General features: G+C 64.0%; 50 protein-coding genes (2 of these 50 cut by a window edge). 28 read left to right on the top strand and 22 right to left on the bottom strand.

Features of this window, described 5'->3' with window-relative positions:
* The 3 genes in view from B6V76_RS06260 to B6V76_RS06250 are tightly spaced (each overlapping or abutting the next) and all read left to right on the top strand, a layout consistent with a single transcriptional unit that may run on beyond the window.
* Positions 1-565: the 3' portion of a hypothetical protein gene (locus tag B6V76_RS06260; RefSeq protein WP_088726975.1), read on the top strand. The gene continues 11 nt to the left of window position 1, outside the view; the window shows 565 of its 576 coding nt (coding positions 12-576); its start codon lies off the left edge, out of view; the stop codon is at positions 563-565.
* Complete coding sequence (locus B6V76_RS06255) at positions 558-935, top strand: cell division protein ZapA (RefSeq protein ID WP_075776082.1); 378 nt, start codon at positions 558-560, stop codon at positions 933-935. The genes B6V76_RS06260 and B6V76_RS06255 overlap by 8 nt, the downstream gene beginning before the upstream one ends.
* Positions 932-1354 (top strand): MliC family protein, encoded by a 423-nt coding sequence (locus B6V76_RS06250; RefSeq protein WP_088721887.1) that lies wholly within the window; start codon positions 932-934, stop codon positions 1352-1354. Before B6V76_RS06255 ends, B6V76_RS06250 begins: the two co-directional genes overlap by 4 nt.
* A 68-nt stretch (positions 1355-1422) precedes the next feature.
* On the opposite strand, the gene purF is transcribed toward B6V76_RS06250, so the two are convergent.
* The 5 genes from purF to B6V76_RS06225 all read right to left on the bottom strand — a co-directional run bounded on the left by purF (position 1423) and on the right by B6V76_RS06225 (position 6426).
* On the bottom strand, positions 1423-2901 hold the full coding sequence (gene purF / locus B6V76_RS06245; protein ID WP_075776081.1) for an amidophosphoribosyltransferase: 1479 nt from the start codon (positions 2899-2901) through the stop codon (positions 1423-1425).
* A 106-nt stretch (positions 2902-3007) separates the two neighbouring features.
* Positions 3008-3619: a CvpA family protein gene (locus B6V76_RS06240; RefSeq protein ID WP_075776080.1), complete on the bottom strand. Its 612-nt coding sequence runs from the start codon at positions 3617-3619 to the stop codon at positions 3008-3010.
* Positions 3620-3641: 22 nt separating this feature from the next.
* Positions 3642-5006: a DNA repair protein RadA gene (gene radA / locus B6V76_RS06235; RefSeq protein ID WP_088721886.1), complete on the bottom strand. Its 1365-nt coding sequence runs from the start codon at positions 5004-5006 to the stop codon at positions 3642-3644.
* 4 nt (positions 5007-5010) lie between these two features.
* Positions 5011-5826 carry an alpha/beta hydrolase gene (locus tag B6V76_RS06230; RefSeq protein WP_088726974.1) on the bottom strand — a complete coding sequence of 272 codons (816 nt, stop codon included), beginning with the start codon at positions 5824-5826 and terminating at the stop codon, positions 5011-5013.
* Positions 5827-6426 carry a 2-hydroxychromene-2-carboxylate isomerase gene (locus tag B6V76_RS06225; protein ID WP_075776077.1) on the bottom strand — a complete coding sequence of 200 codons (600 nt, stop codon included), beginning with the start codon at positions 6424-6426 and terminating at the stop codon, positions 5827-5829. It abuts the gene before it with no gap.
* 111 nt (positions 6427-6537) lie between these two features.
* Here B6V76_RS06225 and B6V76_RS06220 point away from each other — a divergent pair, with 111 nt between their 5' ends.
* The 5 genes from B6V76_RS06220 to B6V76_RS06200 all read left to right on the top strand — a co-directional run bounded on the left by B6V76_RS06220 (position 6538) and on the right by B6V76_RS06200 (position 10103).
* Positions 6538-7557, top strand: a complete 1020-nt coding sequence (locus tag B6V76_RS06220; protein WP_075776076.1) for a ribose-phosphate pyrophosphokinase — start codon at positions 6538-6540, stop codon at positions 7555-7557.
* A gap of 124 nt (positions 7558-7681) precedes the next feature.
* Positions 7682-8527: a DMT family transporter gene (locus tag B6V76_RS06215; protein ID WP_088726973.1), complete on the top strand. Its 846-nt coding sequence runs from the start codon at positions 7682-7684 to the stop codon at positions 8525-8527.
* Between the two features lie 102 nt (positions 8528-8629).
* Complete coding sequence (locus tag B6V76_RS06210; RefSeq protein ID WP_075776074.1) at positions 8630-9229, top strand: superoxide dismutase; 600 nt, start codon at positions 8630-8632, stop codon at positions 9227-9229.
* Between the two features lie 191 nt (positions 9230-9420).
* Positions 9421-9648 (top strand): hypothetical protein, encoded by a 228-nt coding sequence (locus tag B6V76_RS06205; RefSeq protein WP_088719011.1) that lies wholly within the window; start codon positions 9421-9423, stop codon positions 9646-9648.
* The gene (locus B6V76_RS06200) at positions 9648-10103 is read left to right on the top strand and encodes a host attachment family protein (protein WP_075776072.1); all 456 of its coding nucleotides are present in this window, start codon (positions 9648-9650) and stop codon (positions 10101-10103) included. The genes B6V76_RS06205 and B6V76_RS06200 overlap by 1 nt, the downstream gene beginning before the upstream one ends.
* Positions 10104-10326: 223 nt before the next feature.
* On the opposite strand, the gene B6V76_RS06195 is transcribed toward B6V76_RS06200, so the two are convergent.
* The gene (locus B6V76_RS06195; protein ID WP_075776071.1) at positions 10327-11172 is read right to left on the bottom strand and encodes a DUF1206 domain-containing protein; all 846 of its coding nucleotides are present in this window, start codon (positions 11170-11172) and stop codon (positions 10327-10329) included.
* Between the two features lie 133 nt (positions 11173-11305).
* Between B6V76_RS06195 and rarD the strand changes: the two genes are divergently transcribed.
* Positions 11306-12247 carry an EamA family transporter RarD gene (gene rarD / locus B6V76_RS06190; RefSeq protein ID WP_088719009.1) on the top strand — a complete coding sequence of 314 codons (942 nt, stop codon included), beginning with the start codon at positions 11306-11308 and terminating at the stop codon, positions 12245-12247.
* Here rarD and B6V76_RS06185 read toward each other — a convergent pair.
* Positions 12233-12787, bottom strand: coding sequence for a TIGR00730 family Rossman fold protein (locus tag B6V76_RS06185; RefSeq protein ID WP_088726972.1), 555 nt, complete (start codon positions 12785-12787; stop codon positions 12233-12235). The genes rarD and B6V76_RS06185 overlap by 15 nt on opposite strands.
* A 135-nt stretch (positions 12788-12922) precedes the next feature.
* Here B6V76_RS06185 and B6V76_RS06180 point away from each other — a divergent pair, with 135 nt between their 5' ends.
* Both B6V76_RS06180 and B6V76_RS06175 read left to right on the top strand, forming a co-directional pair.
* A complete protein-coding gene (locus B6V76_RS06180; RefSeq protein WP_088726971.1) occupies positions 12923-14494 on the top strand; it encodes a LysM peptidoglycan-binding domain-containing protein in 1572 nt (523 codons plus the stop codon).
* A 137-nt stretch (positions 14495-14631) separates the two neighbouring features.
* Positions 14632-16479, top strand: a complete 1848-nt coding sequence (locus tag B6V76_RS06175; RefSeq protein WP_088719006.1) for an ABC transporter ATP-binding protein/permease — start codon at positions 14632-14634, stop codon at positions 16477-16479.
* 171 nt (positions 16480-16650) lie between these two features.
* Here the strand turns inward: B6V76_RS06175 and B6V76_RS06170 are convergent, their stop codons facing one another.
* The gene (locus tag B6V76_RS06170) at positions 16651-20205 is read right to left on the bottom strand and encodes an efflux RND transporter permease subunit (protein WP_088726970.1); all 3555 of its coding nucleotides are present in this window, start codon (positions 20203-20205) and stop codon (positions 16651-16653) included.
* Positions 20202-21380 (bottom strand): efflux RND transporter periplasmic adaptor subunit, encoded by a 1179-nt coding sequence (locus tag B6V76_RS06165; protein ID WP_088726969.1) that lies wholly within the window; start codon positions 21378-21380, stop codon positions 20202-20204. The genes B6V76_RS06170 and B6V76_RS06165 overlap by 4 nt, the downstream gene beginning before the upstream one ends.
* A 197-nt stretch (positions 21381-21577) precedes the next feature.
* Here B6V76_RS06165 and B6V76_RS06160 point away from each other — a divergent pair, with 197 nt between their 5' ends.
* From B6V76_RS06160 to der, 3 genes are all read left to right on the top strand, one after another.
* Positions 21578-22255, top strand: a complete 678-nt coding sequence (locus B6V76_RS06160) for a hypothetical protein (protein WP_088726968.1) — start codon at positions 21578-21580, stop codon at positions 22253-22255.
* A 71-nt stretch (positions 22256-22326) separates the two neighbouring features.
* Positions 22327-23649, top strand: coding sequence for a PQQ-binding-like beta-propeller repeat protein (locus tag B6V76_RS06155; RefSeq protein WP_075776063.1), 1323 nt, complete (start codon positions 22327-22329; stop codon positions 23647-23649).
* A gap of 49 nt (positions 23650-23698) precedes the next feature.
* Positions 23699-25213, top strand: a complete 1515-nt coding sequence (der, locus tag B6V76_RS06150) for a ribosome biogenesis GTPase Der (protein ID WP_075776062.1) — start codon at positions 23699-23701, stop codon at positions 25211-25213.
* 83 nt (positions 25214-25296) lie between these two features.
* Here der and B6V76_RS19870 read toward each other — a convergent pair whose 3' ends face one another.
* Positions 25297-25470 (bottom strand): hypothetical protein, encoded by a 174-nt coding sequence (locus B6V76_RS19870; RefSeq protein WP_157771566.1) that lies wholly within the window; start codon positions 25468-25470, stop codon positions 25297-25299.
* 123 nt (positions 25471-25593) lie between these two features.
* A complete protein-coding gene (serS, locus tag B6V76_RS06140; RefSeq protein WP_088726967.1) occupies positions 25594-26883 on the bottom strand; it encodes a serine--tRNA ligase in 1290 nt (429 codons plus the stop codon).
* Positions 26884-27083: 200 nt separating this feature from the next.
* Between serS and B6V76_RS06135 the strand changes: the two genes are divergently transcribed.
* Positions 27084-28073 (top strand): efflux RND transporter periplasmic adaptor subunit, encoded by a 990-nt coding sequence (locus B6V76_RS06135; RefSeq protein WP_088726966.1) that lies wholly within the window; start codon positions 27084-27086, stop codon positions 28071-28073.
* Positions 28063-31320, top strand: a complete 3258-nt coding sequence (locus B6V76_RS06130; protein WP_233243026.1) for an efflux RND transporter permease subunit — start codon at positions 28063-28065, stop codon at positions 31318-31320. The genes B6V76_RS06135 and B6V76_RS06130 overlap by 11 nt, the downstream gene beginning before the upstream one ends.
* 379 nt (positions 31321-31699) lie before the next feature.
* Here the strand turns inward: B6V76_RS06130 and B6V76_RS06125 are convergent, their stop codons facing one another.
* The 6 genes from B6V76_RS06125 to B6V76_RS06100 all read right to left on the bottom strand — a co-directional run bounded on the left by B6V76_RS06125 (position 31700) and on the right by B6V76_RS06100 (position 37243).
* Entirely contained in the window at positions 31700-33229 is a 1530-nt protein-coding gene (locus B6V76_RS06125; RefSeq protein ID WP_088726964.1) for a recombinase family protein, read from the bottom strand.
* Positions 33226-33405 (bottom strand): hypothetical protein, encoded by a 180-nt coding sequence (locus B6V76_RS06120; RefSeq protein WP_088726963.1) that lies wholly within the window; start codon positions 33403-33405, stop codon positions 33226-33228. Before B6V76_RS06120 ends, B6V76_RS06125 begins: the two co-directional genes overlap by 4 nt.
* A 215-nt stretch (positions 33406-33620) precedes the next feature.
* Positions 33621-34028, bottom strand: a complete 408-nt coding sequence (locus tag B6V76_RS06115; RefSeq protein WP_088726962.1) for a hypothetical protein — start codon at positions 34026-34028, stop codon at positions 33621-33623.
* Positions 34029-34099: 71 nt separating this feature from the next.
* Positions 34100-34645: a type II toxin-antitoxin system PemK/MazF family toxin gene (locus tag B6V76_RS06110; RefSeq protein WP_088726961.1), complete on the bottom strand. Its 546-nt coding sequence runs from the start codon at positions 34643-34645 to the stop codon at positions 34100-34102.
* Between the two features lie 629 nt (positions 34646-35274).
* Positions 35275-35949 (bottom strand): DUF4276 family protein, encoded by a 675-nt coding sequence (locus tag B6V76_RS06105; protein ID WP_088726960.1) that lies wholly within the window; start codon positions 35947-35949, stop codon positions 35275-35277.
* Position 35950: 1 nt separating this feature from the next.
* Positions 35951-37243, bottom strand: a complete 1293-nt coding sequence (locus B6V76_RS06100) for an AAA family ATPase (protein WP_088726959.1) — start codon at positions 37241-37243, stop codon at positions 35951-35953.
* A gap of 160 nt (positions 37244-37403) precedes the next feature.
* Between B6V76_RS06100 and B6V76_RS06095 the strand changes: the two genes are divergently transcribed.
* On the top strand, positions 37404-38801 hold the full coding sequence (locus B6V76_RS06095; protein ID WP_141104888.1) for a plasmid recombination protein: 1398 nt from the start codon (positions 37404-37406) through the stop codon (positions 38799-38801).
* A gap of 81 nt (positions 38802-38882) precedes the next feature.
* Positions 38883-39236: a hypothetical protein gene (locus B6V76_RS06090; protein ID WP_088724217.1), complete on the top strand. Its 354-nt coding sequence runs from the start codon at positions 38883-38885 to the stop codon at positions 39234-39236.
* Positions 39237-39363: 127 nt separating this feature from the next.
* Here the strand turns inward: B6V76_RS06090 and B6V76_RS06085 are convergent, their stop codons facing one another.
* The 4 genes from B6V76_RS06085 to B6V76_RS06070 all read right to left on the bottom strand — a co-directional run bounded on the left by B6V76_RS06085 (position 39364) and on the right by B6V76_RS06070 (position 44090).
* Positions 39364-40125, bottom strand: coding sequence for an ABC transporter permease (locus tag B6V76_RS06085; protein ID WP_088726957.1), 762 nt, complete (start codon positions 40123-40125; stop codon positions 39364-39366).
* Positions 40125-40913 carry an ABC transporter ATP-binding protein gene (locus B6V76_RS06080; RefSeq protein WP_088727189.1) on the bottom strand — a complete coding sequence of 263 codons (789 nt, stop codon included), beginning with the start codon at positions 40911-40913 and terminating at the stop codon, positions 40125-40127. Before B6V76_RS06080 ends, B6V76_RS06085 begins: the two co-directional genes overlap by 1 nt.
* A gap of 72 nt (positions 40914-40985) precedes the next feature.
* On the bottom strand, positions 40986-41999 hold the full coding sequence (locus B6V76_RS06075) for an ABC transporter substrate-binding protein (RefSeq protein WP_088726956.1): 1014 nt from the start codon (positions 41997-41999) through the stop codon (positions 40986-40988).
* 174 nt (positions 42000-42173) lie between these two features.
* Positions 42174-44090: a 5'-nucleotidase C-terminal domain-containing protein gene (locus tag B6V76_RS06070; RefSeq protein ID WP_166504557.1), complete on the bottom strand. Its 1917-nt coding sequence runs from the start codon at positions 44088-44090 to the stop codon at positions 42174-42176.
* A 232-nt stretch (positions 44091-44322) separates the two neighbouring features.
* Between B6V76_RS06070 and nudC the strand changes: the two genes are divergently transcribed.
* On the top strand, positions 44323-45354 hold the full coding sequence (gene nudC / locus B6V76_RS06065) for an NAD(+) diphosphatase (RefSeq protein WP_088726954.1): 1032 nt from the start codon (positions 44323-44325) through the stop codon (positions 45352-45354).
* A gap of 67 nt (positions 45355-45421) precedes the next feature.
* Positions 45422-45889 carry an SRPBCC family protein gene (locus B6V76_RS06060; RefSeq protein ID WP_075776054.1) on the top strand — a complete coding sequence of 156 codons (468 nt, stop codon included), beginning with the start codon at positions 45422-45424 and terminating at the stop codon, positions 45887-45889.
* A gap of 12 nt (positions 45890-45901) precedes the next feature.
* Here the strand turns inward: B6V76_RS06060 and B6V76_RS06055 are convergent, their stop codons facing one another.
* Positions 45902-46759 (bottom strand): prephenate dehydratase, encoded by an 858-nt coding sequence (locus tag B6V76_RS06055; RefSeq protein WP_088718994.1) that lies wholly within the window; start codon positions 46757-46759, stop codon positions 45902-45904.
* Positions 46760-46965: 206 nt separating this feature from the next.
* Here B6V76_RS06055 and B6V76_RS06050 point away from each other — a divergent pair, with 206 nt between their 5' ends.
* The 8 genes from B6V76_RS06050 to B6V76_RS06015 form a co-directional block, all read left to right on the top strand.
* Complete coding sequence (locus tag B6V76_RS06050) at positions 46966-47514, top strand: cytochrome c family protein (RefSeq protein WP_075776052.1); 549 nt, start codon at positions 46966-46968, stop codon at positions 47512-47514.
* 151 nt (positions 47515-47665) lie between these two features.
* On the top strand, positions 47666-49582 hold the full coding sequence (locus B6V76_RS06045; RefSeq protein ID WP_088726953.1) for an extracellular solute-binding protein: 1917 nt from the start codon (positions 47666-47668) through the stop codon (positions 49580-49582).
* 32 nt (positions 49583-49614) lie between these two features.
* The gene (locus B6V76_RS06040; RefSeq protein WP_075776050.1) at positions 49615-50772 is read left to right on the top strand and encodes an ABC transporter permease subunit; all 1158 of its coding nucleotides are present in this window, start codon (positions 49615-49617) and stop codon (positions 50770-50772) included.
* Positions 50772-51884 carry an ABC transporter permease gene (locus B6V76_RS06035; protein ID WP_088726952.1) on the top strand — a complete coding sequence of 371 codons (1113 nt, stop codon included), beginning with the start codon at positions 50772-50774 and terminating at the stop codon, positions 51882-51884. Before B6V76_RS06040 ends, B6V76_RS06035 begins: the two co-directional genes overlap by 1 nt.
* The gene (locus tag B6V76_RS06030) at positions 51881-53491 is read left to right on the top strand and encodes an ABC transporter ATP-binding protein (protein ID WP_088724744.1); all 1611 of its coding nucleotides are present in this window, start codon (positions 51881-51883) and stop codon (positions 53489-53491) included. Before B6V76_RS06035 ends, B6V76_RS06030 begins: the two co-directional genes overlap by 4 nt.
* Positions 53488-54714, top strand: coding sequence for a glycosyltransferase (locus B6V76_RS06025; RefSeq protein WP_088726951.1), 1227 nt, complete (start codon positions 53488-53490; stop codon positions 54712-54714). The genes B6V76_RS06030 and B6V76_RS06025 overlap by 4 nt, the downstream gene beginning before the upstream one ends.
* Before the next feature lie 96 nt (positions 54715-54810).
* Positions 54811-56289 carry a DNA polymerase Y family protein gene (locus B6V76_RS06020; RefSeq protein WP_088726950.1) on the top strand — a complete coding sequence of 493 codons (1479 nt, stop codon included), beginning with the start codon at positions 54811-54813 and terminating at the stop codon, positions 56287-56289.
* A protein-coding gene (locus tag B6V76_RS06015; protein WP_088726949.1) for an error-prone DNA polymerase crosses the window boundary here: on the top strand, positions 56286-57671 show its beginning. The gene runs 2028 nt beyond the window's last position; 1386 of the gene's 3414 nt are visible here — the first part of the coding sequence; its start codon is at positions 56286-56288; its stop codon lies off the right edge, out of view. The genes B6V76_RS06020 and B6V76_RS06015 overlap by 4 nt, the downstream gene beginning before the upstream one ends.

The raw sequence follows: 57671 nt of genomic DNA, 5'->3' as shown, positions 1-57671 counted from the left end.
CGCCGAATACGAACGCCGCATCGCTTTCGCGCTCGAACGGATCGGGCGCGGGGTCGAAGCGCTCAAGCAGCGCGAGGCAATGCAGGCCAAGGCAGCGCAATCCGCAGCGCAGCAAACCGAGCCGGAGGCCGCCGAGGCGGAACTGCCCCCGGTACCGGAGCCGCCGCCCGAAGTTGTCGCAGATCCGGCGGAGGTGGCCGAACTGAAAGCCGCGCTCGCCGCGGAGCAGGAAGCGAACGCACAACTCTCCGAACGCGTCCGCGCGATCCGCGAGAAACAGGACACCACGCTGGGCGCGATGGAGCGCAAATACGGCGCCGCCGTCCGGGCGCAGGAAGCTGCCTTCAAGGAGGTCGCTGCCCTCAAGCAAGCCAACGCGGCGCTGGTCGCGGCCAATCGCAAGCTGATGGACGAGGGCGTGGCCTTCTCCGACGAGGCGCTGATGGCCGAGTTGCAAAGCCTGCGCGCCGCGCGCGACGGCGAAAGCACCGAGCTTGAGCAGATCATCGCGGGTCTCGACCCGATCATCGAAGCGGCGAGCCGCGAGGAGGGGACCGATGCCTGAGGTGACGATTTCCGTCGGCGGCCGCGATTTTCAGGTCGCCTGCCAAGAGGGTGAAGAACATTTCCTGCGCTCGGCCGCCGGGATGCTCGACAGCGAGGCGCAGGTGCTTCTGGGCCAGATCGGGCGCGTGCCCGAGAACCGGATGCTGTTGATGTCGGGGCTGATGCTGGCCGACAAGGCTGCGGGCATCGAGGATCAGCTGCGCGACGCGATGAACCGTCTTGGCGAATTGCAGGCGAAGATCGACGAATTGCAGTCGAACCCGGCCCATGTCGAAGTGCCGATCCTGCCGCCCGAAGTGACCGAGACGCTGGCCGAGATCGCCGCACGCGCGGAGTCGCTCGCCGACCGGGTCGAGGACGACGCGTGAGACGTACGCTATTTGGGGCGCTGCTCGCGGGCGCCGCGCTGACGGGGCCGGTGGAGGCGCAGGATGCGGCGGCGCCATCGGGGCAACACGACACGCCCGTCGAGCGGCTTGAGCCGCTCAACCCGACGACCGGCGATACGGTAGAGCCGGTGGTGACCGTCACCTATCATTGCGAGCGCGGCGCGGAAGTGCACGCGGCCTACATCAACGACACCGATCCCCAGCGCGTCGCCCTGTTCCTGCAGGGACGGCTCGTCGTGATGAGCCATATCCGCTCTGCCGACGGCGCGAGATACGCCGAGGATGGCGAGGGCGAGGCGGGTTATGTATGGTGGACAAAGGGCCACGGCGCGATGCTCGACTGGATCGCCGAGGACGGCGAGGCGCAACCGCTGTTCCGCGCCTGTCAGGAAGACTGAGGGCCGCAACGCGATACGCGCGGCGGCCCTGAAGAAATCGTATCAGACGAACGGAAAGCGCCGCGCGCTTACTCGGCCGCCTTCATCTCGAAACCCTTTTCCAGCTGATCCGAAGGCGTGATCGGATACTCGCCGGAGAAGCAGGCATCGCAATATTGCGGGCAGGAATTGTCGCGGCCCTTGGCCTCGCCCACCGCGCGATACAGCCCGTCGAGCGAGATGAACTTGAGGCTGTCCACGCCGACCCATTCGCGCATCTCTTCCTCGGTCATCTGCGCCGCCAGCAGCTTGTCGCGGTTCGGCGTGTCGACGCCGTAGAAGCACGGCCATGCGGTCGGCGGCGAGGCGATCCGGAAATGCACCGATTTCGCGCCCGCATCGAGGATCATGTCCTTGATCTTGCGCGAGGTGGTGCCGCGCACGACCGAGTCGTCGACAAGGACCACCCGTTTGCCGCGAATGAGCGACTTGTTGACGTTCAGCTTGAGGCGCACACCCATGTTGCGGATCTGCTCGGTCGGTTCGATGAAGGTGCGGCCCATATACTGGTTGCGCGTAATCCCGAGCGCGAAGGGGATGCCGCTTTCCTGACTGTAGCCGATCGCGGCGGGGGTGCCGCTGTCGGGCACGGGGCAGACCAGATCGGCCTCGACCGGGGCTTCGCGGGCCAGCTCGACGCCGATGGCGCGACGGGTCTCGTAGACCGAGCGGCCGCCGATCATGCTGTCGGGGCGCGAGAAATAGACATGCTCGAAGATGCAGAAGCGCCCGGTCGAGGGGCCGAAGGGGCGCGAGCTTTCGATATGGCCGTCCTGAATGACCACCATCTCGCCCGGATCGATCTCGCGGACGAATTCCGCGCCGATGATGTCGAGCGCACAGGTCTCGGAACTGAGCACATAGCCATGTTCGCCGAGCTTCCCCAGCACCAACGGGCGCACGCCCAGCGGGTCGCGCACACCGATCAGCTTGGTGCGCGTCATCGCGACGATGGAGAACGCGCCTTCCACGCGGCGCAGCGCGTCGGCGATCCGGTCGGCGTGCTTGCGCTGGATCGAGCGCGCCATCAAGTGGATGATGCATTCGCTGTCGGACGACGACTGGAAGATCGCGCCGCGCTCGATCAGTTCGCGGCGCAGCGCGTCGGCATTGGTGAGGTTGCCGTTATGCGCGACCGCGCAGCCGCCCATCGAGAACTCGCCGAAGAAGGGTTGAATATCGCGGATCACCGCCCCCTTGGAGCCTGCGGTGGAGTAGCGCACATGGCCGATGGCGATATCGCCCGGCAGCGTTTCCATCAGACTCGACTTGGTGAAATTGTCCCGGACGTAGCCGAAGCGGTGAGCGGAATTGAAGCCGGTTGCGGCATCATGCGCGACGATACCGCCCGCTTCCTGACCGCGGTGTTGCAGGGCGTGCAGACCAAGAGCCACGAAATTCGCGGCGTCGGAAATGCCGACCACACCAAAGACGCCGCATTCTTCCTTGAGCTTGTCGTCGTCGAAAGGATGGGCGAAGTGGGTCTTCTGGGCGGCGGGGCAGGACATGGCATCAGCTCCGTATGACGCAAGGGGAGGGCGCTTGCGCTCATTTATATGCAAACGCGAGAGGTGTTAACCCCTCGCGCCTGCAAAAACCGTCATGTGGCTGTCATCAATTCGCCGTTGCCGGGGGCAATTCGTCCGTCCGGGCCGGGGCATCGGCACCCGGAGGTGCGGGACAGGCGGCTACGAGTTGCTCGTAGCGTTGCACGATCCAGCCGGGCGCATCGGCGGGCATCGATTCGTCGAGCTGTCCGGAGGCGCGCGAGAACACCTTGGCCGAGCGCGAGTCGTCGACCACTGGCACGGGGTCGTTGCTCATCACGCGGTCGTAGACGACGAAGGCCACTGCGACGAGGATCACGCCGCGCACCACGCCGAACAGGAAGCCAAGCCCCTGGTCGATCCCGCCAAGGGCCGAGCGTTGCACGGCGGAGGCGAACAAGGGCGTCAGGATCGAGAACACGACGAGCGCCACGGCGAAGACCACCGCGAAGCCGCCGATCATGCCCAGCTCGCAGCTTTGGCCGATGAACTTGTCGAGGCCGGGGATCTGCTGCACCAGAGGGCGTGCCTCGTTGGCGAAAATGTAAGCGACGATCGCCGCCGCGATCCAGCCGACGATGGCCAGCGCCTCACGCACGAAGCCCCGCGAATAGGCGAGGATCGCCGAAAGAATGATGACGACCGCCACGATGGCATCGACAATGGTGAACCCGTCCATTTTCGCTCCTGTGTTCTCGGCGTTATCCGGCGCCGAACATCTCCCCGGTAAAAGTCACGAGATCGCCCAGCTTGCGCAGGGACATCCCGCTCGACCCTTCGGCTTTCGTTCCCGAGGGTGCGATCGCTTGTGAAAAACCAAGTTTCGCCGCTTCTTTCAACCTGTTTTCCGCTTGACCCACGGGACGCAGCGCACCCGACAGGCTGATTTCCCCGAAAATCACCATGTCCGCTGGAAGCGCCACATCTTCGCGCGCACTGAGAAGCGCGGCGGCCGCGGCGAGGTCGGCTGCGGGCTCAACCACCCTCATCCCGCCCGCGACATTCAGGAACACGTCGAGCCCCGCGAAGGGGATGCCGCATCGCGATTCCAGCACCGCGAGAATGGTCGAGATCCGCCCGCTGTCGAGCCCGACTACGGTACGACGGGGCGAAGCAAGCGTGGAGGGTGCAACCAGCGCTTGAATCTCCGTCAGCACCGGTCGCGTGCCTTCAATTCCTGCGAAAACCGCCGATCCCGGCGCGGGTTGGCCGCGCTCCGACAGGAACAGCGCCGAGGGGTTGGCGACCTCGGCCAGACCCGCCCCGGTCATCTCGAAGACACCGATCTCGGAGGCCGGGCCGAAGCGGTTCTTCACCGCGCGCAGGATGCGGAACTGGTGGCCGCGCTCGCCCTCGAAATAGAGCACCGTGTCGACCATGTGCTCGATCACGCGCGGGCCCGCGATCTGGCCTTCCTTGGTGACGTGACCCACGAGGATGACGGCGGTGCCGCGCTTTTTTGCGAAGCTCACCAATTCGTGTGCGGCGGCGCGCAGCTGGCTTACCGAACCCGGTGCGCTGTCGACATTGTCCGACCACATGGTCTGGATCGAATCGATGATGACGAGGTCGGGGCGCTCGGCTTCCAGCGTCGTCAGGATGTCGCGAAGCGAGGTTTCAGCGCCCAGCCCGACCGGCGCGTCCGCAAGGCCCAACCGTTGCGCGCGCATCCGCACCTGGCTCGCCGCTTCCTCTCCCGAGATATAGAGTGCCTTCACTCCCTTGCGGGCGAAGCTGGCGGTCGCCTGCAGCAGAAGCGTCGATTTCCCGATGCCCGGATCGCCACCCACGAGCACCGCCGAAGCCGCCACGAGACCGCCGCCCAGAACCCTGTCCAACTCCTCCATGCCCGATTTCACGCGGGCGGGCGGGGTTTCCTTGGTGTCGAGCGCGGTGAGCGGGATCACCTTGCCCTTAGCGCCTTTCATCCCGGAGCCAGGCGTGGTCGAGATCGGGGCTTCCTCGTGGATGGAGTTCCATGCGCCACAGGCGTCGCAACGCCCGGACCATTTGGCATGCGTCGCGCCGCACTCGGCGCAGCGGAAGATCGCGGATTGCTTGGCCATGAGGTCAGCTGCGTTCCAGATTGGCGGCGATCAGGCTCGCGCATTGTTCGGGATGAGTGGCTGGCAGCATATGGCCCGCGCCCTCGACGCAGGCGACGCCCACATCGGGCAGGCGCGCGGCAATCGCCTCGGCCACTTTCGGCATCGTCGGCGGCGAGCGGTCGCCATGGATGATCATTGCGGGCGCGTCGATCTGCTCGATCCCGTCGGGCCGTGCTATCTGCGCCGGGTCTTCGAAATTGGCGCGAGAGATATTCTCGACCATCGGCATGCACGCGGTGAAGCGCTCCCGCTGCGTTTCGGTATAGCTGTCCCAAGGCTGGCCGGTGCCCCAGTCACGCATGAAGCCGCGTGCGGCCGGCTCGTAATCGCCCGCTTCCATCAATTGCTCGAAGTGATCCTGCTTGGCGCGCAGGTCCTGCCAATCCGGGTCGTCCTCGGGCAGCGCCGCGAACAGCACCGGCTCGATCAGCGTCAGCGAGCGGACGGCCTCGGGCGCGCCGACCGCGATGCGCAGCGCGACCGAGGCGCCGAAACTATGCCCGATCAGATCGACAGGGCGCTCAATGAAGCTTGCAGCGATCCGTGTCACCTGCGTCTGGAAGCTCCCGGGCTCGCTCGCATCGCCGCGCCAGGGTGCGGATTGCCCGTGGCTCGGCTGATCGAAGGCGGTCGCCGTGATCTGCTGGCCCAACGGCATCAGCGCCTTCGCCCAGAGGTTCGAACTGCCGAGCGTGCAATGGATCGCGATAGCCGGACGTTCGCCCTGACCGAAGCTCTGCCAGAAGACTTCGGCCCCTTGTCGTTGGTCGCGCGGCATTCAGAGCGTCCCCAGGTAGTCGTCGAGCAACTCCAGGTGATCCTGCCCCCAGAACCGCTCATCGGTGTCGGTCACGATATAGAAGGGCGAGCCGAACACGCCGGCCTCGACCGCGTCCTCGAGGTTCTTCTCATAGGTGACCGCGCCGTCGAAGAGGCCGGTGGTCGCCAGATTGCCGTCGAAACCGTTGGCTTCCAGCGCCTCGCGGATCACCTCGTCCGAGGCGATGTCCTTGTCCTCCGCCCAGCAGGCGCGCAGGATCGCGTTGACCAGCCCGCCGACGTCGCCGCCGCCCGCTTTCTGCGCCGCGATGATCGCATAAGACGACGGTGCGGGGTTCGGCGGATAGCCGGGAGGCGTGTAGTTCATCTCCATCCCGAGCCGCTTCGACCAGCGCTTGAGCTCCTGCATCCGGTATTCCATCCGGCTCTGGTGACGCTGCGCCGGGCGCACGCCGCCGGTGCGGTCGAACAGGCCCAGAAGGTCGAGCGGTTTGTAAGTCACGTCAGCGCCGTGACGCGCCGCGATCTCTTCGAATCGCGGGCCGCCGAGATAGGCCCACGGGCTGAACGTGCCGAAATAGTAGTCGATCCGTGCCATTCATAACACTTTCTTGACAGTCGAAATTGCCGCCACGCTACCCCGGTGCTAAGGCAGGCGCAATCAAGCGAATCCCGCCGGGGCTGCCCGGCGTCACGAAGGAACTGGCCCATGTCCGTCGTCACCGAACCGAAGCTCATCTCCGGAAATTCCAACAAACCGCTCGCGCAATCGATCGCGCGCCGCATGTCGATGCATCGCGGCATGTCTGTCGGTTTGGTGGATGCGCGGGTCGAGCGTTTCAACGACGGCGAGATTTTCGTCGAGGTTTTCGAGAACGTGCGCGGCGAGGATATGTTCATCATTCAGCCGACCTCGAACCCGGCCAATGACAACCTGATGGAGCTGCTGATCATCACCGACGCGCTCAAACGCTCCTCGGCAGATCGCATCACCGCCGTGATCCCCTATTTCGGCTATGCACGTCAGGACCGCCGGACCAAGGCCCGCACGCCGATCTCGGCCAAGTTGGTCGCGAACCTACTGACCGAAGCGGGCGTTGACCGCATCCTGACGCTCGACCTGCACGCAGCCCAGATCCAGGGCTTCTTCGATATTCCGGTGGACAACCTCTACGCCTCGCCGGTCTTCGCGCTCGATATCCTGCACAACTTCAAGGGCCAGACCGACGATATCATGGTTGTCTCGCCCGACGTGGGCGGCGTGGCCCGCGCCCGTGAGCTGGCCAAGCGGATCGACGCGCCGCTCTCCATCGTCGACAAGCGCCGCGAAAAGGCGGGCGAGGTCGCGGGAATGACCGTGATCGGCGACGTGAAGGGCCAGAAATGCATCATCGTCGACGACATGGTCGACACGGCAGGCACGCTGTGCAAGGCCGCCGACCTGCTGATCGAGCACGGCGCGACCGAGGTTCACGCCTATATCTCGCACGGCGTGCTGTCGGGCCCGGCGGTTGAGCGGGTGACCAATTCGGCACTGAAGACGCTGGTCATCACCGACTCGATCGAGCCGACCGAGGCCGTGAAAGCCTGCCCGAATATCCGCATCGTGCCGACCGCGCCGATGTTCGCACAAGCGATCCTGAACACCTGGTCGGGCACCTCGGTGTCCTCGCTCTTCGAGACAGACACGCTCGTCCCGATCTACGAGGGCATGTACACTCGCGACTGAGCGGTCGCGCCGCTGGACGCGCCGCGCTCGCTTGTTTGGATCGACCCGGGGTACATGCTCCGGGTCATTTCATTTCGTCGGAAAGCCCGATGGACATCGGCGCATTCCGCGCCATTCTGGCGGCATGCGCCTTTTCGCTCTCACCGCTCTCGTCATGATCGCTTTCGCGGCCAATTCGGTGCTCAACCGGATGGCGGTGCATGATGCTGGCTGGGGGCCCGCTGCGACGGGCTTCGTGCGGCTCGCCTCGGGGGCGCTTGTTCTGCTGCTTCTCGCGATGCGGGCGAAAGGAGTGCGGGGCCTGCGTCTGCCAAGGGCGGTTCTGAGCGCCGGGGTCGCGACGCTCGCGCTCTATATCTTCGGGTTTTCCATCGCGAGCGGGCTGATCGACGCTGGCGTCGGCGCGCTGACGCTGTTCGGGATGGTGCAGATCACCATGTTCGCGGGGGCGCTGTGGCTGCGCGAGGCGATCTCGCTCTGGCGCTGGATCGGGGCGGGGCTGGCCTTCGCAGGGCTTATCGTCCTGCTCCTGCCCGCCTCGGGCGACGCCCATATCGATCCGCGCGGTTTCGCGATGATGGCGCTCGCCGGGATCGGATGGGGGCTCTATTCGCTCAACGGGCGGCGCACGCACGATCCGCTGGTCGCGACCGCGCTTAACTTCGCGCTGGCCACACCGCTGGCGCTGATCTGGATGCTCGGCGCGGGCGACTGGGGGCAGGGCGCAAGCTGGGGCTGGGCGCCCGCGATCCTCTCGGGTGCTGTGACCTCGGGGCTGGGCTATGCGCTGTGGTATCGCGTGCTGCCGCAAATCCCTGCGAGCCTCGCCGCGATCGCACAACTTTCCGTGCCTCTGATCGCGGCGCTGGGCGGGGCGGTGCTTCTGGCCGAAATCCCGTCGGCGCGTTTCTGGCTGGCCGCGGCGCTGGTGATCGGCGGCATCGCGCTCTCGCTGCGGCGGAAAACCTGAGCACAACCGTCGGATGTTCGCCGCGGAAACGTCTTGACCTCGGAACCTCCAGCGCTTCTTTAGTGTTTGACGTACGAACCTTCGAACTCAAGAGAGGACATCATGGCTTTTGAACTTCCCGATCTTCCCTATGCCCACGACGCACTCGCGGATCTCGGCATGTCGAAGGAGACCCTCGAATATCACCACGACATTCACCACAAGGCCTATGTCGATAACGGCAACAAGGCGATTGCCGGTACCGAATGGGAAGGCAAGTCGGTCGAAGAGATCGTGAAAGGCACCTATCAGCCGAACGCCGTCGCGCAGAACGGCATCTTCAACAACGCCTCGCAGCACTGGAACCACACCCAGTTCTGGGAAATGATGGGTCCGGGCAACTCGGCCATGCCGAGCGAGCTGGAAAAGGCGCTGACCGAAAGCTTCGGCTCGGTCGACAAGTTCAAGGAAGACTTCGCTGCCGCGGGCGCTGGCCAGTTCGGCTCGGGCTGGGCATGGCTCGTGAAGGACAGCGACGGTTCGCTGAAAGTGACCAAGACCGAGAACGGCGTGAACCCGCTGTGCTTCGGCCAGACCGCGCTTCTGGGCTGCGACGTGTGGGAGCACTCCTATTACATCGACTTCCGCAACAAGCGCCCGGCCTATCTGTCGAACTTCCTCGACAAGCTGGTGAACTGGGAAAACGTCGCTTCGCGCATGTAATCTCCGCGAAACGAGCGAATTGGAAGGGCGTCCCGTGGGGCGCCCTTTTTCTTTGCGCGCTTCAGGACGCCCGTTTGTGAGCACGTTTGTGTGCCGGGGCGATTGCCGGGACGGAAAGACCGCTAAGCAGGAACCGCGACGCCGCCGGATCGGTTTTCTTGACAGAAACCCGTAACCAAGAGGAGGATACGATGGCTGAACGCATTCGCTCCAATGACGGCAAGCGCGAAACCGAAGAGGTCCTCGGCGAGAAGCCCGAGAATATCGAGACGCCGGAAGGGCAAGGCAGCTCGGGCGGGAACCTGAACCGCAAGGTCGGCACCCGCGATGAGAAGAAGCAGCTCGACGAAACCTCCGCAGGCACGACGCGCCCGCTCGGTGGCGACGAGCGAGATAGCGGCGAAAAGGAGAAGATGTGATGAAGAAACTCTCCAAGGGTACTTGGGTCGTCATCGCGGATGGCGAGAAGGCGCTGTTTCTGGAAAACATGATGGATGACGAGGATCCGAACCTCGTCGTGCGGCGCGTCGACGAGCAGGACAACCCGCCCGATCACGAGCAGGGCACCGACAGCCCGGGTCGGATGGCTGATGACGGCCCCGGCCAGCGCTCGGCTTTTCAGGAGACGGACTGGCACGAACTGGCGAAGATGCGCTTCGCTGACGATCTGGCCGAACATCTTTACAAGATGGTCCACAAGGGTCGGATCGAGCGGCTGGTGATCGTCGCGGCACCCCGTGTTCTGGGTGAAATCCGTCACGCGCTGCACAAGGAAGTCGCCGACGTCGTGGTGGCCGAGATCGACAAGACGCTGACCAATCACCCCCGCGACGAGATCGAGAAGCTGGTGAAAGAAGAGCTTGCGACCGTCTGATCGCGCCTTGCTGCGATTGACAGACAAAGCGCCGCGCGGTTGTTCGCGCGGCGCTTTTTTGATGGGGCTTTCCCGAAGGAGCGCTGCGGGGAAGCGGCGAGACCCGCAAGGGGAGTGCAGTGACCGGGCCTGTGATGCGGGCACATCGCGCGCGCATCGGCAGAGCGCAAGAAAACGCCGCGCGAGATGGGCGCGGCGTTCCGTCGACGGGGCAGGGCGCGCCTCAGTCGTCGCTCTCGAGGCTCTGCTTGAGCGTTTCGATGTCCGGGTCGCTGGCACGCGGCACGATCCGGTAGACCGCGTTGACGAAGCAGAATACGGCGAAGCCCAGCAATCCGACGCAGATCGCCCCGGTCAGGAATTGCCCGAACGGGTGGCCCCGCACCCAGTCAAAGACCTTGCCCAGACCACCCGCGCTCGACGGATCGTAGCGGTAGGCGGCATAAACGATAAGCGCGCCGATGATCGCGACCACTACGCCCTGCGCCGCAAGCCCCGCCTGCAGGACGAAATTGGCGCGGCGGGTGACTTCGTTGGCCATCAGATGCTTCAGATAGGCCTTGGTGAGCCCCTTGTAGAGATAGTAACCGCCAGCCCCGATCACGATCAGGCCGATCACGCCGAGCGCGATACGACCCATCGGCGCGCTCAGGATCGTCGAGACCAGCTTGTTCGTCCCGCCATCGCTGCTCGCCCGCGCGACGAGCGCCGTGACCGCAATGCCGCCGATGCCGAGATGGACGAGACCGCTGACCACGAGGCCGATACGGGCGATCCACCCTTTCATCTCGGAGCCATAGGCCTCGAGATCCCAGACCGCGTCCACCACGCGCCAGATTGCGTAAGCCGCCATGCCAAGGGCGATGCCGACGAGCACCACGGCGCCCCAGCCGCTTGAGAGCTTCTCCATCACCTGTTTGGTGCCCTCGGCGCTGCCGCCATGAAACAGCGACCAGAGCGAGACACCCGCGACGACGAGATAGACCAGACCGCGCCCGCCGTAGCCTGTGCGCATTACGGGCACTGCCCAAGCGAAATCGTCGGGATCGTGGCTGTTGGTGGCGGACATTGGCGGTCTCTCTCGGCGTTGTGAATTGACGCAGACCCAATGCGTGGACAAGCGCACAGGTTCCGCCGCGCCGTGGTCTTTCCTTTCGCCCGCCGATCGGTCAGGGTCACGCGGTTGAGAGAAGGGAATTTCGATGAACGAGGCGGTCAAAGGCTTCTGGGCGATGGTGACGACCTGCGTCATCTGGGGGCTGTCGGGTCTCTATTACAAGATGCTCGACGGGATGCCGCCGATCGAAGTGCTCGCCCATCGCACCTTATGGTCCTTCCTGTTCTTCGCCGTGATCCTCGGGTTGAAAGGCCGCCTCGGCGAGCTTTGGGCCGCGCTGGCCGAACGTCGCGGGCGCGGGGCGTTAGTGATCGCGACCGCGGCGTTTATGATATCGGCCAACTGGTTCACCTTCATCTGGTCGGTCCATTTCGGCCACGCGGTTCAGGCGTCGCTCGGCTATTACATCTTCCCGCTCGTCGCCGTCGTTCTCGGGCTGATCGTCTATCGCGAGGCGCTGAGCACGCGGCAATGGATGGCGGTCGCGCTGGCCGCCACGGCGGTCATCGTCCTGACGATCGGGCTGGGTGTCGCGCCCTGGGTTTCGCTGATCCTTGCCGCGACCTTCGGCACCTATGGGCTGATCAAGAAGGGGTTGCGCGCGGGCGCGATGGTCTCGGTCTGCGCCGAGGTGCTGCTGCTCTCGCCAGTCGCGCTGATCGTGCTCTGGGGCTATCACGCGGGATGGTGGGGCAGCGCGCCCGGCGCGGGCCATTTCGGCGGCGATTGGAAGACCACGGTTCTTTTGATCTTCTCCGGCCCGCTCACCGGCACGCCCTTGCTGCTGTTCGCCTACGCGGCGCAGCGGGTGCGGATGGCAACCGTGGGTCTGGTGCAATATCTCAACCCGACGCTGCAATTCGCGGTGGCGACGCTGGCCTTCGGCGAGACGGTCACCATCTGGCACGCGATCGCGCTGGCGCTGATCTGGACGGCGCTCGCGCTCTATTCGAGCGCCAATCTGAAGATGCGCCGACCGCAGCCGGCGGCACAGCCCGCGACGCAGCGCGGTTTAGGCGAAAGCTGAGACGAGCGCGGTTTCCAGCTCCGCCACGCTATTGACCGTCACCACCAGCTCGCGCAGCGACGGATCCGCGAAGCCCTGCTCGATGATATGGTCGATCAGGGACCCGAGCGGCGCCCAGTAGCCCTCGGTGTTGAGCAGGAAGATCGGCTTCTCGTGCAGGCCGATCTGACGCCATGTCAGCACTTCGAACAGCTCGTCGAGCGAGCCCGCTCCGCCCGGCAGTACCACCACCGCATCGGCATTCATGAACATTACCTTCTTGCGCTCGTGCATCGTCTCGGTGACGACGAATGTGGTCAGGTCGCGCTTGCCGACCTCGCGGGGGAAGAGATGCTCGGGGATCACGCCGAAGGTGCGCCCGCCCGCGGTTTGCGCCGCGCGGGCGACCTCTCCCATCAGCCCGACATCGCCCGCCCCATAGACCAGCTGCCAGTCGCGCGTGGCCAGCATCTCGCCGGTGTCTCGCGCCGCTGCCGCATAAGCAGGCTTCGCGCCCGCACGCGAGCCGCAATAGACACAGACGGAACGGGGAATGGTCATGACGGTGTCTCCGGAAATGCATTGTTATTGAGCGGTGATACCGGGGTTGCTAAGTTCCCTCAAGGGATCGGGTCACCTAGCCGCAGATAACAACAGGCGGCAGGGCCCTGGGGATGACGTTAAGGCGGGACTTAGATGAATGAAAACGTAACGGATCAACCGGCCGGGGGCACCGGGCTCGGTGTGGTGAAAGGGGGGGCGGCGGCGCTGCTCCTCGTGATCTTGGGGCTGGTGCTTTGGGGCGTCCTGCGCCCGGTGGAGCGCGAAGGGGCGCAACCGTCGGGCACGGAGACGACTGCCGCGACCGGTTCGGCCGAGGCTGACAAGGCGGCCGGCGGTGTGAATGCGGCGGCGGACAACGCAGCGCAAACCGCGCAAACGGGGAGCGCCGATGCGACCTCCGAAACCGCTGCGCCGCAGACGCAAAGCGCGGAGACGGTGGCGCAGGAGGCTGAAGAAGCGGCGAGCGCCGCGGCGCCGCTGGCCCAGGAACCCACCGACAAGCTGGTTGAAACGGTCAAGGACCCGGGTGCGGAGGCCGCGTCGGGAAGCTCTGCCACGGGCGCGGATATGGCGACTGACGGCACCACCGCGAAGGCGGCACGTGACGGCAAGCCGCTCGCCCAGGTGCAATTCGACGCGCTGCGGGCCGCACCCGACGGCTCGGTGACGCTCGCCGGGCGGGCGGAGCCGGGCGCGAAGCTCGATATTCTCGTCGACGGCAAGGTCGTGGCGAGCACGCAGGCCGATGGCGGCGGCAGCTTCGCCTCGCTCTTCGATCTGCCGCCCGCCGACGGCCCGCGCGCGCTCTCGCTGCGGGTCACCGGCGCGGATGGCTCCGCGCGCGACAGCGCCGAGACCCTCGTGCTGCGCGGACAGCCGAAAACCGAGAGGATTGCCTCTGCAGAGCAGAGCGTACCCTCCCAGACGCCCGTTGGGCCGGCTGCGGACGGTGCGACAGATAGTAGCGCCGATGCGACGGCCTCGGCGGCAGATGGTACGGCGATGAGCGGAAGCGCCGCGACTGGGACCGATGTTGGCACGTCCGCCGGAACTGCGACCACGACGACCACGACGCCCGCTACGGCGACCGAGGTGACACAATCGACGCCCACGCCGCCCGCAGCGCCGCTCATCGCCGATGCAGACGGTGCGCGGCTGCTCGCCCCGAAAAGCGATGACCTGGTGATCGACACGATCTCCTTCGGCTCGGGCGAGGTCGCACGCAGCGAAGGCCGTGGCGCACCCGAAGGCACGACGCTCAGCGCCTATCTCGACGACACGCTCGTCGCCGAGGCGCAGCCGGGCGCGGATGGGCGCTGGTCGCTCGACCTGCCGGGCTTGGGCACGGGCGAGCATAAATTGCGGATCGATGCGCAGGACGCCACGGGCAAGGTCGTCGCGCGGGCCGAGACCGGCTTCGATCAGCCCGACGAAATCCTCGTGGCGAATGCCGCCGACCCGACCGGTGCGCAGGCAGCCTCCGTGCGCGCGACCGGCGAGGTCGGCGACGCGGTGAAGGTCGTGCAGATCGTGAAGGGCAATACGCTTTGGGCGATCGCGCGCGAGGTCTATGGCGACGGGTTCCTCTATGTCCGAGTCTTCGACGCCAATCGCGACCAGATCCGCGACCCCGACCTGATCTATCCGGGGCAGGTCTTCAATATCCCGTCGCCCGAGACGGACGTCTCGGGGGCTGCGCAATAGCGCACACACCGCTTGCATGGCTGGACTCCTGCGCGCCGCCGAGTAGGTTGCGCGCAGGTTCCACCCGTGAGGGGCGCTGCCCCGCTCCCTGACGGGAGCCCCCGGGATATTTTCGTCAAGAGGAAGAGGAGGGCGCGATGCCTCCGGCACAGATCACGACCAAGGGCAAGATGAATGCCGAGGAGCGCGCCCGCGGTTGGCGCACGATCCGCGCGGTGCTGCCCTATCTCTGGGCGCATGAAGCCCCGTGGGTGAAGCGGCGTGTCGTCTTCGCAATGGTGATGCTGGTCTTCGCCAAGATCATCTCGGTCGCAACGCCCTTCGTCTATCGCGAGGCGGTCAACGCGCTCTCGGGCGAGGGAACCTCGGCGGCCTGGGCACTGGGCATGGGGGCGGTGGCGATCACCGTGGCCTATGGCGTCGCACGGCTGATGACGGTGGCCTTCGGCGAGCTGCGCGATGCGATCTTCGTGAAGGTGGCGCAACGCGCGCTGCGCCATCTGGCGCTGCAGACCTTCACCCATATGCATCAGCTCTCCTTACGCTATCACATCACCCGCAAGACCGGCGGCCTCAGCCGGATCATCGAGCGCGGGGTGAAAGGCGTCGAGTTCCTGCTGCGCTTCATGCTGTTCTCAGTCGGCCCGCTGATCGTCGAACTGACGCTGGTGGCGATCATCTTCGCGGTCGTGTTCGACTGGCGCTACGCGGCGGTCGTGCTGGTCACCATCGCGGCCTATATCAAGTTCACCTTCAAGGTCACCGAGTGGCGCGTGAACATCCGGCGCGAGATGAACAAGGCCGACACGGCGGCGAACCAGAAGGCGATCGACAGCCTGTTGAACTTCGAGACGGTCAAGTATTTCGGCGCGGCCAAGCGCGAGGCGGACCGCTACGACGAGTCGATGAAGGGCTACGAGACGATGGCGGTGAAGACCGGCCAGTCGCTCGCGGCGCTCAATGCCGGCCAGACGCTGATCATTACGATCGGGCTGGTTACGGTGATGGTCATGGCCGCGATGCAGGTGCAGGCGGGTACGCTGACGGTCGGCGATTTCGTCATGGTGCAGGCCTACATGATCCAGATCACCATGCCGCTGGGCTTCCTCGGCACGGTCTATCGCGAGATCCGGCAGGCGCTCGTCGATATGGGCGAAATGTTCGATTTGTTGCAGCAACCGGCCGAAATTCAGGACAAAGAGGGCGCCGATGTTCTGAAAGTGAAAGGCGGGCATATCAGTTTCGACCGGGTCGAATTCGCCTATGACCCGACGCGGCCGATCCTGAAGGGGATTTCCTTCGACGTGCCTGCGGGGCAGACCGTGGCGCTGGTCGGGCCCTCGGGCTCGGGCAAATCGACGATCGGGCGTTTGCTGTTCCGGTTCTACGAGGTGACTGGCGGGGCGATCCGCATTGACGGTCAGGACCTGCGCGATGTGACGCAGGAGAGCCTGCAGCAATCGATCGGCGTGGTGCCGCAGGATACCGTGCTGTTCAATGACACGATCCGCTACAACATCGCTTACGGTCGCGCCGATGCAACGGACGAGGAGATCGTGGCGGCTGCGAAAGCGGCGCGGATCCATGACTTCGTGACCAGCCTGCCGGAAGGCTATGACACGGCGGTGGGCGAGCGCGGTCTGAAGCTTTCGGGCGGTGAGAAACAGCGGGTTGGCATCGCGCGCACGATTCTGAAGAACCCGCCGATCTTGTTGCTCGATGAGGCGACCTCGGCGCTCGATACCCAGACCGAGCGCGACATCCAGATGAGCCTGAAGGCGATGGGCGAGGGGCGCTCGGTGATCACCATTGCGCACCGTTTGTCGACGGTGGCGGATGCCGACCAAATCCTCGTGCTCGACAAGGGCGAAATCGTCGAACGCGGCCGCCACGAGGAGTTGCTGGCGCAGCGCGGGCGGTATGCCTCGATGTGGGCGCGGCAATCGGCGGAAGAGGAAGACGAGGCGGAGCAGGGGGCGGCGTAACGCGTGAAGGGCGGCGCCTTACCCTTGGGTGGGCGCGGCCATCCCTGCAAGGCGTGGCGCTTTATCGCGAAAGTCCGTAGGTCGGTCGTGCCTGCGATGACATTGCCAATGCGCCCTCTCGGGGGAGGGTCGGGCGCGGCCCGGGCTAGCCGCTCAAGCATTTTCGCAGCTTCACTCCGCCGCGTCGGGCCGTGTCACCAGATGCGGCTTCACGCCGCCTTCGGGCGCATCCTCGTCCCAGATGATCTCGCGGCCACGCATCTTGCGCATCGCGCGTTCCAGCGCCAGATCGCGGGCGGCGCGGCTTTCGGCGCCTTGCATCAGCGCCGAAAGCGCGCGGGTCGAGCGGTAGGCACCGGTCTTGAACCAGACGCGAAGCGCAAGCAGCGCGGGCGTCAGAACCAGCGTCAGGACAGTCGCGGTGCCGAGCCCGAACACCACCGCCGTCGCCAGTTGCTTCCACCAAAGCGCCGTCGGGCTGTCGATCGAATAGCCGCCATTGAAGAAGTCGAGCGACAGGCCGAACATCATCGGCGCGAGCCCCGCCATCGTGGTGATCGTGGTCAGCAGCACGGGCCGAAGACGCGCCTCAGCGGTGCGGATGATCGCCTCGATCTCGGGCATGTAGCGCGAAAATTCCTGATAGGTGTCGATCAGGATGATGTTGTTGTTCACCACGATCCCGGCCAGCGCGACGATGCCCACGCCGGTCATGATGATCGAGAATTGCTGGCCCATCACAAGCATCCCGATCAGCACGCCCGCGGTGGACAGGATCACCGCCAGCAACACCAGCACCGAGTTGTAGAAGCTGTTGAACTGCGCGAGCAGGATCACGAACATCAGCGCCAGCGCACCCCCGAAGGCGGTCATCAGGAAGTCCTGACTCTCGTTTTGCTCGACCAGATCGCCTGACCATTCGTAGCTGACGCCCGGCGGCAGCGCGGCCTCCGTCTCGAGCCACTTCCCAAGCGCCGCGATCCGCTCGTTGCTTGTGATCGGCTGCCCGTCTTCGTTGGTGAGCCCTTCCTGAACGCCGGCCTTGATGTCGTAGAAGCGGGTCTGGTCGATCCGATCGATCTGCCCGATCTTCGGCTGCGGCGTGCGAGTAATGAAATTCGCAAGCGGTACCAGCCCCTCGGAGGTGCGCAGCTTCAGCGTATCAAGTGTCGACAGCACCCGGTCTTCCTCGGGCAGGCGCACGCGAATCTCGATCTCTTCGTCCGACGATGGTACGCGCATCGTGTCGAGCAGGATGCCGCGCGTGACCAGCTGCACCATGCCGCCGACGGTCGCCACATCCGCGCCGAAGCGGCCCGCGCGAGTGACGTCCACGTCGATCACCCAGTCGATACCGGGCAGGGGGCGTGTGTCTTCGATGTCGGTCACGCCTTTCATCTGCGCCATATGCGCCTCGACCTTCCGCACCGCTTGATCGAGCGCGGCGAAATCATCGCCCTCGAGCCGCAGCTGGATCGGCTTGCCCGAGGACGGCCCGCGATCCTGCGCGAGATATTCGGACTGGATCCCCGGGATGGTGGCGATCTTTGCCATGATCTTCTCCATCACCACATCGCCATCGAGCGAAGGATCGTTCTTGCGCTCTTCCCAGGGGATCATCTCGATCTGTATCTGGCCGATCGTATCGCGCGGGGTCTGCGCGCCGCCGGTGTTCTGGTTCAGCCCGCCTTCGCCCGCGAAGGAGAAGACCGCGCCGACGCCGGGCGTGCCGATCACCATGTTCTCGGCTTGCTGAAGGAGCGCGTCCTTCTCTGTCAGCGAGAGGTTCCCGCGACCGCGGATATAGACGATCGCCTGTTCCACCTCGCTATCGGTGAAGAATTGGGTGCCGTTATTGTTCTTGCCGTAATAGCCGAAGGTCATGAATACGCCCGCCACGATCACCGCGACCACGATCAGCGGCATCACCGGATTTCCTGCGATGGCGGCGGTGAAATGCCCGAAGGGGCGGCGGCGATACCCCGCATCGATGGGCTTCGGTTTGCCTTGGGGCTTGGCCGCCGTGAAGGTGATCGAGCTGAGCATCGCCGCGAGCACGAAGAGGATCACGCCGGGCAGCGAGGCCAGCAGATTGCCCGAGGCGGTATGCGTGCCCGTGATGAAGGCCGGGTTGAGCGTCAGCAGCGCGCCGAGGAACACGAGTGCGGCGGAGACCACGGCCAGAAGCAGGCGCAGCCAATAGGGGAGCCCTTTGAGGTGCGCGGCCCCGTTATCCAGTCGTCGGCTCACGCGGCCCGCGACGCCGCCCACGACAGGAAGATAGATCAGCGCCACGACCAGCGAGGCCGAGAGCACGAAGATGATCGTGACCGGCAGCATGCCCATGAACTCGCCTGGCACGCCTGGCCAGAACAGCATTGGCAGGAAGGCGCAGAGCGTCGTCGCGGTGGAGGAAACGACCGGCCAGAACATGCGTTTCGCGGCTTCCGTATAGGCGGCCATCGGGCCGGAGCCCTCGGAAATACGCTTGTCGGCATATTCCACCACCACGATCGCACCATCGACCAGCATTCCCACGGCGAGGATCAGGCCGAACATCACGATATTCGAGATCGGCACGCCCATCGCGCCCAGCAGCAGGAAAGTCAGCAAAAACGACGTCGGGATCGCGAAGCCCACCAAGAGCGCAGAGCGCGTGCCCAGCGTCGCAAGCACCACGATCATCACCAGCGCGATCGCGGTCAGCACCGAGCCTTCGAGCTGGCTGACCATTGCGCCCACGGTTTTCGACTGATCGAGCGAGATGCCGACATCGACCGCGCGTTGCAGTGGCTCGGGCCACTGGCTCTCCGCCTCGGCCACGGTCTTTCGCAGCAGGTCCACCGTGTCGATGACGTTGTAGCCCTTGCGCTTGACGATCTGCAGCGCCACCGTCGGCTCGCCGTTGAAGCGCGCGGTGCCGGTGCGATCCTCGAATGTCAGGCGGATATCGGCCAGATCGCCGAGTGTCACGACGCTTTCGCCGTTCTTCTTCACCGGCAGGGCGTAGACATCCTGCGCGGTCTCGAAGGTCGCAGGGATCTTCACCGAAAACGCGCCCCCATCGGTTTCGACCTCGCCCGCCGCGATCAGCTGGTTGTTGGCCTGGACGACATTGATCAACTCGGGCGCTGTGACGTTATAGGCCTCTAGCTTCAGCGGATCGATCACCACTTCCAGCATCTCGTCGCGCTGGCCTGCGATCTGGGCTTCCAGCACTGGCTCCAGCCCCTCGACCTCGTCCTGCAACTCGCGGGCGAGCTTTTGCAGGGTGCGCTCGGGCGCATTGCCCGACAGCGTCACCACGACGATCGGAAATTCCGAGAAGTTGATCTCGTTGATCGAATATTTCTCCGCGCCGTCGGGGAATTTCGCTTCGGCGGTGTTCATCGCGTCGCGGACATCGGCGAGGATTTTGGTCTTGTCCCAGCCGAAGTCGAATTCGAGCATGAGCCCCGCGTAATTCTCCTTCGCGATGCCGGTCATCTTGTCCAGACCGTCGAGCCCGGCCAGTTCGGTCTCCATCGGCTTGACCAGCAGCTTCTCGGAATCGGTGGCCGAGATGCCGGGGAAGGGGACCGAGATGAACAGCATCGGGATCTCGATATCCGGTTCGCCCTCCTTGGGCAGGCTCAGATAGGCGGTCAGCCCCGCGAGGATCGAGATCGCCACGAAGGCGATCACCATCCGCGCGCGCGCTGCGGCCCAATCGACGATGCCGGTCATTGCGCGGCCCCGTCGGTGGCGTCTGCGGCACCGCCATCGGTTTGCGGCGCGGGCGTCATGGGGGCAGGCGTGTCTTTGGCCGCATCGCCCGGCGCGTGATCGACGAGGGTCACGGCCACGGGCGAGCCCTCGGTGACGTAGTCCTGCCCGACCACGATCACCGTGGCGCTTTCCGGCAGGCCCGCCAGCCAGACGCCCTCGGGCGTGTCGCGCAGGAAGTCGACCGGGGCGAAACGGGCCACGCCGTCCACCGCCAGCCGCACGCCCAGCTTGCCCTGATCGTTCAGCGTCATCGCGGAGGCGGGCAGGAAATGAGCCTTGGTCCCGTCGGCGGCGACGATCATCTCGACCGTCTGGCCCTCGCGGATCGATTGGTCGCCATTGGGCGCCTCGGCTTCGATCCGGAAGGTGCGCGTGGCGGCATCCGCCGATTGCGAGACAAAGGTGACCTTGCCCATCACCTCGCGCCCGGTCGCAAGCCGTGCGCCGACCATCGCGCCGGACTGCACACGGTCGATCTCGGTTTCAGGGACGTAGCCCACCAGCTTGATCGGATCGAGCTGGATCACGGTGGCGCAAAGCCCGCCCGCCGAGAGTAGCGAGCCGAGTTCGGCGGTATCTTCCTCGATCAGCCCGGCGAAGGGCGCCGTGATTTCGAGCCGCGCCAATTCGGTCTGCGCGGCCTCGACGGCGGCGGTAGCCGCTTCGAGCGCCGATTGCGCGGAAGCGGTTGCGGTTTCAGAGCGGTAGCCGCCTTCCTTCAGCCTCTCGGCGGCGGTGGCGTTCAGCCGGGCCTCGGTCAGCCGTGCCTGCGCCTCGGCCAGTGCGGCCGGGCGCGTGCCGGGGTCGAGCTTGCACAGCAGTTGTCCCTTTTCGACCTGCGCGCCTTTGCCCAGCGGTTCGGAAATTACCTTGCCCGTCGTCTCGGCGCGCACTTCGACGCGGCGCGCAGCCTCGGTCTGCCCGCGCGTCAGAACGCCTTGGTCGAGCGGCTCCGCGGTCGAGACCATCGCCTGCACCGGCACGGCGGGGGTGCCGGTTTCCTCTACCTGCTGCGCTTGCTCGGCAGGCGTCGCGGCATCGCCGAGATAGCCCATCAGGCGGTCGCGCTCGAACACCAGAAGGTAGAGCGCGACAAGAACGAGGATCGCGTTGAGGATCGGGACCGGACGCATCGGCGGGCTCCTGTAAATGGGCGCGGCGTTCCGCCTTAATTGGGGACTGAACCGCAGAGTTCAACTTACCGAGAGCGAGGCGTGATCTCAAGGCTTGCATTCCTCAGCGATGCGCGGACCGGAGCGGTCCGTGCGGCCCTTGGCAGCGCCCGGGGAGCCGTGTAAGAGGGGCGCCAAAGCTACGAGGAGACCCGCGCGTGAGTGATACCGACAGTTTCATCGACGAAGTCACCGAGGCGGTGCGTCAGGACAAGCTCTGGGCGGCGTTCAAGAAATGGGGCTGGATCGGCGCGGTGATCATCATCGCGATCGTCGGCGGCACCGCCTGGAACGCGTGGCAGAAGGAAAAAACGCAAGCCGAGGCGCGCGCCTTCGGCGATAAGGTGATGGCTGCCGTCAACGGCGACACCACGGGCGCGGACCTCGCGAAGATTACCCCCGACGGTCCGGGCCGCGCAGCAGTTCTCAAGATCATGCAGGGCGACGCCGCTATCGAGGCGGGCAAGCCCGACGAGGCGATCAAATTCTTCGATGCGGTCAGCGCCGAGCCGGGGCTGCCGGCTTCGATCAGCGATCTCGCCAAGCTCAAGGCGGTGATCGCGGCGGGCGACAACATGGACGCCGCCAAACGCGACGCGACGCTGCAGGAACTGGCCACCCCCGGAGCGCCTTACCGCCTTCTGGCAATGGAGCAGCAGGCGGCGGCGGCCCTGTCCTCGGGCGACAAGGAGGGCGCAATCTCGATCGCTCAGCAGATTCTTGAGGACGCCGGCCTCACGCCGGGCTTGCAACAACGCGCGACAGAGTTGATTGTGGCGCTGGGTGGCGAAGTGCCGACCCAGCCGGGGCAGGGCGCTCCGGCACCGCAAGAGTAAAGGGTTGAACCAGCGCGCCTTTCGGATGCGCAGGAGCTGCAAGAGAGCCGAGACAGGCAGGGGGAACAGGCGTGAAGCTGAGCAAGACGATCTGCGTGCTGAGTGTGGCGGCTTTCGTGGCAGGCTGTACCAAGGAAACCATCCTCCCCGGCGAGCGTCTCTCGCCCCGCGACGCGCTGCGCGCCGAAGAAGGGCTGCCGCTGGCTGATGCGCCCGCCCAGCAGTCGCTGCCGATCTCGCTTCCACGTCAGGTGAGCAATGCAGAATGGCCGCAACGTGCGGGTTCGGCGACCCATAGCCTGTTCAACGCGGCGATCGGAAACGGCACGACGCCGGTCTGGTCCGCCGATATTGGTGCGGGCAATGCGCGCCGCTACCGCATCACCGCCGATCCGATCGTGGGCGGTGGCAAGATTTACACCCTAGACAGCCAGGCCCGCGTCACCGCAACCGCGACGAATGGCGGGCGCGTCTGGCAGGCCGACATCACGCCGCCCGGCGACCGCGAGGGCGACGCCTCGGGCGGCGGGATCGCCTATGCCAACGGCACGGTCTACGTGACGTCCGATTTCGCCGAGCTCGTCGCGATCGACGCGGCCACTGGCGGCATCAAGTGGCGGCAATATTTCGACGCAGGCATCGGCGGTGCGCCGACCGTGAAGAATGGCGTGGTCTACGTGGTCGCCCGCGACTCCTCGGCCTGGGCGATCCGCGCCAGCGACGGCAAGGAAATCTGGCAGGTGCCGGGTGCGCCGTCCGCTTCGGGCATGACCGGCGTCTCCTCGCCCGCGGTGACCGACCGCATGGTGATCTTCCCGTTCTCCTCGGGCTTCCTGAGCGGCGTTCTGCCGCAAAGCGGGATGCAGATGTGGAACTCCAAAGTGCCGGGCGCACGTCCGGGCGTGGGCTATGCCAATATCGTCGATCTGACGGGCGATCCGGTCGTGGTGGGCGATACCGTCTACGCGGGCTCCTCGGCGGGCAAGCTGGCGGCCTTCGACGTGAATTCCGGCGATCGTATCTGGACCGCGACCGAAGGGGCCAACAGCCCCGTGCAGGTTGCGGGCGGCTCGATCTTCCTCGTTTCGGATCAGGGCAAGATCGTGCGGCTTGATGCCAAGACCGGCGATCAGATCTGGTCGAAGGATCTACCGTACTACACCAAGGACAAGCCGAAGCGTCAGCGCGACATCGTCGCGAGCTACGGGCCCGTTCTTGCCGGCAACAAGCTGTTCGTCGCGTCTTCCGACGGCGTTCTGCGCGTGTTCAGCCCGATCGACGGCAGCCTCATCGGCCAGGCGAAGATCCCGGGCGGGGCTGCGACCGATCCGGTCGTGGCGGGGCGCACCCTCTACGTCGTCGGCGGCGATGGGAAACTGCACGCTTTTCAGTGAGCCCTTTAGGGTGTAAGGGGGCCGCTTACGACCGCCCAAGGAGGGCATCATGAGCTTTACCCTGGCCATCGTGGGCCGCCCGAATGTCGGAAAATCGACGCTGTTCAACCGGCTTGTCGGCAAGCGACTCGCGCTTGTCGACAACATGCCCGGCGTCACGCGTGACCTTCGCGAGGGCGATGCGCGTCTGGGAGATCTGCGTTTCATCGTGATCGACTCGGCCGGTCTGGAACTGGCCGAAGACGACAGCCTTCAGGGCCGTATGCGGCGCCTGACTGAACGCGCCGTCGAAGAGGCCGATATCTGCCTGTTCATGGTCGACGCGCGCGTGGGCGTGACGCCGGCCGACGAGATTTTCGCCGATATCCTGCGCAAGAAGAACGCCAACGTGATCCTCGCGGCCAACAAGGCCGAAGGGGCGGCAGGCGATGCCGGCGCGATGGAGGCATGGAGCCTTGGTCTCGGCGAGCCGCTGCGGATCTCGGCCGAGCACGGCGAAGGTTTGGACGATCTTTACACCGCGCTGGTGCCGCTGGCGGACGAATTCGCCGAGCGCAATGCCGCCAACGCGCCGGTCACGGATGTGGTCATCGACGAGGAGCTTGAGGAAGGCGACATTCCCGCCTACCAGCCGCCCTCCGCCACGAAACCGCTGCAGCTTGCCGTGATCGGACGCCCCAATGCGGGCAAGTCTACGCTGATCAACAAGATTCTGAACGAAGACCGCCTGCTAACCGGCCCCGAGGCAGGCATCACCCGCGATGCGATCTCGGTCACGGCCGATTTCATGGGCACGCCGATGCGGATCTGGGACACGGCGGGGATGCGCAAGAAGGCGCGCGTCACCGACAAGGTCGAGAAGCTGAGCGTGGCCGATGGGTTGCGCGCCGTGCGCTTCGCCGAGGTGGTCGTGGTGCTGCTCGACGTCAATATTCCGTTCGAGACGCAGGATCTCCGGATCGCCGATTTCGCCGAGACCGAGGGCCGTGCGGTCGTGGTCGCCGCGAACAAGTGGGATCTCGAAGAAGACAAGCCCGAGAAGCTGAAGGAACTGCGCGAAGCGTTCGAACGCCTGCTGCCGCAGCTCAAGGGCGCGCCGCTGGTGACCGTCTCGGCCAAGACCGGCAAGGGACTCGACCGGCTGCACAATGCGATCCTGAAGGCCCATGAGGTCTGGAACCGCCGCGTGCCGACCGCGAAGCTGAACAACTGGCTGACCGCGATGACCGAGGCGCACCCGCCACCCGCGCCCGGCGGTCGCCGGATCAAGCTGCGCTACATAACCCAGGCGAAGACCCGTCCGCCGGGCTTCGTGGTGAAATCGACCCATACCGACAAGATCCCGGAGAGCTACGAGCGTTACCTGATCAACGGCCTGCGCGAGAGCTTCGACATGCCGGGCACGCCGATCCGCCTCTACATGCGCGATCAGGGCAAGACGAACCCTTACAAGGATCGCAAGAAGTCGATCCCGTCGCGTCTGAAAAAGCACGTCGATGCGAAGAAGCGCTCCGCCCACAAAGAATCGGCGCGTAAAGCGCGCGAGGCGAAGAAGGGCGAGTAAGCGACTGAGCTGGAATGAAAACGCCCGCCGGGGGATATCGAGACTCCGGCGGGCGTTTCTAATTCGGGCGATGTGGACGCGGCTTAGAGAAAGCCCAGCCGATCGAGCGCCGCCCGGGCGCGCGCGCGCTCCTCGGTCGAGCCCGAGAGCGCACCCGCATTGATCTCCGCCATCAGTTTCGAGAGCGTCTTTTCCCGACGCATCGCAATGATCTGCTCGGGGATCTGGTCCTCGCCGATCTCAAGGATGCGGGTCATCAAGACGCTGTCCCGCTTACGCGTGATCGTTACCGACATATGCAGTTTCCCCTGCGACTCACTTCGTACACGGAAACGTTAACAACGTTCCCGCCCCGAGTCTCGCGTCGCCGCGTCGCAGCGTCAGACCAGTTTCCCGTCCACCAGCCGCGTCTTGCCGCCCAGATAAGGGTGCAGGCAGGCGGGCAGGGTGACCGAGCCGTCCTCTTCCTGACCGTTCTCCAGCACCGCGATCAGGCAGCGCCCGACCGCGAGGCCCGAGCCGTTGAGCGTCGCGATGAACTCGGGCTTGCCGCCGCCTTCGGGCTTGTAGCGCCCGTTCATCCGCCGCGCCTGGAAGGTGCCGCAGGTGGAAACCGAGGAAATCTCGCGATAGGTGTTCTGCCCCGGAAGCCAGACCTCGAGATCGTAAGTTTTCTGCGCGCCGAACCCCATGTCGCCGGTGCAGAGCACGATGCGGCGATAGGGCAGTTCCAGCGCCTCCAGCACCGCCTCGGCGCATTTGGTCATGCGCTCGTGCTCGTCGATGGCGGTCTCGGGGGTGCAGAGCGTGACCATCTCGACTTTCTCGAACTGGTGCTGACGCAGCATGCCCGAGGTATCCTTGCCTGCGGAGCCGGCCTCCGAACGGAAGCAGTTGGTATGGGCGCACATGCGCTGGGGCAGGGCGGAGGCCTCCATCACCTCGCCATTGGCGAAGTTCGTCAGAGTGACCTCGGCGGTGGGGATCAGCCACCAGCCGTTGGTGGTCTGATAGCTGTCCTCGGCGAATTTCGGGAGTTGGCCGGTGCCCATCATCGCCTCGTCGCGCACCAGCACGGGGGTGATGTTCTCGGACAGCCCGTGTTTGTCGACATGCAGGTCGAGCATGAATTGCGCGAGCGCCCGGTGGACGCGGGCGACTCCGCCCTTGAGTACAACGAAGCGCGAGCCCGACAGCTTCGCCGCCGTCTCGAAATCCATCTCGCCACCCACGGCGGACAGCTCGAAATGCTCCTTCGGGTCGAAGGCGAACGCGCGCGGCGTGCCCCAGCGGCTGACCTCGACATTCTCGTCCTCGTCCGCGCCGGTGGGCACGTCGGCCAGCGGCAGGTTCGGGATCGTCATCAGCAAATCGCGGACCTTCGCGTCAAGCTCGCCCGCCTCGGTCTGCATCTGCGCCACTTCGGCCTTCTTCTCGGCCACCAGCGCGCGCAGGCGCTCGAACTCGGCTTCGTCGCCCTTCGCTTTCGCGGCGCCGACCTGCTTCGACGCGGCGTTCTGATCGGCTTTCGCGGTCTCGGCTGCGTGGATCGCCGTGCGGCGTGCTTCGTCCATTGCGAGAATCTCGCGCGAGAGCGGCGAGAGCCCGCGCCGCGCCAGTTGCGCGTCGAATTCTTCGGGGTTTTCGCGGATTGCGCGGATATCGTGCATCTCACCATCTCCAAGACTGTTGCGGGAACGGCTTTAGCGCATGAAAGTGAAAGCGAAAACCCCCGGCGATGCGGCCATGACACAGGTCAAGGCAATAGAAACTGTGCGGTGCTTGTATTCTGTAGGGTGAATACATATTCAATAACCGGAATATAAAACCGCAGGCGCAGGGGCGCGCCGGTAAGGGAAGGGAACCCGAGATGACGTTGAAGCTTCTGCCATTGGCATTCGCCGCGTTGATCCTGCCGGGAATCGCGCTGGCGCAGGACGGGGCGATCACGGTCGAACCGCAGGTCGTGACCGATTGGAAATCTGTCTATGGGCAGGTCGAGGCGAAGAACACGATCGCGGCGCGTGCACGGATTTCCGGCACGATCACCGCGCTGGACGTGACCGAGGGCGACGAGGTGAAAGCCGGTCAGGAGATCGGCAAGATCACCGACCAGACGCTCGATTATCAGATCGGCGCGGTTGATGCGCAGATCAATGCGCTCGAAGCGCAGCTGGAGAATGCCAAGACCGAGCTCAAGCGCGGGCAGGAATTGCAGGCCCGCGGCGTGTCGACTTCGCAGAATGTCGATCAGTTGCAGACGCAGGTGAATGTCTACGAGGGCCAGATCGCGGCGCAGAAAGCGCAGCGCAAGGTCTATGAGCAGCAGCAGGAATTCGGCACCGTTACGGCGCCGATCGACGGCAAGGTCGTGACCGTTCCGGTCACCAAGGATGCCGTCATCATGGGCGGCGAGACGATCGCGACGATCGGCGGCGGCGGGTTTTTCCTGCGTCTGTCGATCCCCGAGCGCCACGCCGACACGCTGCACACCGGCGACACGATTCTGATCACCGATCCCGACGGGAAGGAGATCGAGGGCAAGCTCGCCAAGATTTACCCCGAGATCGAGGGTGGCCGGGTGCAGGCCGATGTGGAAGTGCCCGATCTGGATTCGCGCTTCGTCGGCGCGCGGCTTCTGGTGAAGCTGCCGATGGGCGAGCGAGAGGCGCTTCTCGTGCCGCAGGGATACGTCTTCAACCGCACGGGGCTCGATTTTGTCCGCGTGAAGGAAGAGGCGGGCACCTATCTGCGTACGGTCGTGCCGGGGGTGCATGTCACGAGCGATGGCAAGAACATGGTCGAAGTTCTTACCGGTCTGAACGCCGGCGACACGGTGGTGCCGAACGATGAGCAATAACCAAGGCACCGGGCCGGAGATGCCCGAGGACGACGAAATCCACGGCAAGCTGGGTATCGCGGGCGGTCTGACGAAATCCTTCATCCGCTCGGCGCTGACGCCGCTGATGATCCTCGCCGCCGTGGCGGTCGGTCTGGTCGCGCTGATCTCTCTGCCGCGCGAGGAAGAGCCGCAGATCTCCGTGCCGATGGTGGATATCCACCTGCAGGCCCCGGGTCTGAAGGCGCAGGACGCGATGAAGCTGGTGACCGAGCCGATGGAAACCATCGTGCAGGGAATCAACGAGGTCGAACACGTCTATTCGCGCACTCAGGACGACTATTCGCTCGTGATGGCGCGCTTCAAGGTCGGCACCTCTTCGGATGCCGCCATCCTGCGCGTGCATGAAAAAGTCCGCGCCAACATGGACAGGATCCCAAAGGGTATCCCCGATCCGGTGATCGTGGGTCGCGGGATCGACGATGTGGCGATCGTCTCGCTGACGCTGACCGGCAAGGACGGCGCGCAGGTCGACAGCGATGAACTCACCCGCGTCGCGCGCGAATTGCAGACCGAGGTTACGAAAATCGAGAATGTCGGCCTGACCTATCTGGTGGGCGACGCAACGAGCGAGATCCGTATCGAGCCCGAGCCCGACAAGCTCGCGCTCTACGGGGTCACGCTGCAGCAGCTGTCGAACAAGGTCACGCAGGCGAACCGCGCTTTCAACACCGGCAATATCCGCCATGAGGGCAAGCAGATCAGCCTCTCGGCTGGCGAGACGCTGACCGCGCCTTCCGAGATCGCGGGGCTCCTGCTGACCACCCGCGACAATCGCCCCGTCTATGTCGCCGATGTCGCGAAGGTCTCCTACGTGCCCGATGCCTCGGATCATATCGTCTCGAACGTCCAGCGCGACGCGGACGGCAAGATCGAGCGCACGCCAGCCGTCACCCTCGCCATCGCCAAGCGGGCGGGATCCAACGCCGTGGTCGTGGCCGAGCATATCCTCGACCGCATCCACGAGCTGCACGGCCAGCTGATCCCCGACAATGTCGAGGTGAAGGTCACCCGCGACTATGGCGAGACAGCGAACGAGAAGGCAAACGAGCTGCTGTTCCACCTTGGTCTCGCGACGATCTCTATCGTGGGTCTGGTGCTGTTGGCGATCGGCTGGCGCGAATCCATCGTGGTGGCGGTGGTCATCCCGGTGACGATCCTGCTGACGCTGTTTGCCGCCTATATCATGGGCTTCACCCTCAACCGCGTGTCGCTTTTCGCGCTGATCTTCGCGATCGGTATCCTCGTCGATGACGCCATCGTGGTGATCGAGAATATCGCGCGACATTGGGCGATGAAAACGCCCGGCTCGCGCGTGACCAAGGCGATCGAGGCCGTGGCCGAAGTAGGCAACCCAACCATTGTCGCGACCCTGACCGTTGTGGCCGCGCTGCTGCCGATGCTGTTCGTGTCGGGGCTGATGGGGCCTTACATGTCGCCCATCCCGGCGGTGGCCTCGGCGGCGATGATCTTCTCGTTCTTCGTGGCGGTGATCATCACCCCGTGGCTGATGGTGAAGGTCGCGGGCAAGGCGCAGCTGCATGGCCATCACGGCGATGACGACACCTATGGCGGTGAACATGCCGGCGGCAGGCTCGGCCGGATGTACAGCGTCGTGGCGCGCCCGATCCTGAAAACGAAAGCGCGCTCGGGGCTCTTCCTGCTGGTGGTGTCGGTGCTGTCCTTCGGCTCGCTGGGGCTTCTCTACACCAAGCATGTCACGGTGAAGCTGCTGCCCTTCGACAACAAGTCCGAACTCTCGGTCGTGGTCGATATGCCTGCGGGCACCTCGGTCGAGGGTACGGATGCGGTCGCCCAGCAGGTGGCCGAGATCGTGACCAAACTGCCCGAGGTGCTCTCGGTGCAGACCCATGCGGGTACCTCCGCGCCGTTCAACTTCAACGGGCTCGTGCGCCACTACTACCTGCGTGCGCAGCCCAATCAGGGCGATGTCGAACTTCAACTCGCGCCGAAAGGGGAACGCGATCGCACCAGCCACGAGATCGCTCTGGAGATCCGCGACAAGATCAAGGCGATCAAGCTGCCCGAAGGCGCGAGCCTGAAGACGGTCGAACCGCCGCCCGGTCCGCCGGTGATCGCGACGCTTCTGGCCGAGGTCTATGGCCCCACGCCCGAGGCGCGCCGTGACGCGGCCCGCCGGATCGAGGACGCCTTCAAGCAGGTGCCCTATATCGTCGACGTGGATAACAGCTTCGGCATCCAGCCCGACAAGCTGCGCGCCACGGTCAATTCCGACGATCTGGAGTTCTATTCGGTCTCCGAAGGCGATGTCTGGGACACGCTCGGGATGCTGAACGGTTCGACCACCGTGGGCTATTCCCATCGCGGGCAGGAGCGCCAGCCGATCCCGATCGTGATGGAGCGTTCGAAATCGAACAAGGTGATGAACGAGGAAACGCTCTCGACGCCGATCCCGGCCAACGTCCTGCCCGGCGCGCGCGGCGTCGTGGAGCTTGGCGACGTGGTCAGCGTGGACAAGGAGAAGGCGTCCTATCCGATCTTCCGCCATAACGGGCGCGAGGCCGAGATGGTCACCGCGGAACTCGCCGGCAAGTTCGAGGCTCCGCTCTACGGGATGCTTGCCGTCGATGACGCGATCAACAACATGGATTGGCCGAAAGGCGAGAAGCCTGTCGTATCGCTGCATGGCCAGCCGCAGGACGAAAGCCATGTGACGCTTCTGTGGGACGGCGAATGGGAGGTGACCTGGGTGACCTTCCGCGACATGGGCGCAGCCTTCGCCGTGGCGCTGCTTGGGATCTACATCCTCGTCGTCGCGCAGTTCGGCTCGTTCCGGCTACCGCTGGTGATCCTGACGCCGGTGCCGCTGACCTTCCTCGGTATCATGCTGGGCCACTGGATCTTCCACGCGCCATTCTCGGCCACGTCGATGATCGGCTTCATCGCGCTGGCAGGGATCATCGTGCGTAACTCGATCCTGCTGGTGGACTTCATCCGCCACGGCAGCCATGAGGGCAAATCGCCGATCGAGGTACTGATCGAGGCGGGCGCCATCCGCTTCAAGCCGATCCTGCTGACCGCGATCGCGGCGATGATCGGTGCGGTGGTGATTTTGGCCGACCCGATCTTCCAGGGTCTTGCGATCTCGCTCTTGTTCGGCCTGCTCAGCTCGACCCTGCTGACGGTGCTCGTGATCCCGGCGATCTACCGGATTTTCAAGACCTGATCCGGTCACTGACCTGAAACGCAAAACCGCCCGCACGTTTCTCTCGTGCGGGCGGTTTTCGTTGCGCGGTCGACGCGCCCCCTTTTCCTTCGCAGAAATATCCCGGGGATGAATGGCGAAGCCAGAAGGGGCAGCGCCCTGTGCCCGACCGTTAATTGTCGGCCTTGCCAGTCCAATCGCTCCTGTCACCACGAGGTGGCACCCCGCGCCTGTATTGCCCCTCCGTGCTGCTGGTTTCCATCATCGTGGTCAAGCACCTTTGCTGAGCTCTGCGCGCCCTGACCGGTAAAGGAGAATGTCGCAAGGCGGCCCGGCCCAGCCAGTGGAACGCAATGGAGACAATTCACGCCAGCACGCCTCACGCTGACCCTCGGCCCCTTTAACGCAAATTGCCGAGATCCATCTGGATCTCGGCTGCGAGGCCGTCTGGGGACGCTGGGTCCGGTGTGAGAGTGATAGATCGGATCAGGCTGCCAAGCTCTTCGTTCGCCCGCGCGACGAGATCAGGATCGCCAAGCAAGGCTTCAAGGTCCTGAATTGCGGCCTCAAAAAGCGCCGCGATGTCAGGTGGTGCGGTGTCTTTCTTGCTCTGCTGCGCCTTGAGCTGCGTGATCCGCGCTTCAAGATCCGCCACCTCCGCTTTCAGCTCCTTGTCGCGGGCCGAGTAGTCTGCGTAATCCGCGCCCTGCTCGATAGCTTTCATGATCCCTTTGCGCGCCATGGTCGCCTTCGTTAGATCGGCGTTCGCGCGCTTGATCGCGGTTTCCAGATCAGTGCTGTCGAGTGCGCGCAGCTCCGCTTGAAATGCAGCCTCGAACTCCGCAATCAGCTCGGCGCTATGCAGTTCAGTGCGCAGGGTGTCGAAGACACGGGGCTCGATCCTGTCCTGTCGGATCGAGATTTTATTGTTGCAAGCCGATCTGCGTGCCTCGCGGCATTGGAAGCGGTTCTTGCCGGATTTGACATAAGGCGCCCCGCAGCAGCCACAGATCAGAAGTCCGCTGAGCAGGTGCTTCGAACGACGCGCAGCATGGGCATTCCCCGATTTTTCGGCTTTTAGAGTGCGCTGCGCAAGCTCTGCTTGAACGGAGTCCCAAAGGTCCTGCGGCACGATCCTTAGTTCTTCGTGGATCCCGCGCACCACATCCTCCTCGGTCGCGAAGACGGCTTTCTCGCCAGTCTCCGGGTGATAACGACGGCCGAACTTACAGACCGAGGCCTCGCCGATATAGAGGCGGTTGTTGAGAATGCCTTCCTCGCGATCTTTGCGGCCTCGGATTGTGGAGCCATCCCAGCTGCCACCCTTAGGTGCGGGGATCCGATCGGCGTTCAGCCCCTTGGCGATAGCGTGTGCTGATTTACCGTCAGCGGTCTCCCGAAAAATCCGCTGAACGACCTCGGCCTGCTCCGGGTCAATCTCCCGGTTCAAACCAGTCGGATTGTCGCGCTTTCGATAGCCGTAGGCACTGGTGTGGAGGCGCCCACGCGCGACTGCGCCTTGCATCCCCCGACGCGTGTGAGCACCGATCATCTCCGAGAACTGCTGCGCGCCAAAACCTCCGAGAAGAACCTTGAAGAAATCCTGCGGGCCTTCTTTCACCGAATGCAACTCGACGCCCTGAAACTTGAACAGATCGAACTGGGAAAGCGCATCGGCCACCTTTCGGGTCAGGCGATCAAGCGCCTCGACTACAACGACATCGACTTCGTTTCGACCGATTGCATCCTTCATTGCCTGAAAGCCGGGACGGCGCATGTTGCGGCCCGTCATCTCACGGTCATCAAAGACAGCGACGACGGTCCAGCCGTTGCGGTCGCATTCGCGCCGGGCCATCGCGATCTGGTCTTCAATCGAAGTCGCTTTCTGAAGGCTCGACGAGTAGCGGGCATAGATGGCGGCGCGGATCATTTGATGCTCCGCTCGGTCGGAGCGGCATTGATATTCGCGGGCTGGGCAGCCTCGACGAAGCGCCGTGCGGCCGCGCGACCGAGAAGGGAGACGAGCCCAGTCGGCGCGCGCTCGATCCGGATCGTGCCGCCGGGGTTGTCGTTGGCTGCGGTCAGCGTGGTGGTGGTTGCCTGCATGTTGTGAGCCTCTTGGTCTGATTTTCGGTTTTCTGAAGCTGTAAAGACCCCCGAAAACTAAAAACGAAAACTTGGCGATCCGCTGCTATTTCGACGCCAAGCCTTTGTTTTCGCGAAATAAGAAAATTCTAAATCGGATGTCAGATCGACTTAATCTGCCCCGAAAAGGGGGCGCGGATCCCGTTCGGACCCGCGCCCCAAGTTGGGTGGCTGGCTTACTTGCCGAGCCACCGAAGACGGCGGATTTCCTGATCCGCCGCGATCAAATCCGCAACGCGCTCCGAGTGGTTCAGCGCCACCCTCAGCTCGTCGCGGAATACCTCGACCGTGTCGTCGGGAAGGAACACCCCGAGCCGCTCGATGCAGAGCGCGATTTCGGCGCGGGCGCCGTCGCCAATCGTGTCGCGCCGCTCCAGCCTGCGCTCGAGCGCGGTGAGCTCCGTGCGGATATCCTCGGCGATGCCTTGAGAGAGATCAGAGGCCGATTGCAGAGCAAGGCGCAGCGCGCCGGTCGCATCGGCGGCGATGTCCTGAATCCGGTCGAGATCGGGCGTTTTCTGATCGGGCGAGGACAAGATGACCCGATGGGTGTTGCCGCTCGGGATCATGTTGGGAACGAGCATGGTTATAACTCCTGTTGCGATTTGGAAAGGCGGCAGCGCCGGCGAACTGACGCTGCCGAAAGGCTTCAGCGTTAGGTGCCGGTGATGACCGCCCGCGCCGCGGCCCGGGCCCGGGCCTCGATCACCGACTTGCGGTCATCGACGCGCGCGCGGCGGCGCTCGGCGCGCGCCTCGGCAGCGATGTCGGCCTCGGCCTGAAGTCGCGCCCGGATCGCGTGCATCCGCTGCAGCGGACGCCCGGTCAGACGGCCGAGCACAGGCGTGCGCAGGGTCGGGCTGACTGCGAAGGCGCGATTGTTGGGGCGCACGATCACGATGCGATCGCCGCGAAACGCCGTCGCGCGCTCGAGCCCGGCCACGCGTGCATCGTGCGAGCCGAGCGGGATCGCGTAACCTTTGCGGACCTTCTCGGTGACGGAGGTGCCGTAGGCGATGGTGAGCCAGCGCTGCCCGGAGATCAGGGCGGACGCGAGAACGAGACAAGGACGGGCCTTCGGTTCAGGGCCGGTCTTGCCTTCGTTCGTGGGGAAGCGGAACGAGACGATGTCGCCGGAGCGCAAGGTCTCGGACCACGCGTGCGTCGTCGTCTCGATGGTCGAGGGAACGTTGTCGAACATGGGGTTCTCCATTTTGGGAAAAGATCGACACGCTCTCGCTCCGGCCCCTGCGGGGTGTCCGGGTTTCGGTCGCGCGTCATATCGACCGCGCGACTGAAACCCGGACGCCTCGGCGGCCTCTCACGCGAAACAACTCGGGCCCTGGCCCGCAGTCATTCGAGGAGCGGCGCGATGCTGGAGGGGGTTCGGGGGAGGCGCGCCCAAGCGACCTCCCCCGGGCGCAGGGGGTGTCCAGAGGGGGAGTGCAGAACGACGACCCTCTGGTCCCGCGGAAGGTGGCCGGGGTAGTCCAGAGGGGGTGGCGAGCGCCCCTATGGTCCGTCGGAGGACGCCAGGGGGAGGCCGGAGGGGGCGCGGCGAGCGACCGCCCTTCGGTCCCGCGGAAGGCGCGGGGTCCGGGGCAGCGCCCCGGCGAACGGCTTCTGACAGGGAGGGCCAACGGCCCGGAATGTCAGATGCTTAGTGAGTAATGGTGTGGCGATACTCTCGCACGAAGATCAACAGTCCTATGAAGGGATAAACGCTAGAAAATTCATACCATCCGAAACACGATAAACCATGCCGGATCGCACCAATTCGAAATTTGAGATCTAGATTGATCCGCTGATAGCAAGAAGGCTTCAGAAAAGCTAACCTTCTGCTTCGACCTGAAAATTCAGAAGCTCTCTCAAGGTCCTTACAAAAAACTGAAAGCTAGGCGACTGGTTATGATCAACATCAATTAACGGTGCGATTTCCGAAGCCCAAACGGACTTCATCCTTCCGACTTCGGGTTTTCCCTTTTCGATCAGAGCCGAAGCTCCACCGGGAAAAACCGCATCCGCCAATAGCTCCCAAGTCCCACAAATGCTGTCGTTCTCGTAACCATTCAGCACACTACTCTTCGCCAATGGATAAGCGGTCTCTACTGCTTCCCTATGGCCCAAAAGCCACGCTTCACCTTCTTCGACGCAAAGGCAAAACCGCGTATCAGGTCTCGGGTCGCACGCATCTAAAATGGCGTTGAGCTCAGCAACAAAATCGCGCTTGTTTCGATCATCCAAATCACAAACTAGAATCACTGCAGCGTCATATTCGTCTGGATATTTAGAAAACGCCTTGCCATAGCCCGCCAAAAGAGACGGAAGCCTATTTAGAAGAATTCTTTTCGCGGGGTCAAGCTTTCCTTTGAGATTCTTTGGAATGTGGCCAATACCTTTGTAGCTGTGAATTTTATAAGTCACTTCTGGGGGGAGCAGGTTTGGAAGAAAACCCTCTAAAGCGACTTTTCCAGACTGATCTTCAACAAGAAATTCGAAATGCATATCAGCAATCGTCCAGATAATCGCTATACCAAAGACCACCCAATGGAATACCCTCGTCCACCATGGATTTTACAATCGAAATATCGCTCGCTCGCTGAACGGATGAAAAGCCATCATCCTGTTTTCTAAGGATCCAGACCTCACTAGGAGAAAGTGCATCGACCAAATAGGGTTGATGGGTAGTGACAAAAACTTGCGAACTGTTTTTGCGACCGGTTGCATGCGAACGAAATTCCATAGCTAAGCTTTCGAGAAGCTTATGATAAAGGCCGTTCTCCGGTTCTTCGATGCACAAAAATGGGGGCGGAGAAGGGTCTTCAAGCATCAGCAAATAGGCGAAAACTTTCAGCGTCCCATCAGACATCTGCTGGGCATAAAATGGATCCTCAAATCCACGATCATTAAATTTTAGTAGTAGACGCCCATCAGGCGTTTTCTCCGTATCGATTTTTTCAATACCAGGAATTTTTTTTGCGATATCATTCATGATCGACTGGAAGCGTCGCGGATGCTCTCTTTCCATAAATTGAACAACATTGCCAAGATTGTCGCCGTGCATGTTTAGGTGACGCTGAGGGCCGGCAAGTGGCAAGCTACGAGCCGCATCAGGAGTAAAATAGCTCAGATACCAACCCTCTATAAAACTACGGAAAGCAGAAATTCTTGGGTGCTGCTTCAAAGATCCCAGTGTGGCGATCCCCAAATGCCTACTACTCGAAAGCTCAACAAACTCAGTATCCTTCGACTCCTCGGACGTTTCATATTTTAAGAAGTTATCAATCAACTCATTGAGACTTAGGCTCCCTTCGCCCTCATCGATCTGGCTCCCGTCTTCATCCCCTTTCCAAGCTACACCCGAACCATTTTCAAGTATCAGAAATGAGAATGGCCACCCCCGGCTCTGCCCCTTCCTTCTTTGACGGAGCCGCTCCCTGAGGACAAACGGGCGACCTGAGGCATCTAGATCGATAGAAACCTCGTAAGTTATGGGGCGAGCCTTTCGATCTTCTTTATAATAAATTTCGAATTCTATTGGGCCATCCTGCCCCTGAGATTTAATTCTTGAAAACCCTCCTCGCCCTCTCGAGTCACACGCTTCTTCAACTCCAAGTTTTAGGCAGTCTGAAAGAAAACCGAATGCATCGAAAAGGGTGCTTTTACCGACGCCGTTTCTACCAATTACAGCGGTCATCGGAGTGAGAGGTTCGTTGGCCCTCTGATTCCAGAGCCGACCGAGGGTCACGTCCTTGAGCGACCGGAAATTCTTGACCTTAAAGCCTTCGATGATGGGCATCTTTTTTCCATTCTTGGTTTGCCCAACGGTATGTTCGGCAAGGCGCGATTGCAACCGTTCTAAAACCTTGGTGAACCGAAGATACAAGTTGTTCACGCGTCAAACTTTGCCTCCGTCGAGGTAGGCCCAAATTCCAAGGCCCATCTCTTATGAGGCTGAAATGTCAATACACCCGTCGTTCGCTCAATCCAGTGTCGAAGCAGCACCTGGCGTCCACCCCGTCGTCCTCGTCTTTCGCGAGATGTTCCCGCATCACTTGCGCCGCTACGAACTGCACCTCCAGCGCAAGCAACGCGACATGCACCACGTCGACCATGATCGCACTCACCTGAACCGCCACCTGCACGGCGAAGAAGACTGGCTCGATTCTCTGAAATCTGAGGTCGAACTGGTTCGCCTCCAGAATCTCAACCAGGAAGTTGAAGGCCTTCAGCGCACGCGAGGCTCCAACGAAGCGCAGAAACGCCTTATCGAAGGCCCTCGCGATCCTTGGCGTGCATCGAAAGGCGGCCCCCTGCGCGAGTTCATCATCACCGCCAACAAGGAGTGGTTCGAGGAGACGAGCGACAGTGCAAAGCTCTTCGACATCCGCGAGCAGGCGGCGCGAGAAAACGAGTTCGAAGCTCTTGCGCTCGATTGGCTGAAGAGCCGCTTCGGCGACATGCTGGTCCATGCCCGCGCCGATCGTGATGAGACGACCTTCCACATCCATGGCATTATCGCCCCATGGCACGAGAAACACTCAAAGCGCAGCGGGCACCAACGCATGCTCCAGCCCTCCGCGCATCCGCTTCTCAAAGACTATGAGAAGGCGCAAGACGATATCGGAGCCTTCTTCGCTGAGCTGGGTCTCACCCGAGGCGAGCGACGCGCAGAGGCACGCCGGAAGGCCAAGGAGGCCCGCAAGACAGACCCAAGGGTCGAGGTCCCGAAGAAGCGCAGGCACATCCCCGCTCACATCTGGCGGGCAGACGAAGAGCTTCGCCTGATGAGCGAAGCCCGCAAGCTCAAGGCCGAACGAAAATCGGCACAGGCAGAGCGGGATGAAGCTGCGCGCGCGAAGCGTGAAGCCGATCGAAAGACACAAGAGGCGCGCACCGCGTCTGAACAGGCTCAAATGCGCACGCAGGCGGCGGACGAGGTGCTGCAGATCGCCGAGCAAGCCGCACGAGGAAACCTGCGGCCCGGAGAGGAGGGGCGCCTCGCAATCCGGCGCGACGATCGAGCTGCTCCCGAGACCCGGAAAGGTCTGGAACGCGTGCTCACCAACCCCGCGCCCGCAGCACGCAAGCTGATCCGTCATCTGGAGCGGACCTACGGTGCCTTTCGGCAAACCGCGACCCGTCGCGCAGAGGCGGAGGTCGAGACGCGCATGAATGCCGTCATGCGCGCTGAGACCGCGCTTCATGCGCTCCGCAACAAGGTCGTCGGTGCGCTGCCAGAAGCTCTCAGGAAACGCTTCATCGCCGAGACCATGAAGCCCGGAGCGGAGCTGGAGCGTGCGATGCGAGCCGTTCGGAAGGGTGATCAGGGGCCCGAAAAGGAAGACGAACGGTGAGCAAAAGATTCCCGTTTTTACTCTGCCCGTGAGGCCCCAGCTTTAGGGTCCAACCGGACTTATTAACGAAAGGAATACCCTATGACGGTTCAAATCCCCCAGTCGAAACGCGATGCGATCTTCAACGAATACTGCCGCATCCAGGACAAGATCACGAAGGTCGCCGAGAAGGAGCACAAAGCTCAGCTGCGTCGGCGGCGCTATGTCCTCGACGCGTTCGGCAAATGGCTCGACAAGGCTCCGCGGAGCGAGGTCGAAACCTTCCTTGAGACGCTTTCCGATGCGTCCAGCGTCGCTGACAGCAAGCGGATCGCGGACTACCTCGCCAGCCTGCCTCCCGAGCCGGAATCCCCGGCTTCCGTTGCGCGCGTGAGCGTTGAGGCGAAGACCGAGGAAAGGCCCCAGCCGACGGCGACCGAAAAGAGCGAGAGTTAATCCGAGTTTCGTCCAACGCCTCTGCCGCCCGCAGATGAAAGCAAAGCCCGCCAGTGCTCTGGCGGGCTTTTCAACAATCAAATTGCAGGTGATGCGTGTGCGACAAATAACGGTCGGGCAGCGCCCCTTACCCCGGCTGCCGTTCGGCCCAACCTGCGAAGACTTTCTCCAGCGCGACGACCGCGTAATAGAGAAGGATTCCGAGGAAGGCCAAGGCGATCAGCACTGCGAACATCAGCGGATAATCCCCGTTGGTCTGGCCCGACAGGAACAGCGCGCCGAGGCCCTTGCCGTGGGGCGAGATGATCTCGACGAGGTTGGTGCCGATGAAGGCCAGCGTCACCGAGACTTTCAACGCGCCGAAGAACTCGGGCAGGGTTTTGGGCAGGGCGATCTTGCGGAAGATGGTGAATTTCGAGGCCCCCAGCGCGCCGAGGATATCGCGATATTCGGGCTCCAGCGTGGACAGGCCGATCCCTACTGACACGGCGATCGGGAAGAAGGAGATCATGAAGGCCATAAGCACGGTGTTGAAGTCATGCGCGCCGATGAACAGCAGCGCCAGTACCGGCACGACTGTCGCCTTCGGCACCGCATTGAAGCCCACCAGAAGCGGATAAAGTGCATCGCGCGCGGTGCGCGAAAAGCCCATGAGCATGCCGAGAAAGGTGCCAAACACGATCGAGATCGCAAGCCCTGCTACCGTCCGCCATAGCGTCTGCCAGCTATCGATCAGGAACAGGTTCCAGTAGCGCATAAAGGCGGCGGGCAGGTCCGACGGTGAGGCCATGACGTAGTTCGGCCAGCCATTCGCCCAGACGATGAATTCCCAGATCGCGAGGAAAGCGACGATCGACAGGATCGGGGTGAAGATTTTCTTGGCGTCCATCAGTGTACCCCCGCGTCGCGGCCCTGCGCGATCCGGATTTGGTCGCGCAGAAGATGCAGCATCTCGACGGCTTTCGGCTCGTAGAGAACGTCGATCGTGCGATCCTTCGGCAGGTCCACATCCAGCACGTATTGCGTATGCGCTGGGCGGCCCGAGAGGACGATGACCTGATCGCCGAGGAACACGCTCTCGCGCAGGTCATGGGTGATCAGAACGGCGGTGAAAGGCTCGGCGGCGCGCAGGTCGCGCATCGTCTGCCACAGATCCTCGCGGGTGAAATTGTCGAGCGCGCCAAAGGGCTCGTCCATGATCAGCACATCCGGCTTGTGCACGATGGCGCGACAGAGCGAGGCGCGCTGGCGCATCCCGCCGGACAGTTCCGACGGGCGCTTGGTCTCGAACCCCTTCAGGCCCACCATCTCCAGCAAGTGCTCGGCGCGCGCGGCCTTCTCGGATTTCGCCATGCCCGGAGCCACGATCTCCAGAGGCAGCATCACGTTCTCGATGATCGAGCGCCATTCCAGCATCACCGGGTTCTGGAACGCCATGCCGACGGTCTTGCGCGGGCTGGTGACCTTCTCGCCATGAAGCCAGACCTCGCCCCGGTCGGGCTTCATCAGCCCCGCCACCAGACGGGTGAGGGTGGATTTGCCGCAGCCCGAGGGGCCGACCACGGCGCAGAACTCGCCCTGCGGTACGCGGATGTCCAGTTGGTCGAGCACGGGCAGGGGGCCATGCTTGGTTTGATAGGCGTGGGTTACGCCGCGAATGTCGATGAGATTTTCCATGAGGGTCCGGCGCGAGAAGGCAGAGAATAGGGGCGGGTGCATCCGCGGCGCCCGCCCCTGAAGGATGTCGGATCAGTCGATCTTCCGCTCTGCCGCGTCGGGCAGGTACGCGCTGTCGAAATAGAGAGCCGCATCGGGCGCGTTCTGGAACTCGTAGACGGTTTTCGTCTGCTCGATCGCGGTGGCCATCCGGTCCGCGTCGATCCCGCCCATACCGTTTTCCTTGACGTAATCGGTCAGGACATTGGCATCGATTGCCATTTGAAGTCGCTCGGTCTCCAGATCCTTGTCGGCGGCTGGGTTGCGCTTGAGAAGCGCGTCGATCGCCTTGCCCGGATCAGAGATAGCGGCTTTCCAGCCCTCGGCGGTCGCCTTGATGAAGCCGGTAATCTCTTCGGGATGCGCCTTCGCGTAATCCGTGTTCACGATGATCGCGTTGCCGTAAAGCGCCACGCCGTAATCGGCCATCAGCAGCACCGACTGGTCCTCCATGCCCACGCCCAGACGCTTGAGATTGAGCGTCGAGGAGAAGGAGAAGCCGGTGACTGCATCGACCTTGCCCTCGGCCAGCATCGGCTCGCGCGTGGGGAAGCCGACCGGTTCGACCTTGATCTTGTCCATGTCGAGGCTGGCTTCCTTGGCGAAGATCGGGAACTGTGCCCAGGCGCCATCCGGGGGCGGCGCGCCCAGCACTTTGCCTTCGAGGTCTTTGGGCTCGTTCACGCCCTGCGACTTGCGGCCGACCACCGCGAAGGGCGGCTTGTCATAGACCAACATCACGGCGGTGACGGGCGCGCCGGGGTTCTGGTCGAGGAATTTCATCAGTGAGTTGATATCGGCGAAGCCCACCGGATAGGCGCCGGTTGCCACTTTCGGGATCGCGTCGAGCGAGCCCTTGCCCTCGGAGATTTCGACCTCCAGCCCGGCCTCGCCGTAGAACCCCTCGTCGATAGCGAGGAAATAGGGCGCCGAGGGGCCTTCGAATTTCCAGTCCAGCGCGAAAGGCATCTTGGTTTCGGCCTGTGCCAGCGTGGCCGAGAGGCCGAGCGCGAGCGCCGCGAAAAGCCCCGGTTTGATGTGCAGCATGATATCCCTCACTCCGTTAATCCGTTTTCGCCCCGATCCTGACCGGCGGTGCGCGGGGGTAAACTCAAACCGCGCGCGCCATGCGAGCAGGCGAGGCGCTCACGGTTCCGTGATTAAGTTTTGTGCGGGGTGCTGCGCAAATGCAAGAAAATTGGGCGCCACATCGGCGCGCCCTCAGAGGGCGATCTCGAGCGGAAGGAACCCGTTCGCATCGACCGGTCCGGGTTCGGCTTGCAATCCGACTCGCGCGAGCTCCGACAGGTAGGCCGATGCGCCGGGGCCCGTATGATACAAGGCGCGCGCGCCGGGCAGGGGAGCGAACCGCCAGATCGGCGGCGCGTCGATGCGGAGCGGTCCTTGCTGCGCATCGATTTCCTGCAGCAGCAGGTCGCGCACGCGCATCGGCTCCGGAGCGAGGGAGACGGGGCGACCCCGCTGCTTGAACCCGCCGCCGCCGGAGAGGCGGAAATCGTTGCTCACCACGATGAAGCGGTCTGTATCACTGACGCGGGCACCCTCGTGGCGCAGGTCGCGGATGCGTCCCCGTGCGGCCGTGTTCAGGCTGCCATCCGGGCGGAAGCGCGGTGGCTGCGACAGGTCGATCTCGTAGGTTAGCCCCGCGATCACGTCGAAATGGTAACTCGCGAAGGCGAAATCGCAGAGCATCCGCAACCGCCCGTCGGCGCGCTGCTGGTTGTAGATCGAGACCGCCTGTTCGAGCCAGTCGCGCAGTTCCGCGCCACTGAGTTCGACCGCGGCGACCATGTTGTTGAACAGGTAGATGTCGTCGAGATGGCTCATCCGCAGCGGGCCGGCAGGGATGTCGATGAAATGCGCAGAGCCTGCCGTACCGCCCGATTTGAAGCTCGACGCAGCGCCGAGTAGGGGCAGGTCCGCTTCGGGGCGTCCAGCGAGCTTTTCGCGGGCATATCGCCGTTTCGCCGCGATGGTCAGGGCGAGTGTCCGGTCCGGCGCGATCTGGGTGAAATAGCTGTGCAGCGGCTCCGCGGTGGTGCCGATGGGGCGGCGGATATGATCGAGCGTGCGGCGATGGGCGCGGGCCGAGGAGGCAAGCACGGCCGCGCTGTCCGGCCCGCTCTCGCCCTGCGCTGGGCGCAACTCCGCCCGGTGCGCCGCGAGTGCCCAGCCTTCCTTCCGTTTTTCCAGAACGAGATCGAGCACTCCCAGATGCGTCCCGCCGGCCCCGGCGTTGAGCGCGGGCTTGCCGTGAAGCGTGCCCAGAACCGGATCGATCCCCGCGAAACTCGGACGGGAAGGATCGGGAAAGCGCAGGTGGTCATGCCCAGCCAGCACGATGTCGATCCCGTCGAGCTGCGCGATCGTGACTGCCGCCCGCTCGGCGGCGGGGGCCGAGCCTTGCGGCGCGTTCTGATCCAGCGGCAGCGGAGAAATCCCCGTATGGGCGAGGGCGACGACCAGATCGGCCCCGGCTGCACGGATCAGACGCAGCTGCGCCTTCATCGCCTCCAGAAGTGAGGAGGTCGAAAGCTCGGCCTCGGGTCGCGTCTCGAGCCACGCAAGGCTGGGCGGCGGCAGCACGCCAATCACCGCGACCCGCAGATGTCGCTCGGTACCGTGACTGTCGCGAAAGCGGCGTTCGATCATCGCCCAAGGCCGGATCGGCGTATCCGACGAGGCATGCAGATTGGCGCAGACGGTGGGAAAATGCGCGGTTTCCAGAGCGCGCTCGAGCGACGCCAGCCCGAAATCGAATTCGTGATTTCCAAGCGCGGCCGCGTCGTAGCCCAAAGCGTTCATTGCCGCGATCATCGGATTTTCGCCGTCGTGGCTGTCCGCCGTCTCTCCCGGCTCGCTCCAGAGCTGGGTCAGGGGCGTGCCTTGAAGGAAGTCGCCGCAATCGAACAGCAGGCAATTAGGGGCTTCGCTGCGCGCTTGCGCAATCTCCGAAGCCAGCGCTGCCAAGCCTCTGCGCGGGGCCGGGCGGTCATTGAAGTAATCGTAGCCCCGCGCTTGACCATGCAGATCGGTCGTCTCAAGAACCCTCAGCGCGAGTGTGACGCGCTTATCCGAAAACTGGCCGGGCCAATCCCGGTCAGACAGTTTCCCCATGTGATCCCCTTGGCCCGTAATTGACCTTTTATCGTTTAAATGCCGCCCCTTGGCGGTCGTGTGTCCCACACGCAAGCTAGAGTAGAGGTCGGTCGTTTGCCAAGTTTTAAATTGACGTAACGCGTTTGCGAGGTCCGGGCACGTGGCGGCTCTGGCTTGCGCCTCACCTGATCGACACTGGTCTCCGGCTGGCGGCCCGTGGCATGGGTAGGGCGATCCGCAGGAGTTTTTCATGCCGCCCGATTCCCTCGCCGACGCGCTACCGCCGATTTCTCAACCCGCCCGGTTGTCTCAAGGACGCGTGCTCGATCCGCGGGGGCTGGCCTTCGCCGAAGCGCCGGGTGCGCTCGAGCGGGCGGCCCATCTGCGGGGCGATGCAGAGCGGCTCGCGGAGCTGCGCGCAGGCGAAGCTGCGCGGGTGGTTGCGCTTTGGCGCGGGCGTCCGCTGTTCGGGCCCGAAGGGCTGCACCTTCTGCGCGCGGGCGAGGCGGCGCTCGAGGCGATGCCGGGACCGGAGATTTTCCTCGGGTGCCACGACGGGTGTGCTCTGTTTTCCCGCGATGTCTCGGCTTTCGAGCCCGATGGCGAACGGCCCGATGGGGCGGCCTTCTTCGACGCGTCCGAGCAGCGCCATCCCGATCTGCCCGACGATATCGTCTTCGCCGAGCTGCGTGGCCGGATGGGGTTTCTGAGCCCGGTCGAGGCGGAGATCGCCGCCACCGCGCGCGGGCTCGTGGAATGGCACCGGACGCATCGTTTCTGCTCCACCTGCGGTGCCGAGAGCCAGTCCGAACAGGCGGGTTGGCATCGGCGCTGCCCGGTTTGTGAGCGGCACCATTTTCCGCGGACCGACCCGGTCGTGATCATGCTGATCACCGACGGCAACCGGCTCCTGCTGGGGCGCGGCCCGCATTGGCCCGAGACGATGTATTCCTGCCTCGCGGGCTTCATGGAACCGGGAGAGACGGTCGAGGCCGCCGTGCGCCGCGAGGTGTTCGAGGAAAGCGGCGTCGAAGTGGGGGAGGTCTCTCTCGTCGCTTCGCAGCCGTGGCCGTTCCCGGCCTCTTTGATGCTGGGGTGTCGCGGCGTGGCGACGACCACCGAGATCACCATCGACCCGGTCGAGATCGCCGATGCACGCTGGATCAACCGGGAGCGTCTGCTGCAGGTTGTGGCCGGGCGCGACCCTGAGATATCCGCGCCACGCCAGGGCGCGATCGCCGGTTGGCTGATGCGCGAGTGGCTTGCAGATCGGCTGGAATGAGGCCAGTTTGCCGCGCACGGCGCGCCGCTCCCCGGTGCCCTGACTGCTGATCCGAGGAATTCGTCTCATGAAATTGTCGACCCGCACCGATATTTCCGCGCCCGCCGGTTTCGTCTTCGGACGGCTCGCGGATTTCGGGAGCTTCGAGCGGGTGGCGATGCGCCGCGGGATCACGCTGAAACGGCTCGATACGCTGAACGAACCGGGCGCAGGCATGTCTTGGGATATCGGTTTCCGTTTTCGTGGCAAGCAGCGCCAGATGATCACCGATGTGAAGCGTTTCGAAGTGCCGGAACTGATCGTCTACGAGGGCGTTTCGAACAGTTTCGAGGCGGTGATGGATTTCGATCTCACGGATCTGTCGCGAACCCGGACGCGGTTGCAGGTGGGGCTGGAGTTGAAGCCGCGCAGTCTCGGCGCGCGGCTGATGATCCAGTCGGCCAAGCTCGGCAAGGGCAACCTCGAACGCCGCTTCAAGGAACGGATCGAGCAATTCGCGCAGGATATCGAGCGTCAGCACGAGAAGATCGCCTGACGCCCGGCCCCCTCAGCTCTTGCGTTCCGGTGCGGCCGGGTAGACGCCCAGAATTTCCAGATAACTGGTGAAGTAATCCAGTTCCTCGAGCGCGCGCGCCAGCGCCGGATCGTCGGGATGGCCTTCGACATCGGCGTAGAACTGTGTCGCGGTGAAGTGCCCGCCGACCATGTAGCTTTCGAGCTTGGTCATGTTCACGCCATTGGTCGCGAACCCGCCCATTGCCTTGTAGAGGGCTGCCGGGATGTTGCGCACCCGGAAGACGAAAGTGGTCATCATCTTCTCGCCGCGCGGGCGGGTGTCGGGCTCGGTGCCCATGATCAGGAAGCGCGTGGTGTTATGCGCGTGATCCTCGATATGCCGGGCGAGGATGTTGAGGCCATACGTCTCGGCGGCCATGTCGGAGGCCAGCACGCCGACGCTGCGGGTCTGCGCCTGCACGAGTTCGGCGGCCGCGCCCGCACTGTCGGCGGCGGCCTCGCCCCGGATCCCGTAGCGCGCGAGGAAGCTCGCCGCCTGCGGCAGAAGCACCAGATGCGCGCGGACCTTTTCCAGCTCCTCGATCTCCACGCCGGGCAGGGCCATCAGGCTGATATGCACGCGCACGAAGGCCTCGTCGAGGATATGCAGCCCCGATTCCGGCAGCAGGCGGTGAATGTCGGCCACCCGCCCGTAGGTGGAGTTCTCCACCGGCAGCATCGCGAGATCGGCGTCGCCTTTCTTCACCGAGGCGATCACGTCCTCGAAGGTGCGGCAAGGGACCGGCTCGAGGTCCGGACGCGCGTCGCGGCAAGCCTGATGCGAATACGCGCCCAACTCGCCCTGAAAAGCGATCCGTCCGGTTCTCGGCGTTTGTCCTTGGCTGCTCATGGGCAATCCCCCCGCACTGATCTCGTCTCGCGCCCCTGCCTAGCCCGTGCCTGCGCGGAAGGGAAGAGCCGGGGCGCAGAGGGCTCACGCTGCGTCATCCCCCGGTCACTCTTCGGAAATCCGATCACATCTGGTAAAGTTCGCTTGATCTAAAGGGCCCTGTGCGGATAGATGCGCGGGACGACGACGCATATCAGGGACGAGACATGTTCAACACGATGACCTTCACCAAGGCGGCGGGCGCGTTTCTGGGCGCGTTGCTGTTCTTCCTGCTTACGGCCTGGGCCTCCAGCGCGCTCTACACCGTCGGCGAAAGCCACGACGCTTCGGGTGGGAGCGAGCACGCGATGAAGGACATGATGTCCGCAGCGCCCGGCGATCTACTGGCCGCGCCGGAAGAAGGCGATGGCGCCGCGAAGGAAGAGCAAGTCGCACAGGTCGAACTGGGCACCGGCGATGCCGCTAAGGGCGAGAAGATCTTTGGCAAGTGCAAGGCCTGCCATTCGCTCGAAGGCAAGAACGGTGTCGGCCCGCATCTCGACGGTGTGGTCGGTCGCCCGATCGCTTCGGTCGCGGATTACTCCTATTCGGACGCGCTCAAGAGCCATGGCGGCGAATGGACGCTCGAAGCGCTCAACGAGTGGCTGACCAACCCGAAAGACTTCATCCCGGGCAACAAGATGTCCTTCGCCGGTCTCAAGAAGCCCGAAGACCGCAACGACGTGATTGCCTACCTGCAAGAGCATTCGAACTGAGGCAAGTCCTCAAGAAATCTCTCAAGGCCGCCTCTTTGGGCGGCCTTTTGCATTTCCCGCCGTGCTTTACAGATTCGTAACTTGCTCCCTGCGCGCTAAGGCTTTTAGCTAGGCAGACGCGAAAACGCTTTGGAGCAGGGAGCAGGAGTGCATGGCAAAAGCGCGAGTGGCGAGTAAAGCGATCGATCTGGATTGGACGCAGGTGGCGCCGCGCGCGCTGAGCGGGCTGGTTGCAGCGGGTCTGATCTGGGCGGGGCTGGCCTTCGGCGCACATGCACAGGATAGCACCCAGGGCGGCGACACGATCACCTCCTACGGGATCGCGACGCTGGGGCATCTGAAGTATCCCGCCGATTACGCCCATCTCGACTACGTCAATCCGGATGCGCCCAAGGGCGGGGAAATTTCGGAATGGGCGCCGGGCGGCTTCGACAACTACAATCCCTATTCGATCCAGGGCCGAGCGGCCGCACTGTCCTCGGTGCCGCTGGAGTCGTTGATGGAAGGTACCGCCGACACGGTTGGCGAGCTTTACTGCCTGCTCTGTAAAAGCCTCGAATATCCGCCGAGCAAGGATTGGGTCACCTTCACCCTGCGCGACGGGATCAAGTTCTCCGACGGCACGCCGCTGACTGCGCAGGATGTGGTCTTCTCCTACGAGCAGCTGCGCGACAAGGGGCTGAGCTCTTTCCGTGCGGTGATCGCCCAGCAGGTCAAATCCGCTAAGGCGATCGACGACAAGCACATCCGTTTCGAGTTCCAGCCCGATTACCCGCGCCGCGATATCATCCAATCGGTTGCGTCGCTGCCGATCTTCTCCAAGGCGCAGTTCGAAAAGGAGAACATCGACCTGTCGCAGACCTCGCCGGTGCCCTTCATCGGCTCGGGCCCCTACATGTTCGACAGCGTCAAAAGCAATCGCGCGATCACCTGGAAGCGGAATCCCGACTATTGGGGCAAGGACCTTCCGATCAACAAGGGCCGCTCCAACTTCGACAAGATCCGCGTCGAGTATTTCGGCGATTACCAGTCGGCCTTCGAGGGCTTCAAATCGGGCACCTACACCTTCCGCAACGAAGCGAGTTCGATCATCTGGGCCACCGCCTACGACTTCCCGGCGATGCAGTCGGGCGAGGTCGTGAAGGCGGAACTGCCCAACGGCAACATCGCCTCTGGGCAGGGCTTCGCGATCAATCTGCGCGAGCCGAAATTCGACGATATCCGCGTGCGCGAGGCGCTCGGTCTCGTCTTCAACTTCGAGTGGTCGAACGAGACGCTTTTCTACGGGCTCTATGATCGGGTCGAGAGCTTCTGGGAAAACTCCAAGCTGCAGGCGCAGGGCAAGCCCTCGGCGGAGGAGAAGAAAATCCTCGAACCGCTCGCCAAGGATCTGCCTGACGGCATCCTGACCGACGACGCGGTGATCCAGCCGGTCTCGGGCAAGCGCCAACTCGACCGCAAGAACATGCGCAAGGCGGCGAAACTGCTCGAAGAGGCGGGCTGGACCGTCGGCGACGACGGGATGCGCCGCAACAACAAGGGCGAGAAGCTGACCGTTGCGATCCTCAACGACAGCCAGACCTTCGATCGTGTCATCAACCCTTATGTGCAGAACCTGCGCGCGCTCGGCATCGATGCCAGAATGGACCGCGTCGACGACAGCGAATACGAGAACCGCCGTCGCAGCCACGACTTCGACATGATCACCACCCATCTGGGGCAGGACGAAATCCCCGGCTCGAACCTGCAGCAGTATTTCGGTTCGGGCTCGACCGATGACGTGTTCAACGCGATGGGGCTGAAGAACCCGGCGATCGACAAGATGATCCGCATGGTCGAAGAGGCGAACACCGAGGAGGAGCTGTTGCCGCGCGTCCATGCGCTGGACCGCAGCCTGCGCGCCCTGCGTTTCTGGGTGCCGCAGTGGTTCAAGCCCACCTACACGGTCGCCTATTACGACATGTACGATCACCCGGAAAAACTGCCGCCCTACGCTCTGGGAGAACTGGATTTCTGGTGGTATGACGCCGACAAGGCCAAGAAACTGAAAGCGAGCGGAGCGCTCTGAGCGACCGCCGATAAACGAGCAGAGGGCCGGTCATGGGCGCCTATATCCTGCGGCGATTGCTGATGGTGATCCCCACCTTGTTGGGAATCATGATCATCAACTTCACGCTGACGCAATTCGTCCCCGGCGGGCCGATCGAACAGGTCATTGCCCGCGTTCAGGGCGAGGCGGATTCGATGCGCAACATCTCGGGCGGTGGGGATGCGGGCACGCAGAACCAGGGCGGCGTCGAGGATAGCGGCTATCAGGGGGCGCGCGGCATCTCTCCGGAGCTGCTCAATCAGCTCGAAGTGCAGATGGGCTTCGCGCGGATCGTCTGCGATGACGGGTTCACCGGCACGCCCGATCTGGCGGACCCGGCCTGCCACAAGGAGAAGATCCCGGCCTGGCAGCGCTTCGCGATCATGATGAAGGGCTACCTGACCTTCGATTTCGGCAACAGTTTCTTCCGCAACGAGAGCGTCGTGAACCTTGTGATCGACAAGATGCCGGTCTCGATCACGCTGGGCCTGTGGTCGACGATCCTCGCCTATATCATTTCGATCCCGCTGGGCATCCGCAAAGCGGTGCGCGATGGCACCCCGTTCGACACCTGGACCTCCGGCGCGATCATCGTGGGCTACGCGATCCCGGGCTTCCTGTTCGCGGTGATGCTGATGGTGCTGTTCGCGGGTGGCAGCTATTTCAAGATATTCCCGCTGCGTGGTCTGACATCGGACAATTTCGACCAGCTCTCGATGATCGGCAAGGCGCTCGATTACCTGTGGCACATCGCGCTGCCGGTGACGGCGACGACGATCGCGAGCTTCGCGACCATGACGCTGCTGACGAAGAACTCCTTCCTCGACGAGATCAACAAGCAATATGTGATGACTGCCCGCGCCAAGGGCTTGGCCGAGAAGAAGGTGCTTTACGGGCACGTCTTTCGCAACGCGATGCTGATCGTGATCGCGGGCTTCCCGGCGCAGTTCCTCGGCATCTTCTTCGGTGCCTCGATCATCGTGGAGACGATCTTCTCGCTCGACGGGCTGGGCCTTCTGGGCTTCCAGGCGGCGGTGGAGCGCGACTACCCGGTAATCTTCGGCACGCTCTACATGTTCGGGCTGATCTCGCTCGTCGTGAACATCATCTCCGACATGATGTATGTGTTCGTTGATCCGCGGATCGATTTCGAGAAGAGGTCCGGCTGATGGCATTGTCTCCTCTCAACCAACGCCGCTGGCGCAACTTCAAGGCCAATCGCCGCGCCTTCTGGTCGGCGATCATCTTCGCGATCCTGTTCGTGGCCTCGATGTTCGCGGAGTTCATCGCGAACGACAAACCCATCGTGGTCAGCTACCGCGGCGAGCTGTATTTCCCGATCTACAACTTCTACCCCGAGACCGCCTTCGGCGGCGATTTCCGCACCGAGGCGATCTATCGCGACCCGACCGTGCAATGCCTGATCGAGACGGGCGGCACCGAGGGTTGCTTCGACGCGGACGACCCGAAGGCTTTCGCCAACGAGGCGCTGAAGACGGGCAAGGTCGATGGTGAGAAGATCGAGAAGGGCTGGCTCCTGTGGCCGCCGATCCCCTACAGCTACAACACGATCAACGATGTGGGCACCGCGCCCTCGGCCCCCGATGCCGATCACTGGCTGGGCACGGATGACACCGCGCGCGACGTGCTGGCGCGGGTGATCTACGGCTTCCGCACCTCGGTTCTGTTCGCGCTGATCGTGACCGGGATCGGCTCGATCATCGGGATCGCTGCAGGCGCCGTGCAGGGCTATTTCGGTGGCAAGGTGGACCTGTTCTTCCAGCGTATTCTGGAGATCTGGTCCTCCACGCCCGCGCTCTACGTCATCATCATCCTCTTCGCGATCCTGGGCCGAAGTTTCTGGCTCCTTGTCATGGTCTCGATCCTCTTCGGCTGGCCCGCGCTGGTCGGCGTCGTCCGGGCCGAGTTCCTGCGCGCGCGCAATTTCGAATATGTCCGCGCTGCTCGGGCGCTCGGCGTGTCGGACCGGGTGATCATGTTCCGCCACATCCTGCCCAATGCGATGGTGGCCACGCTGACCATGCTGCCCTTCGTCATCACCGGCGCGATCGGTGCGCTCGCCTCGCTCGACTATCTGGGTTACGGCCTGCCGTCCTCCGCGCCGTCGCTTGGGGAGCTTGCGCTGCAAGGCAAGCAGCACCTGCAAGCGCCGTGGCTGGCCTTCTCGGCCTTCTTCACCTTCGCCATCATGCTCTCGCTTCTGGTCTTCGTCTTCGAGGGCATCCGTGACGCGTTCGATCCCAGAAAGGTGTTCCGATGAAACCGGTTCTCGAGGTCGAAAACCTGAAGGTCGCCTTCAGCTCCGAGGGCAAATTCACCCCGGCCGTGAAAGGCGTGAGCTTCACCGTGAACGCGGGCGAGACCGTCGCGCTGGTGGGCGAGTCCGGCTCGGGCAAATCCGTGACCGCGCTCTCGACCGTGGCGCTGGTCGGCGGCAATTCCAAGGTCGAAGGCTCGATCCGCTACGAGGGTCGCGAGATGGTCGGCGCCTCGGAACGTGAACTGATGCGGGTGCGCGGCAACGATATCAGCTTCATCTTTCAGGAGCCGATGACCTCGCTCAATCCGCTGCACACGCTGGAAAAGCAGATCGGCGAAAGCCTCGCGCTACACCAGGGCGTGACCGGCGAGCAGGCCAAGAAACGCATCATCGACTTGCTCGACAAGGTCGGCATACAGAACCCGGCAGACCGGCTGCAGGATTATCCGCACCAGCTTTCGGGCGGGCAGCGCCAGCGCGTGATGATCGCGATGGCGCTCGCCAATGGGCCGGACCTGCTGATCGCGGACGAACCCACGACCGCGCTCGACGTGACGATTCAGGCGCAGATCCTCGAACTGCTGGCCGACCTGAAACGCGACATGGGGATGAGCCTTCTGTTCATCAGCCACGACCTCGGTGTGGTGCGCCGCATCGCGGACCGGGTCTGCGTCATGCAGCATGGCGAGATCGTGGAGCAGGGGAAGACCGAAGACATCTTCGCCAATCCCAAGCACCCCTATACGAAGAAGCTGCTGGAGGCCGAACCCACCGGCCGCGCCGAACCGGTGCCCGAGAACGCGCCCGAACTGGTGCGCACCGAGCATCTGAAGATCTGGTTCCCGATCCAGCGCGGTCTGCTGCGCAAGACCATCGGTCACGTGAAGGCGGTCAACGACGCCTCGCTTTCGGTGAGGGCAGGGGAGACGCTGGGCATCGTGGGCGAATCCGGCTCGGGTAAGACCACGCTCGCGCTCGCGATCATGCGGCTCATTCCCTCCGAAGGGCCGATCATCTACGAGAACCAGGACATCTCCAGCTGGCAGGCGAACAAGCTGCGCGCGCTGCGCCGCGACATGCAGATCGTGTTCCAGGATCCCTTCGGCTCGCTCTCGCCGCGTATGACGGTAGAGCAGATCATCGGCGAAGGTCTGACCGTCCACGGCGTCGAGCCGGGCCGCAACCGCCGCGAGATGGTCGCCGAGATCATGGAGGAAACCGGGCTCGATCCATCGATGATGGAGCGCTACCCGCATGAATTCTCGGGCGGGCAGCGCCAGCGGATCGCCATCGCCCGCGCGATGATCCTGCGTCCCAAGGTGGTGGTGCTGGACGAGCCGACCTCCGCGCTCGACATGACGGTGCAGGTGCAGATCGTGGACCTGCTGCGCGACCTGCAGAAACGCCACGGGCTTGCCTATCTGTTCATCAGTCACGACCTGCGGGTGGTGCGCGCGCTCAGCCACAAGATCATGGTGATGAAGCGCGGCGACGTCGTCGAGGCGGGCAACGCGGCGGAGGTCTTCGCCAATCCGCAGACCGCCTATACGCGCCAGCTGATGGTGGCCGCTTTGGGGGAGAGTTCGCTGACCCCCGAGATTGCATGAAGATCCTCTTCGTTCACCAGAACTTCCCGGGCCAGTTCGTACATCTGGCACCGGCTCTGGCCGCGCGCGGGCATGACGTTCTGGCTCTGACGGTCGAGACGAACCAGCGCCCCTCGCCGGTGAAGGTGGTGAAATACCGCAAGCCCGAGCCGGTCGAGATGTCCTCGCGGCTCACGCGCCTTTACGCCGAAAGCGCCGCGCGCGGGGCAAAGGTCGCGCTGGCCGCCCGGCAGCTGCGCGACAGGCACGGCTATGTGCCGGACGTGATCTTCGGCCATTCCGGCTGGGGTGAGACGCTGTTCCTGCGCGAGGTCTGGCCCGAGGCGAAACTGCTGGTCTATGCCGAGCTGATGTATCGCACGACCGGGATGGACACCGATTTCGACGCGGAATTCCAGAAGCCCGGCCTCGAGACCCGGATCTCCACCACCGCGCGCTCGGCCCATCTGGTCCAGTCGATGGTACAGGCCGATGCGGGGCTTGCCCCGACCCAGTTTCAGGCCGAGACCTTCCCGCCGGAGCTGCGCGCCAAGCTCACCATCTGCCATGACGGGGTGGACTGCGCGCGGCTCGCGCCGAACCCGCAGGCGCGTTTCACCGTGCCGGAAACCACGCTCACCTTCCGCCCCGGCGACGAGGTTCTGACCTTCGTGAACCGCTCGCTCGAGCCCTATCGCGGCTATCACTCCTTCATGCGCGCGCTGCCCGATGTGCTTGCGGCGCGGCCCGAGGCGCATGTGCTGATCGTGGGCGAGGAGGGGCAGAGCTATGGCGGCCCGCCGAAGGATGCCAAAAGCTGGAAACAGAAATTCTTGGGCGAGGTGCGCGACCGGCTGGATATGAACCGCGTGCATTTTCTGGGTCGCATCCCTTACGGCGATTACGTCGACATGCTCCATGTCAGCCGCACCCATGCCTATCTGACCTATCCCTTCGTGCTCAGCTGGTCGCTGATGGAATCGATGGCCGCCGGATGTGCGATCGTGGCCTCGGATACCGCGCCGGTGCGCGAGGTGATCACCGACGGGCAGACCGGGCGGCTAGTGGATTTCTTCGATATTCCCGGTTGGTCGAAGGCGCTGGCCGAAGGGCTGGCGACCCCGCAAAAATTCGCCCCGATGCGAGAGGCAGCCCGCGCCCATATGTGCGAGCGTTACGATCTGCGCACCCATTGCCTGCCGCGCCTGATCGCCTTCGTCGAGGGCGCGATCGCAACCGCCTGATCGCGATGCCGACACCAGACGGACTCGACTCCGCATCCCGCGAGACCTAAAAAGAACAAAGCGCGAACAAATGACTCGAACTCTAGGCTCAGCGACATGCTCGACGGGCGCACACGGCGTATTCTCACCCTCTGGTTTCCCCGGCTGGCGAGCGACCGGGTTCTTCGGGCACGAGCCGTTGAGGGGCCCTTCGCGCTGGTCCTGCGCGAGGGCAATACCGACCGGCTGCACTGTCTGAACGCCGCGGCCGAGGGGCAGGGGCTGGCGCGCGGCATGGCGCTGTCCGAGGCCCGCGCCTTCTGCCCCACGCTGCAGACCGCGCCCGCCGATCCCGCCCGCGAGGCGCAATTCCTCGAGACGCTGCGCCGCTGGGCCACGCGCTATTGCCCTTGGGTGGGCTTGGACGGCGAGGACGGTCTGGTGCTCGACATCACCGGCTCGGATCACCTTTGGGGCGGTGAAGAGCCGATGATGGCCGAGATGATCGCCCGGCTGGAGCGCGCCCGGATCACCGCGCGGCTTGGCCTTGCCGACACCCGCGGCGCGGCTTGGGCGCTGGCGCATTTCGCGCCCGGTCGGGCCGCACCCGGCGCGCGGCTCTCGGCTCTGGGCAAGCTGCCGGTGGCCGCGCTGCGCCTGCCGCATGAGACGGTGACAGGGTTGCAGCGGCTGGGACTGCGCGAGATCGGCGATCTGACCCGCACGCCGCGAGCACCGCTCGTGCGCCGTTTTGGCGCGGGGGTGATGGCGCGGCTCGATCAGGCCTTGGGCGATCTGCCCGAACAGGTCTCGCCCGTGGCCGATCCGCCCCATTACGGGACCCGCCTGACCCTGCCCGAACCGATCGGCCAGCAGGCCGATGTGATGGCGGGGATCGAACGGCTGCTCGATCGGCTCTGCGCCAAACTCAAGGAAAACGAAGTTGGCGCACGGGTGCTCTGCCTTACCCTGCGCCGCGTCGATCAGGCCAGCCAGGAGGTCGAGCTGCGCTTGGCCACCCCGCTCAGCGACCCCAGCCGGATCGCGGCCCTCTTCGCGCGCGGCATCGAGGATATCGACGCGGGCTTCGGGATCGACCAGATGCGCCTCGCGGCCACGCAGGTCGAGGCGCTCCCCGCCCGCCAGATTGGCACCATCGCCACCGAGCGGCGCGACAGGCTGGGCGATCTGATCACCCGGATCGGGCTGCGCATCGGGCTGGAGAACGTCCAGCGCTACCTGCCCGCCGACAGCCATATCCCCGAGCGCAGCTTCCTGATTGCGCCTGCCGCCTTCACCGACCCCGAGGGCAACTGGCACCAGCCGCACCCTCGCCCGCTGCGGCTGTTCCCGCCGGAGCCCCTCATGTCCGACGCCCCCGATCCGCCGCGCCGCTTCCGCTGGCGCCGCCAGTCGCTCAGCGCGGAACGCATCGAGGGGCCGGAACGGCTGACCCCGGAATGGTGGTTCGACGATCCGAACTGGCGGCGCGGGATGCGCGACTATTGGCGCGTCGAGACCGGGCAGGGGCTGCGGCTCTGGATGTTCCACACGCCGCAGGATCCGGGCTGGTATGTCGAGGGGGTCTTCGCATGACCGCTCCCTTCGCCTTGGTCGAAATATCCCGGGGGGCGCCCGACGGGCGCGGGGGCAGCGCCCCCTCGGCGGTCGTGACCACCGCCAACACGCCCGCCATTCCGCTCGCCTATGCCGAGCTTTGCACCACCTCCAACTTCACCTTCCTCACCGGGGCCTCGCATCCCGAGGAACTGATGGTGCGCGCCGCCGAACTGGGGCTGGAGGCCATCGCGATCACCGACCGCAACTCGCTCGCGGGCGTGGTTCGGGCGTTTTCGGCGCTCAAGGAACTCAAGCGCGAGATCGGTGAGGCGCTGCGTATCCGCTCGGAACTGCAGCGCGACGAAAGCTCTCGCCAGCCCATCGGCTCGCCACAGGATCTGGCCCGGCCGACAACCGCAAAACTGCCGAAGCTGATCGTCGGCGCGCGGCTGGTGCTGAGCGATTGCCCGGTCGAATGGGTGGCGCTGCCTACCGACCGCGCGGCCTATCACCGGTTGAGCCAGCTTCTTACCCGCGGCAAGCGCCGGGCGGGGAAGGGGGAGTGTCACCTGACCCGCGCGGATCTGCTGGAGGGCTGCGCGGGGATGATCCTGATCGCCCTGCCGCCCGCCGATCTGGCCCGTGCCTACCGCCCGCTACAAGAGATGCGGCGGCGCTATCCGGGGCAGGTCTTCCTTGGCGCGCCGCCGCGTTATGACGGCTCGGATCAGCGCTGGTTCGACGCTTGCGCAGCGCTCGCGCTGAGGGCCTCGACGCCGATGGTGGCGACCGGCGACGTGCTGATGCATCGTGGGTCGCGCCGGCAGCTGGCCGATGTGCTGACCTGCCTGCGCGAGGGCTGCACCATCGACGCGCTTGGCACCCGCGCGCTGCCCAATGCCGAACGGCGTCTGAAGGGGGCCGAGGACATGGCGCGGCTTTATCGCCGCCACCCCGCAGCCCTGCGTCGCAGCTGCGAGATCGCGGCGCGCTGCGGCTTCGATCTCGACGAACTCAGCTACGAATATCCCGACGAGGTCGCTGAGAACGAGCCCGCGCAGGATCGGCTCGACCGGCTCGCCCGCGAGGGGCTGGCGCGGCGCTCTCCGGGGGGCATCTCGGAGCGGCACGCAGGCCTGCTGGAGAAGGAACTCCGCCTCGTCTCCGAACTGGGCTTCGCCGCCTATTTCCTCACCGTCCATGACATCGTGAGCTTCGCCCGCAGCCGGGGCATCCTGTGTCAGGGGCGCGGCTCGGCGGCCAATTCGATCATCTGCTGGGCGCTCGGGATCACCGATGTCAGCCCCGACCAGATCGGCATGGTCTTCGAGCGGTTCATCTCGAAATATCGCGGCGAGCCGCCCGATATCGACGTCGATTTCGAGCATGAGCGCCGCGAGGAAGTCATCCAGTGGATC

The sequence above is a fragment of the Thioclava sp. IC9 genome (assembly GCF_002213225.1).
GTDB classification, from domain to species: Bacteria; Pseudomonadota; Alphaproteobacteria; order Rhodobacterales; family Rhodobacteraceae; genus Thioclava; species Thioclava nitratireducens.
Note: the sequence above shows the minus strand (reverse complement) of the source record. Positions and strands in the feature narration are given on the sequence as shown.

Coding starts and splice junctions, on each gene's coding strand:
- B6V76_RS06255 (WP_075776082.1), top strand. CDS start 558: ATGCCTGAGGTGACGATTTCCGTCGGCGGCCGCGATTTTCAGGTCGCC.
- purF (WP_075776081.1), bottom strand. CDS start 2,901: ATGTCCTGCCCCGCCGCCCAGAAGACCCACTTCGCCCATCCTTTCGAC.
- B6V76_RS06240 (WP_075776080.1), bottom strand. CDS start 3,619: ATGGACGGGTTCACCATTGTCGATGCCATCGTGGCGGTCGTCATCATT.
- radA (WP_088721886.1), bottom strand. CDS start 5,006: ATGGCCAAGCAATCCGCGATCTTCCGCTGCGCCGAGTGCGGCGCGACG.
- B6V76_RS06230 (WP_088726974.1), bottom strand. CDS start 5,826: ATGCCGCGCGACCAACGACAAGGGGCCGAAGTCTTCTGGCAGAGCTTC.
- B6V76_RS06225 (WP_075776077.1), bottom strand. CDS start 6,426: ATGGCACGGATCGACTACTATTTCGGCACGTTCAGCCCGTGGGCCTAT.
- B6V76_RS06220 (WP_075776076.1), top strand. CDS start 6,538: ATGTCCGTCGTCACCGAACCGAAGCTCATCTCCGGAAATTCCAACAAA.
- B6V76_RS06215 (WP_088726973.1), top strand. CDS start 7,682: ATGCGCCTTTTCGCTCTCACCGCTCTCGTCATGATCGCTTTCGCGGCC.
- B6V76_RS06210 (WP_075776074.1), top strand. CDS start 8,630: ATGGCTTTTGAACTTCCCGATCTTCCCTATGCCCACGACGCACTCGCG.
- B6V76_RS06205 (WP_088719011.1), top strand. CDS start 9,421: ATGGCTGAACGCATTCGCTCCAATGACGGCAAGCGCGAAACCGAAGAG.
- B6V76_RS06200 (WP_075776072.1), top strand. CDS start 9,648: ATGAAGAAACTCTCCAAGGGTACTTGGGTCGTCATCGCGGATGGCGAG.
- B6V76_RS06195 (WP_075776071.1), bottom strand. CDS start 11,172: ATGTCCGCCACCAACAGCCACGATCCCGACGATTTCGCTTGGGCAGTG.
- rarD (WP_088719009.1), top strand. CDS start 11,306: ATGAACGAGGCGGTCAAAGGCTTCTGGGCGATGGTGACGACCTGCGTC.
- B6V76_RS06185 (WP_088726972.1), bottom strand. CDS start 12,787: ATGACCATTCCCCGTTCCGTCTGTGTCTATTGCGGCTCGCGTGCGGGC.
- B6V76_RS06180 (WP_088726971.1), top strand. CDS start 12,923: ATGAATGAAAACGTAACGGATCAACCGGCCGGGGGCACCGGGCTCGGT.
- B6V76_RS06175 (WP_088719006.1), top strand. CDS start 14,632: ATGCCTCCGGCACAGATCACGACCAAGGGCAAGATGAATGCCGAGGAG.
- B6V76_RS06170 (WP_088726970.1), bottom strand. CDS start 20,205: ATGACCGGCATCGTCGATTGGGCCGCAGCGCGCGCGCGGATGGTGATC.
- B6V76_RS06165 (WP_088726969.1), bottom strand. CDS start 21,380: ATGCGTCCGGTCCCGATCCTCAACGCGATCCTCGTTCTTGTCGCGCTC.
- der (WP_075776062.1), top strand. CDS start 23,699: ATGAGCTTTACCCTGGCCATCGTGGGCCGCCCGAATGTCGGAAAATCG.
- B6V76_RS19870 (WP_157771566.1), bottom strand. CDS start 25,470: ATGACCCGCATCCTTGAGATCGGCGAGGACCAGATCCCCGAGCAGATC.
- serS (WP_088726967.1), bottom strand. CDS start 26,883: ATGCACGATATCCGCGCAATCCGCGAAAACCCCGAAGAATTCGACGCG.
- B6V76_RS06135 (WP_088726966.1), top strand. CDS start 27,084: ATGACGTTGAAGCTTCTGCCATTGGCATTCGCCGCGTTGATCCTGCCG.
- B6V76_RS06130 (WP_233243026.1), top strand. CDS start 28,063: ATGAGCAATAACCAAGGCACCGGGCCGGAGATGCCCGAGGACGACGAA.
- B6V76_RS06125 (WP_088726964.1), bottom strand. CDS start 33,229: ATGATCCGCGCCGCCATCTATGCCCGCTACTCGTCGAGCCTTCAGAAA.
- B6V76_RS06120 (WP_088726963.1), bottom strand. CDS start 33,405: ATGCAGGCAACCACCACCACGCTGACCGCAGCCAACGACAACCCCGGC.
- B6V76_RS06115 (WP_088726962.1), bottom strand. CDS start 34,028: ATGCTCGTTCCCAACATGATCCCGAGCGGCAACACCCATCGGGTCATC.
- B6V76_RS06110 (WP_088726961.1), bottom strand. CDS start 34,645: ATGTTCGACAACGTTCCCTCGACCATCGAGACGACGACGCACGCGTGG.
- B6V76_RS06105 (WP_088726960.1), bottom strand. CDS start 35,949: ATGCATTTCGAATTTCTTGTTGAAGATCAGTCTGGAAAAGTCGCTTTA.
- B6V76_RS06100 (WP_088726959.1), bottom strand. CDS start 37,243: ATGCCCATCATCGAAGGCTTTAAGGTCAAGAATTTCCGGTCGCTCAAG.
- B6V76_RS06095 (WP_141104888.1), top strand. CDS start 37,404: ATGTCAATACACCCGTCGTTCGCTCAATCCAGTGTCGAAGCAGCACCT.
- B6V76_RS06090 (WP_088724217.1), top strand. CDS start 38,883: ATGACGGTTCAAATCCCCCAGTCGAAACGCGATGCGATCTTCAACGAA.
- B6V76_RS06085 (WP_088726957.1), bottom strand. CDS start 40,125: ATGGACGCCAAGAAAATCTTCACCCCGATCCTGTCGATCGTCGCTTTC.
- B6V76_RS06080 (WP_088727189.1), bottom strand. CDS start 40,913: ATGGAAAATCTCATCGACATTCGCGGCGTAACCCACGCCTATCAAACC.
- B6V76_RS06075 (WP_088726956.1), bottom strand. CDS start 41,999: ATGCTGCACATCAAACCGGGGCTTTTCGCGGCGCTCGCGCTCGGCCTC.
- B6V76_RS06070 (WP_166504557.1), bottom strand. CDS start 44,090: ATGGGGAAACTGTCTGACCGGGATTGGCCCGGCCAGTTTTCGGATAAG.
- nudC (WP_088726954.1), top strand. CDS start 44,323: ATGCCGCCCGATTCCCTCGCCGACGCGCTACCGCCGATTTCTCAACCC.
- B6V76_RS06060 (WP_075776054.1), top strand. CDS start 45,422: ATGAAATTGTCGACCCGCACCGATATTTCCGCGCCCGCCGGTTTCGTC.
- B6V76_RS06055 (WP_088718994.1), bottom strand. CDS start 46,759: ATGAGCAGCCAAGGACAAACGCCGAGAACCGGACGGATCGCTTTTCAG.
- B6V76_RS06050 (WP_075776052.1), top strand. CDS start 46,966: ATGTTCAACACGATGACCTTCACCAAGGCGGCGGGCGCGTTTCTGGGC.
- B6V76_RS06045 (WP_088726953.1), top strand. CDS start 47,666: ATGGCAAAAGCGCGAGTGGCGAGTAAAGCGATCGATCTGGATTGGACG.
- B6V76_RS06040 (WP_075776050.1), top strand. CDS start 49,615: ATGGGCGCCTATATCCTGCGGCGATTGCTGATGGTGATCCCCACCTTG.
- B6V76_RS06035 (WP_088726952.1), top strand. CDS start 50,772: ATGGCATTGTCTCCTCTCAACCAACGCCGCTGGCGCAACTTCAAGGCC.
- B6V76_RS06030 (WP_088724744.1), top strand. CDS start 51,881: ATGAAACCGGTTCTCGAGGTCGAAAACCTGAAGGTCGCCTTCAGCTCC.
- B6V76_RS06025 (WP_088726951.1), top strand. CDS start 53,488: ATGAAGATCCTCTTCGTTCACCAGAACTTCCCGGGCCAGTTCGTACAT.
- B6V76_RS06020 (WP_088726950.1), top strand. CDS start 54,811: ATGCTCGACGGGCGCACACGGCGTATTCTCACCCTCTGGTTTCCCCGG.